The organism is Bifidobacterium sp. FKU, from assembly GCF_026016385.1.
GTDB classification, from domain to species: domain Bacteria; phylum Actinomycetota; class Actinomycetes; order Actinomycetales; family Bifidobacteriaceae; genus Bifidobacterium; species Bifidobacterium infantis.
In genome coordinates, this window is sequence record NZ_CP092888.1 from 1 (window position 1) to 57,671 (window position 57,671).

The 57,671-nt window shown below is 58.6% G+C and carries 46 protein-coding genes, 2 tRNA genes and 1 pseudogene (1 of these 49 running past the window's edge); 21 read left to right on the top strand and 28 right to left on the bottom strand.

The genetic code is table 11. From position 1 onward, the window contains the following. Positions 1 to 100 precede the first annotated feature (100 nt). The 8 genes from dnaA to MMB48_RS00040 all read left to right on the top strand — a co-directional run bounded on the left by dnaA (position 101) and on the right by MMB48_RS00040 (position 12,912). Entirely contained in the window at positions 101 to 1,603 is a 1,503-nt protein-coding gene (dnaA, locus tag MMB48_RS00005; protein WP_007057882.1) for a chromosomal replication initiator protein DnaA, read from the top strand. Between the two features lie 734 nt (positions 1,604 to 2,337). Further along, complete coding sequence (dnaN, locus tag MMB48_RS00010) at positions 2,338 to 3,462, top strand: DNA polymerase III subunit beta (RefSeq protein WP_012576463.1); 1,125 nt, start codon at positions 2,338 to 2,340, stop codon at positions 3,460 to 3,462. A 27-nt stretch (positions 3,463 to 3,489) separates the two neighbouring features. Beyond that, a complete protein-coding gene (gene recF, locus MMB48_RS00015) occupies positions 3,490 to 4,728 on the top strand; it encodes a DNA replication/repair protein RecF (RefSeq protein WP_032743438.1) in 1,239 nt (412 codons plus the stop codon). Next, positions 4,725 to 5,195: a DUF721 domain-containing protein gene (locus tag MMB48_RS00020; protein WP_032743437.1), complete on the top strand. Its 471-nt coding sequence runs from the start codon at positions 4,725 to 4,727 to the stop codon at positions 5,193 to 5,195. The genes recF and MMB48_RS00020 overlap by 4 nt, the downstream gene beginning before the upstream one ends. Positions 5,196 to 5,327: 132 nt before the next feature. Beyond that, the gene (gyrB, locus tag MMB48_RS00025; RefSeq protein WP_172664385.1) at positions 5,328 to 7,466 is read left to right on the top strand and encodes a DNA topoisomerase (ATP-hydrolyzing) subunit B; all 2,139 of its coding nucleotides are present in this window, start codon (positions 5,328 to 5,330) and stop codon (positions 7,464 to 7,466) included. A gap of 67 nt (positions 7,467 to 7,533) precedes the next feature. Then, on the top strand, positions 7,534 to 10,209 hold the full coding sequence (gyrA, locus tag MMB48_RS00030) for a DNA gyrase subunit A (RefSeq protein WP_032743434.1): 2,676 nt from the start codon (positions 7,534 to 7,536) through the stop codon (positions 10,207 to 10,209). Between the two features lie 69 nt (positions 10,210 to 10,278). After that, complete coding sequence (locus MMB48_RS00035; RefSeq protein ID WP_032743433.1) at positions 10,279 to 10,845, top strand: DUF3566 domain-containing protein; 567 nt, start codon at positions 10,279 to 10,281, stop codon at positions 10,843 to 10,845. A 645-nt stretch (positions 10,846 to 11,490) separates the two neighbouring features. Further along, positions 11,491 to 12,912 (top strand): ATP-binding protein, encoded by a 1,422-nt coding sequence (locus MMB48_RS00040; protein ID WP_032743432.1) that lies wholly within the window; start codon positions 11,491 to 11,493, stop codon positions 12,910 to 12,912. A 60-nt stretch (positions 12,913 to 12,972) separates the two neighbouring features. On the opposite strand, the gene MMB48_RS00045 is transcribed toward MMB48_RS00040, so the two are convergent. From MMB48_RS00045 to MMB48_RS00065, 5 genes are all read right to left on the bottom strand, one after another. Beyond that, complete coding sequence (locus MMB48_RS00045) at positions 12,973 to 13,197, bottom strand: substrate-binding domain-containing protein (RefSeq protein WP_032743431.1); 225 nt, start codon at positions 13,195 to 13,197, stop codon at positions 12,973 to 12,975. 148 nt (positions 13,198 to 13,345) lie between these two features. Continuing rightward, positions 13,346 to 14,692, bottom strand: coding sequence for an NADP-specific glutamate dehydrogenase (gdhA, locus tag MMB48_RS00050; RefSeq protein WP_032743429.1), 1,347 nt, complete (start codon positions 14,690 to 14,692; stop codon positions 13,346 to 13,348). Positions 14,693 to 15,069: 377 nt separating this feature from the next. Further along, entirely contained in the window at positions 15,070 to 15,360 is a 291-nt protein-coding gene (locus MMB48_RS00055) for a type II toxin-antitoxin system YafQ family toxin (protein WP_060620320.1), read from the bottom strand. Beyond that, entirely contained in the window at positions 15,357 to 15,635 is a 279-nt protein-coding gene (locus tag MMB48_RS00060) for a type II toxin-antitoxin system RelB/DinJ family antitoxin (RefSeq protein WP_032743427.1), read from the bottom strand. Before MMB48_RS00060 ends, MMB48_RS00055 begins: the two co-directional genes overlap by 4 nt. A gap of 472 nt (positions 15,636 to 16,107) precedes the next feature. Continuing rightward, positions 16,108 to 16,335, bottom strand: coding sequence for a type II toxin-antitoxin system mRNA interferase toxin, RelE/StbE family (locus tag MMB48_RS00065; RefSeq protein ID WP_212105774.1), 228 nt, complete (start codon positions 16,333 to 16,335; stop codon positions 16,108 to 16,110). Positions 16,336 to 16,437: 102 nt separating this feature from the next. Here MMB48_RS00065 and MMB48_RS00070 point away from each other — a divergent pair, with 102 nt between their 5' ends. After that, complete coding sequence (locus MMB48_RS00070; RefSeq protein ID WP_032743426.1) at positions 16,438 to 17,082, top strand: hypothetical protein; 645 nt, start codon at positions 16,438 to 16,440, stop codon at positions 17,080 to 17,082. A 421-nt stretch (positions 17,083 to 17,503) separates the two neighbouring features. Here the strand turns inward: MMB48_RS00070 and MMB48_RS00075 are convergent, their stop codons facing one another. From MMB48_RS00075 to MMB48_RS00125, 11 genes are all read right to left on the bottom strand, one after another. Then, positions 17,504 to 17,695, bottom strand: coding sequence for a hypothetical protein (locus MMB48_RS00075; protein WP_032743423.1), 192 nt, complete (start codon positions 17,693 to 17,695; stop codon positions 17,504 to 17,506). Between the two features lie 799 nt (positions 17,696 to 18,494). Further along, positions 18,495 to 18,567, bottom strand: a tRNA-Ala gene (locus MMB48_RS00080). Between the two features lie 42 nt (positions 18,568 to 18,609). After that, positions 18,610 to 18,683 (bottom strand) — tRNA-Ile (locus MMB48_RS00085). A 486-nt stretch (positions 18,684 to 19,169) separates the two neighbouring features. Then, a complete protein-coding gene (locus MMB48_RS00090) occupies positions 19,170 to 20,432 on the bottom strand; it encodes a metallophosphoesterase (protein ID WP_032743422.1) in 1,263 nt (420 codons plus the stop codon). Between the two features lie 12 nt (positions 20,433 to 20,444). After that, a complete protein-coding gene (gene phnE / locus MMB48_RS00095; RefSeq protein WP_032743421.1) occupies positions 20,445 to 21,221 on the bottom strand; it encodes a phosphonate ABC transporter, permease protein PhnE in 777 nt (258 codons plus the stop codon). Further along, positions 21,221 to 22,024, bottom strand: coding sequence for a phosphonate ABC transporter, permease protein PhnE (gene phnE, locus MMB48_RS00100; protein ID WP_032743420.1), 804 nt, complete (start codon positions 22,022 to 22,024; stop codon positions 21,221 to 21,223). The genes phnE (MMB48_RS00095) and phnE (MMB48_RS00100) overlap by 1 nt, the downstream gene beginning before the upstream one ends. After that, the gene (gene phnC, locus MMB48_RS00105; RefSeq protein ID WP_032743418.1) at positions 22,021 to 22,785 is read right to left on the bottom strand and encodes a phosphonate ABC transporter ATP-binding protein; all 765 of its coding nucleotides are present in this window, start codon (positions 22,783 to 22,785) and stop codon (positions 22,021 to 22,023) included. The genes phnE (MMB48_RS00100) and phnC overlap by 4 nt, the downstream gene beginning before the upstream one ends. Before the next feature lie 76 nt (positions 22,786 to 22,861). Further along, positions 22,862 to 23,800 (bottom strand): phosphate/phosphite/phosphonate ABC transporter substrate-binding protein, encoded by a 939-nt coding sequence (locus tag MMB48_RS00110; protein WP_012576481.1) that lies wholly within the window; start codon positions 23,798 to 23,800, stop codon positions 22,862 to 22,864. 163 nt (positions 23,801 to 23,963) lie between these two features. Then, on the bottom strand, positions 23,964 to 24,833 hold the full coding sequence (locus MMB48_RS00115; protein WP_032743417.1) for a MurR/RpiR family transcriptional regulator: 870 nt from the start codon (positions 24,831 to 24,833) through the stop codon (positions 23,964 to 23,966). Further along, positions 24,821 to 25,540 (bottom strand): HAD family hydrolase, encoded by a 720-nt coding sequence (locus MMB48_RS00120; RefSeq protein WP_032743416.1) that lies wholly within the window; start codon positions 25,538 to 25,540, stop codon positions 24,821 to 24,823. Before MMB48_RS00120 ends, MMB48_RS00115 begins: the two co-directional genes overlap by 13 nt. Before the next feature lie 288 nt (positions 25,541 to 25,828). Next, entirely contained in the window at positions 25,829 to 27,115 is a 1,287-nt protein-coding gene (locus MMB48_RS00125; RefSeq protein WP_032743415.1) for an ATP-binding protein, read from the bottom strand. 245 nt (positions 27,116 to 27,360) lie between these two features. Here MMB48_RS00125 and MMB48_RS00130 point away from each other — a divergent pair, with 245 nt between their 5' ends. Further along, positions 27,361 to 28,167, top strand: a complete 807-nt coding sequence (locus MMB48_RS00130) for a SprT family zinc-dependent metalloprotease (RefSeq protein ID WP_032743414.1) — start codon at positions 27,361 to 27,363, stop codon at positions 28,165 to 28,167. 317 nt (positions 28,168 to 28,484) lie between these two features. On the opposite strand, the gene MMB48_RS00135 is transcribed toward MMB48_RS00130, so the two are convergent. From MMB48_RS00135 to MMB48_RS00145, 3 genes are all read right to left on the bottom strand, one after another. Next, on the bottom strand, positions 28,485 to 29,798 hold the full coding sequence (locus MMB48_RS00135; RefSeq protein ID WP_032743413.1) for an ATP-binding protein: 1,314 nt from the start codon (positions 29,796 to 29,798) through the stop codon (positions 28,485 to 28,487). Positions 29,799 to 30,032: 234 nt separating this feature from the next. Beyond that, entirely contained in the window at positions 30,033 to 30,512 is a 480-nt protein-coding gene (locus tag MMB48_RS00140; protein ID WP_032743412.1) for a Dps family protein, read from the bottom strand. Between the two features lie 162 nt (positions 30,513 to 30,674). After that, positions 30,675 to 32,018 carry a hemolysin family protein gene (locus tag MMB48_RS00145; RefSeq protein ID WP_003827889.1) on the bottom strand — a complete coding sequence of 448 codons (1,344 nt, stop codon included), beginning with the start codon at positions 32,016 to 32,018 and terminating at the stop codon, positions 30,675 to 30,677. 235 nt (positions 32,019 to 32,253) lie between these two features. Between MMB48_RS00145 and MMB48_RS00150 the strand changes: the two genes are divergently transcribed. Beyond that, a complete protein-coding gene (locus MMB48_RS00150) occupies positions 32,254 to 33,390 on the top strand; it encodes an AAA family ATPase (protein ID WP_032743411.1) in 1,137 nt (378 codons plus the stop codon). Between the two features lie 184 nt (positions 33,391 to 33,574). Here the strand turns inward: MMB48_RS00150 and MMB48_RS00155 are convergent, their stop codons facing one another. The 3 genes from MMB48_RS00155 to MMB48_RS00165 form a co-directional block, all read right to left on the bottom strand. Next, positions 33,575 to 34,252, bottom strand: a complete 678-nt coding sequence (locus MMB48_RS00155; RefSeq protein WP_136527146.1) for an ABC transporter permease — start codon at positions 34,250 to 34,252, stop codon at positions 33,575 to 33,577. 43 nt (positions 34,253 to 34,295) lie between these two features. Continuing rightward, positions 34,296 to 34,442 (bottom strand): hypothetical protein, encoded by a 147-nt coding sequence (locus MMB48_RS00160; protein ID WP_158082770.1) that lies wholly within the window; start codon positions 34,440 to 34,442, stop codon positions 34,296 to 34,298. Positions 34,443 to 34,778: 336 nt separating this feature from the next. Continuing rightward, positions 34,779 to 35,462, bottom strand: coding sequence for a carbonic anhydrase (locus tag MMB48_RS00165; protein WP_014484461.1), 684 nt, complete (start codon positions 35,460 to 35,462; stop codon positions 34,779 to 34,781). Between the two features lie 205 nt (positions 35,463 to 35,667). Between MMB48_RS00165 and ahpC the strand changes: the two genes are divergently transcribed. After that, positions 35,668 to 36,231 carry an alkyl hydroperoxide reductase subunit C gene (gene ahpC / locus MMB48_RS00170; protein ID WP_012472063.1) on the top strand — a complete coding sequence of 188 codons (564 nt, stop codon included), beginning with the start codon at positions 35,668 to 35,670 and terminating at the stop codon, positions 36,229 to 36,231. 168 nt (positions 36,232 to 36,399) lie between these two features. Then, positions 36,400 to 38,310, top strand: coding sequence for an FAD-dependent oxidoreductase (locus MMB48_RS00175; protein ID WP_032743409.1), 1,911 nt, complete (start codon positions 36,400 to 36,402; stop codon positions 38,308 to 38,310). 116 nt (positions 38,311 to 38,426) lie between these two features. On the opposite strand, the gene MMB48_RS00180 is transcribed toward MMB48_RS00175, so the two are convergent. From MMB48_RS00180 to MMB48_RS00195, 4 genes and pseudogenes are all read right to left on the bottom strand, one after another. Then, complete coding sequence (locus MMB48_RS00180; protein ID WP_265074933.1) at positions 38,427 to 39,713, bottom strand: OFA family MFS transporter; 1,287 nt, start codon at positions 39,711 to 39,713, stop codon at positions 38,427 to 38,429. A 445-nt stretch (positions 39,714 to 40,158) separates the two neighbouring features. Further along, a pseudogene (locus MMB48_RS00185) lies at positions 40,159 to 40,638 on the bottom strand (DUF4143 domain-containing protein); the annotation flags it as partial. 28 nt (positions 40,639 to 40,666) lie between these two features. Then, on the bottom strand, positions 40,667 to 42,022 hold the full coding sequence (locus tag MMB48_RS00190; protein ID WP_176338714.1) for an IS3 family transposase: 1,356 nt from the start codon (positions 42,020 to 42,022) through the stop codon (positions 40,667 to 40,669). A 276-nt stretch (positions 42,023 to 42,298) separates the two neighbouring features. Then, on the bottom strand, positions 42,299 to 43,522 hold the full coding sequence (locus MMB48_RS00195) for an ATP-binding protein (protein WP_032745117.1): 1,224 nt from the start codon (positions 43,520 to 43,522) through the stop codon (positions 42,299 to 42,301). Between the two features lie 405 nt (positions 43,523 to 43,927). On the opposite strand from MMB48_RS00195, the gene MMB48_RS00200 reads away from it, so the two are divergent. Then, entirely contained in the window at positions 43,928 to 44,311 is a 384-nt protein-coding gene (locus MMB48_RS00200) for a hypothetical protein (RefSeq protein WP_230581281.1), read from the top strand. A gap of 265 nt (positions 44,312 to 44,576) precedes the next feature. Further along, positions 44,577 to 46,232 carry an RNA-binding domain-containing protein gene (locus MMB48_RS00205; RefSeq protein ID WP_032745115.1) on the top strand — a complete coding sequence of 552 codons (1,656 nt, stop codon included), beginning with the start codon at positions 44,577 to 44,579 and terminating at the stop codon, positions 46,230 to 46,232. Positions 46,233 to 46,398: 166 nt separating this feature from the next. On the opposite strand, the gene MMB48_RS00210 is transcribed toward MMB48_RS00205, so the two are convergent. Next, positions 46,399 to 49,152, bottom strand: coding sequence for a phosphoenolpyruvate carboxylase (locus MMB48_RS00210; protein WP_013139971.1), 2,754 nt, complete (start codon positions 49,150 to 49,152; stop codon positions 46,399 to 46,401). Between the two features lie 285 nt (positions 49,153 to 49,437). Here MMB48_RS00210 and MMB48_RS00215 point away from each other — a divergent pair, with 285 nt between their 5' ends. The 6 genes from MMB48_RS00215 to MMB48_RS00240 all read left to right on the top strand — a co-directional run bounded on the left by MMB48_RS00215 (position 49,438) and on the right by MMB48_RS00240 (position 56,847). Beyond that, entirely contained in the window at positions 49,438 to 51,351 is a 1,914-nt protein-coding gene (locus MMB48_RS00215) for a threonine/serine ThrE exporter family protein (protein ID WP_032745113.1), read from the top strand. 116 nt (positions 51,352 to 51,467) lie between these two features. Further along, positions 51,468 to 52,073: a winged helix-turn-helix domain-containing protein gene (locus tag MMB48_RS00220; RefSeq protein WP_050496310.1), complete on the top strand. Its 606-nt coding sequence runs from the start codon at positions 51,468 to 51,470 to the stop codon at positions 52,071 to 52,073. A gap of 113 nt (positions 52,074 to 52,186) precedes the next feature. Further along, a complete protein-coding gene (locus MMB48_RS00225) occupies positions 52,187 to 53,455 on the top strand; it encodes an MFS transporter (RefSeq protein ID WP_032745111.1) in 1,269 nt (422 codons plus the stop codon). A 228-nt stretch (positions 53,456 to 53,683) separates the two neighbouring features. Next, complete coding sequence (locus tag MMB48_RS00230; RefSeq protein WP_172664369.1) at positions 53,684 to 55,279, top strand: sodium/proline symporter; 1,596 nt, start codon at positions 53,684 to 53,686, stop codon at positions 55,277 to 55,279. Between the two features lie 157 nt (positions 55,280 to 55,436). Continuing rightward, positions 55,437 to 55,982 (top strand): type IV toxin-antitoxin system AbiEi family antitoxin, encoded by a 546-nt coding sequence (abiEi, locus tag MMB48_RS00235; protein ID WP_032745107.1) that lies wholly within the window; start codon positions 55,437 to 55,439, stop codon positions 55,980 to 55,982. Then, positions 55,975 to 56,847 carry a nucleotidyl transferase AbiEii/AbiGii toxin family protein gene (locus tag MMB48_RS00240; protein ID WP_032745106.1) on the top strand — a complete coding sequence of 291 codons (873 nt, stop codon included), beginning with the start codon at positions 55,975 to 55,977 and terminating at the stop codon, positions 56,845 to 56,847. The genes abiEi and MMB48_RS00240 overlap by 8 nt, the downstream gene beginning before the upstream one ends. Before the next feature lie 93 nt (positions 56,848 to 56,940). Here the strand turns inward: MMB48_RS00240 and trpS are convergent, their stop codons facing one another. Then, positions 56,941 to 57,671 carry the 3' portion of a tryptophan--tRNA ligase gene (gene trpS, locus MMB48_RS00245; protein ID WP_032745104.1) on the bottom strand. It continues 361 nt past the right edge of the window, so the window shows 731 of its 1,092 coding nt (coding positions 362–1,092); its start codon lies beyond the right edge, outside the window — the gene reads right to left on this strand; its stop codon occupies positions 56,941 to 56,943.

The following is a 57,671-nucleotide window of genomic DNA, read 5'->3' on the forward strand; positions in this document are numbered from 1 at the left end:
ATCCAATTATTTCAACACGCGACACGGTGGATAACTTGTCTAAACCAGAGTAAATATTATCTGTTGTACATATTTCGCCACAGCGACAGAAGGGGCCACCATGGTTAACGCTTCCGGCGACCCCGTAATCGAGGCCGCCCACATCTGGTCAGACACGCTGACGGTGCTCAAACACAGCGCTTCGCTCAGCCCACGAGAAAAAGGCTGGTTGGAAGGCGTTGTTCCTGAAGGCGTCTTCGGTTCGACCATCGTGCTGTGTGTGGACAACAACGACACGCTTCAAGCCATTCAGGGTGATTTGAACGATTCCCTGCTTCAGGCATTGCGTACGGTAACCGGCGAAAATATGTTTCCCGCGTTCAAGGTCGTGCCGAAAACCGAGCCAGAACCGCTTTCGGCGGCAAAGCCGGCGCAGCCATATCCTTCGGAAATTTCTCCGACTGTCGCCGAGTTCGGTAAAGAATCCTATGGCGCAAAGCCGGTAGCCGCACCGCGGGAACCGATGCCCGCCACCGAGTCGCAGTTCCCGGTCGGTCAGCAGAAGATGAATCGCGATCCCGAGACTCATCTCAATAAGAACTTCACGTTTGATTCCTTCGTGCCCGGCGATTCCAACCGTTTTGCCCGTACGGTCGCACTGGCCGTGGCCGAAGGTTCCGGTCAGGATTTCAACCCGTTGTGTATCTATGGCGGATCGGGACTGGGCAAAACCCACTTGCTGAACGCCATCGGCAACTATGCACTGGTCAAGGATCCCGGGCTGAAGGTTCGATACGTCACGTCTGAGGAATTCACGAACGAATTCATCGACGCGCTGCAAAACCCGAACCAAAGCCAAGGTCAGATTGCTGAATTCAACCGTCGATACCGACAGGTTGATGTGTTGCTTATTGACGATATCCAGTTCCTCGGCGGCAAGGAAGCCACCTTGGATCAGTTCTTCCATACGTTCAATGCACTACATCAGGCAAATAAGCGTATTGTCATTGCTTCCGATGTGGCGCCCAAGAATTTGAAGGGTTTCGAGGCTCGACTCATCTCGCGCTTCGAATCCGGCCTGACCGTAGACGTCAAGCCGCCGGATCTGGAGACCCGAATCGCCATTCTTCGCATGATCGCCTCGATGAACGGGTCGAAAATCCCCAGCGATGTGTTGGACCTCATCGCCGAACGCTTCACCGAGAACATTCGTGAACTTGAGGGCGCGCTTACCCGTGTTACGGCCGTGGCCTCGCTGAGTAATCAGCCGGTGACCCGCGCCTTGGCCGAGCAGACGTTGCAGGACTTCTTCACCACCGATGTGGAAATCAAGCCCACGGACATCATCAGTCAGGTGGCGAAGTACTTCCACCTGACGTTTGAGGATCTTGTCGGTAAATCACGAACCAAAAACGTGGCTGTTCCTCGTCAGATCGCCATGTATCTGGCTCGCGAAATGACCAGTATGAGCCTGATGGATATTGGCCAGGTCTTTGGCGGACGCGATCACACCACAGTAATGCATGCCTGCACTCGAATCAGTGACCGAATGCAGCAAAAACAGGAGATCTATAACTACGTTATGGAGCTCACGGTTCGCCTCAAACAAAGCAACACCAACTGACACAACGCTTCTGAGAGACGAAAAACGGCACTTCTTGGACTGACTTTCCGAAAAGTGCCGTTTTTGGTTGCTCAGGCGGATTCTGGTGGATACGTCGAGGCAACGGATTCGAGACATCAGATTCCTCATGGCTCCCCTTTGTGAGGGGAGCTGTCGTCGCAGACGACCGAGGGGAGTTTCGACGGGGAACACGCAAAAACCCATGAAACGAGAGAATCGATTCTGAGGACCGATTTTGCGGGTTTGGGCGAGCGAGACGAAAAAAGTGCCGAAAACGGTCTCCAGAATCGATTCTCCTCGACGAAAAACAGCCTTCAACACGCCGTGCGACAGTACGAAAACCAAAAAAGTTATCCACATAGTTGTGCACAGATGTGGGTAAACTCGGCGGATAACTCGTGGATTACCCACTATTTTGTTGTGGAAAACTCGTGCATAACTGCGGCCTCGATGTGGAAAACCCAAATCCGACGAACTGGCTGTGGAAAACTCGCCCACTTATCCACAAGCCATGCAGAATTTGTCCACAATTTTCGGGGACTTATGAACCGTTGCATTCGTAGGGCTCAACCCTACTTATCCACACTATCCACCGGCCTTATTATGGCGATTACTTACTCAGTTACGTGAAAAGCATCATCGCCACAGTAACAGCCGGTCATCCATCGTACGTAAGTTCGCCACCCAACGGCTAGAATATTTCTCAGCCAATCCGACGAAGGGAACAATCACACATGAAAGTCGAAATCGATACCGCAGCCCTGGCCGACGCCGTAGCCTGGACCTCCCGAGTCATCGACGCACGTCCCTCCAACCCGATTCTCGCTGGCGTCAAGCTGGAAGCCATTGAAGGAACGCTGCAATTCTCCGCCTTCAACTACGAGATTTCCGCTCGCCACCACATCGAAGCCGGCGTTGACGAAGCCGGTTCCGTACTGGTTCAGGGCAAACTGCTGGCCGATATCACCAAATCGCTGCGTTCGGAGAAAACGTACCTGGTTACCGACGGCTCCACGCTGACCATCACGTCCGGCAAGTCGAAGTTCACCTTGCAGCTCATGCCCGACACCGAGTACCCGGATCTGCCTGTGGTACCGGCCATGCTCGGCCAAGTCGATGCCCCGACTTTCGTTCAGGCAGTGAACCAAGCATGCGTTGCCGTCTCCCGCGAAGAAAACCGCCCGGTGCTGACCGGCGTGCGCATGCAGTTCCAAGGCGACAAGGTCGTCATGACCTCCACCGATCGCTTCCGTTTGGCCCGCGCCACCTTCACTTGGACTCCGCAGAACCCGGACGTCGACACCACCACGCTGGTTCGCGGCTCACTACTCAAGGATGTGGCCCGCGCTCTTGATGAGCACCAGAACATCCGCCTTGATTTCGATGCCGATAGCCCGACGCTGCTCGGCTTCGAAAACGCCGGCCGCGTCTCCACCTCCCAGCTCATCGACGGTGAATTCCCGGCGGTCGACCGCCTGTTCGCCGACGAATACCCGATTCAGGCCGTAGTCAACAAGCAGGATCTGCTCGACGCCATCAGCCGTGTGGCTTTGGTCGCCGAACGCAATGCTCCGATTCGCATGACCTTCACCGGTCAGGAAGTGGCGCTGTCCGCCGGATCGGTCGACGAGGCCCAGGCCAACGAAACACTGGACATCGACATGGATGGCGACGACATCACCGTGGCATTCAACCCGTCCTACCTGAAGGAGGGTCTGTCCGCCGTGACCGAACCATTCGTGCGCATCAAGATGACGACCCCGGTCAAGCCGGTCGAGTTCAACGGCCAGCAGGAAGCTGATTCCGACGAGTCCATGGACTACCGATACCTGCTCGTGCCGATGCGCTTTAACAACTGAAGTCCCTGAATTTCCAACGATTCGATAATGCACATCTCCCGTCTCGCACTCGACCACTACCGCTCATGGAGTCAGGTAGTGGTCGATTTCGTACCAGGCGTGAATATCCTGTTCGGCAAGAATGGCTTGGGCAAAACCAATCTGGTGGAAGCCGTCGAAGTGCTGTCCACCGGATCGAGCCATCGCACGTCCAGCACGTTGCCGCTGATCGAACGCGGGCAGACTACGGCCACCATCCGCGCGAACGTCGCTGATGATGCCGGTCAAACCACTACGTATGAAGCGTCGATTCATGCGCGTGGTGCCAACCGAGCCCGCATCAACTCGGGGTCGTCGCTGTATGTGCGCGATATCATCGGCAAGATTCCCAGCGTTTCCTTCACTCCCGAAGATCAGCGATTGGTGTCCGGCGATCCGGGAGCACGCCGCACCATGATGAATCAGGCTGCGGCTCTGCTCGAGCCCGGATACATGCAGACGTTGCAACAGTTCACGCGCATCGCCAAACAGCGTGCCACATTGTTGAAGCAATTGAATGCCAATGCCAACAATGGCCAGCCGATGGATGCGGTTCTGAGCGGTTTGGAAATCTGGACCGGCCAGTTCATCGAAGCCGGTGTGGTGTTGACCCGTATGCGAGCCCATGTGATTAGCCTGCTTGCCGAGCCATTTGCCGCGATTTACGCCGACTTGGCCGGTGCCGGCGAGCAGGTGACGCTCACATATGCGCCTTCATTCGACGAAGTGCTGATGTTCAACGATCCGCATCCGCAGATCAGCGAGCATTTCCAACGCATCTACCCCGGTGAAGTGGCTCGCGGCGTGAACCTTATCGGTCCGCAGCGCGATGACATGAACCTTGAGTTGGCCGGTATTCCCGCCCGCGAGTTCGCTTCGAACGGCGAGATGTGGACGATGGCGTTGGCCTTGAAAATGGCATTGTTCGAAATCGTGCGTGACCGGTTGGGATTGCAGCCGATTGTGATTCTCGATGATGTGTTCGCCCAGCTTGACGACAGCCGGCGCACGCAGATTCTTGATTTCGCCAGAAAACAGGATCAGGTGCTGATTACCGTGGCCGCTGAAGGCGATGTGCCCGACTATGAATCGGCCCATCGCATCGACGTGGCCGCACTGGCCGAACCAGCTTCCGCGATATTGCCAACTCTGGGCAATTTGTCCGATTCACGGGAAAACGAGAGTTTAGGTAAGTATGACGGAAAAACCGCGGTGGACAGCGCGTCCGTAGAACGGAAAGTGTCATGAACCCGCCGATCGCCCGCCAACTCAACCTGGACGAGACCAAACTGCCGGCCGAAATATTCGAGCGGATCTCCCGTCGCGGGGCGACCTTGAAGGACTACAGACGCCGCCGTGAAGAGGCCATCGAAAACTTCGGCAAACCGGGGCGCGATCCGGCTGAACTGGGCAGCGTGATGACCACCATCGCCGGCAATGGCGTCTGGGCGGCGAATATGAAGCTTGCGCAATTGCGCAACCATTGGGACCAAGTGGTGGGGCAGGCCATCGCCAGCCATTCGGCAGTCGCCGATTTCACGGACGGTGTACTGACCATCCGTGCCGAATCGACGGTCTGGGCCACGCAGCTGACCTACCTTATCCCCCAACTCACCGATACCATCCGTCGCAATCTCAGAGGATTGACCATCGCCGAGATTCGCGTGACCGGCCCGGCCGCCGGATACGCGCGCAAATGGGCTCGGCGGCGGTAGCCAAGATACCAAACAAATTCGCAGAAGCCTCGCTATGGCGCTCGTCGGGTTAGACGAGTAAAATCACATGCAGTATGGTCAAATGGCTAGAAGAGTCCTTTACGGGCCTCGTAAGCCATATCACCTCCGTGAATGACCTTCATGACGGAGGTTGACCCTGTAGTCACGGAAGGAAGCCTGTTGGCAGACGAAACCAGCAAAGAGGAGCAGCTGAAGGCGGCTGCGGAACGCATCAACAATGCGGAATTGACCGAAGGCGAACTTGACGAATCCATGGCTCCCGAGCATTATGAGGCCTCTGATCTGAGGGTGCTCGAAGGACTTGAGGCCGTGCGTATCCGCCCCGGTATGTACATCGGTTCCACCGGGCCGCGCGGTTTGCACCACCTGGTCTATGAGATCGTCGACAACTCGGTCGACGAGGCGCTGGCCGGATACGCCAGCCATATCGAGGTCTCCATTCTGCCGGACAACGGCATCCGTGTGGTGGACGATGGTCGAGGCATCCCGGTCGATGAGGTGCCCGGCGAGGGCGTCTCCGGTGTGGAGACCGTGATGACCAAGCTGCACGCCGGCGGCAAGTTCGGCGGCGGCGGTTATGCAGTGTCCGGCGGTCTGCACGGCGTGGGCATCTCCGTGGTCAACGCACTCTCCACCCGCGTGGACATCGAAGTGCGCCGTCAGGGCTTCCACTGGACCCAGACGTACATCGACCAGCACCCCACCGCGCCCTTGAAGCAGGGCGAGCCGATGGCCGAAGGCGAGTCCACCGGTACGTCCGTGACTTTCTGGGCCGACCCGAAGATTTTCGAGACCACCGTCTACGACTTCGAGACGCTGCGTTCCCGCTTCCAGCAGATGGCCTTCCTGAACAAGGGCCTCAAGATCAGCCTGACCGACGAACGCGAGAACGACCAGGCCGGCGACGAGGTGGCCGGCGACGCGGCGGACGAGCCGGGCGCGAAGCACCAGACCGTCACCTACCAGTACCTCAACGGCATCAAGGACTATGTCGACTACCTGGTCAAGGTGCGCAAGGCCACGCCGGTGGAAGAGGACGTCATCAGCTTCGAGGCCGAAGACCTGAAGCTCGGCATCTCCGCCGAACTCGCCATGCAGTGGACCACCGCCTACTCCGAGGCCGTGCACACCTTCGCGAACACGATCTCCACCACCGAGGGCGGCACTCACGAGGAGGGCTTCCGCGCCGCGCTGACCTCGCTGGTCAACCGTTACGCGCGTGACAAGGGCATCCTCAAGGACAAGGACGAGAACCTCTCCGGCGACGACGTGCGCGAGGGCCTGACCGCCGTGATCTCCGTCAAGCTCACCAACCCGCAGTTCGAAGGTCAGACCAAGACTAAGCTCGGCAACTCCGAGGCCAAGACCTTCGTGCAGCGCGTGATGACCGACAAGCTCGGCGACTGGCTCGACGCCCACCCGAACGAGGCCAAGAACATCATCCAGAAGGCCATCGAGGCATCCCGCGCCCGTCTGGCCGCCAAGAAAGCCCGCGAGAACACCCGCCGCAAGTCCATCTTCGAGTCCGCCGGCATGCCCGACAAGCTCAAGGACTGCCAATCCTCCAACCCGGAAGAGTGCGAGCTGTTCATCGTGGAGGGCGATTCCGCAGGCGGCTCCGCCATCCAGGGTCGTAACCCGATCACGCAGGCCATCCTGCCGCTGCGAGGCAAGATCCTCAACACCGAGCGTGCCAGCCTGGACCGCATGATGAAGTCTGACACCATCGAATCGCTGATCACCGCGGTCGGCGGCGGCTACGGCGAGGACTTCGACATCTCCAAGGTCCGCTACCACAAGGTCATCATCATGGCCGATGCCGATGTGGACGGTGCGCATATCGCCACCCTGAACCTGACGCTGTTCTTCCGCTACATGCGCCCGATGATCACCGCCGGCTACGTGTACGTGGCCATGCCGCCGCTGTACCGCCTGAAGTGGACCAAGGGCCCGCACGACTTCGTGTACACCGACGCCGAGCGCGACCGCGTGCTCGCCGAAGGCAAGGCCAACGGACGCCAGCTGCCCAAGGGCGAAGGCATCCAGCGCTACAAGGGTTTGGGCGAGATGAGCTACCAGGAGCTGTGGGAGACCACCATGGACCCCGAGCACCGCATTCTGAAGCAGGTGCACATCGAGGACGCCGCCGCGGCCGACGAGACCTTCTCGATGCTGATGGGCGATGAGGTCGAACCCCGCCGCCTCTTCATCCAGCGCAACGCCAAGAACGTGCGTTGGATCGATGCGTAACGGAATCCTCCAACCTCCCTCGTCAGAGGGAGGTACACAACGGACTTAGACAACTAAAGGAACAACAGTGGCAGATGAAAACAACACCGGCGACGAGCAGTTCACGCCGGACGGCTCGATGGAGCCGTTGAGCCCGCAGGAGGCGGACACCACCGACTACGGCCTGATGGACACCGGCGAACGCATCCAGCGCAAGGACCTGCAGCAGGAGATGCGCGAGTCCTATCTGGCGTATGCCCTCTCCGTGATCGTCGAGCGTGCCCTGCCGGACGTGCGCGACGGCATGAAGCCCGTGCATCGCCGTGTGATCTACGCGATGTACGACGGCGGCTACCGCCCCGATCGCGGCTACAACAAGTGCTCCCGCGTGGTCGGCGACGTGATGGGTAAGTACCACCCGCACGGCGATTCCGCCATCTACGACACCTTGGTGCGTATGGCCCAGTCCTGGTCGATGCGCAACATGCTCGTCGACGGCCAGGGCAACTTCGGCTCCCCCGGCGACGACCCGGCCGCCGCCATGCGTTACACCGAATGCCGCATGGCCCCGCTGGCCATGGAAATGGTGCGCGACATCGACAAGGACACCGTCGACTTCGTGCCCAACTACGACGGCAAGACCCAGGAGCCGACCGTGCTGCCGGCCCGCTTCCCGAACCTGCTCGTCAACGGTTCCGCCGGCATCGCCGTCGGCATGGCCACCAACATCCCGCCGCACAACATGCGCGAGGTGGCGGACGGCGTCCACTGGGCGCTCGACCATCCGGACGCCAGCCGCGAGGAACTGCTGGAAAACCTGATCCGCATCATCAAGGGACCGGACTTCCCCACCGGCGCCACCATCCTCGGCCACAAGGGCATCGAACAGGCCTACCGCACCGGCCGTGGCCTGATCACCATGCGCGCCGTGGTCAACACCGAGGAGATCAACGGCCGTATGTGCCTGGTGGTCACCGAACTGCCGTACCAGGTCAATCCGGATCGTCTCGTCGTCTCCATCCGCGAAGCCGTGCGCGACGGCAAGATCCAAGGCATCGCCGACATGCGAGACGAAACCTCCGGCCGCACCGGGCAGCGTCTCGTGCTGGTCCTGAAGCGCGACGCCGTGCCGAAGGTGGTGCTGAACAACCTGTACAAGCACTCCCAGCTGCAGCAGACCTTCGGCGCCAACATGCTGGCCCTGGTCGACGGCGTGCCTCGCACGCTGAGCCTGGACGCCTTCATCCGCCACTGGGTGAACCACCAGCTCGACGTGATCGCCCGACGCACCGCGTACCTGAAGCGCGAGGCCGAGGAGCGCGACCACATCCTGCAGGGGTATCTCAAGGCCCTGGACATGCTGGACGAGGTCATTGCCCTCATCCGCGCCTCCGAGGACACCGATACCGCCCGTACCGGCCTTATGGAGCTGCTGGACATCGACCAGGTGCAGGCGGACGCCATCCTGGCCATGCAGCTGCGCACGCTGACCCGCATGAACCGCGACAAGATCGTGGCCGAGCATAAGGAACTGCAGCGCAAGATCGCCGACTACATCGACATCCTCGCCAAACCGGAACGCCAGCGCAAGATCATCGGCGACGAACTCGACGAGATCGTGGCCAAGTACGGCGACGAACGCCGCACCCGAATCCTGCCGTTCTCCGGCGAAATGAACGTCGAAGACCTGATCGCCGAAGAGAACGTGGTGGTCACCGTGACCCACTCCGGTTTCATCAAGCGCACCAAGGCCGACGAATACCGCGCCCAGCATCGTGGCGGCAAGGGCATCAAGGGCACCAAGCTGCGCGAGGACGACGTGGTGGATCACTTCTTCCTGACCTCCACGCACAACTGGCTGCTGTTCTTCACCAACAAGGGGCGCGTGTACCGCATCAAAGCCTACGAGCTGCCCGAAGGCTCGCGCGATTCCAAGGGCCAGCACGTGGCTAACCTGCTGCAGTTCGCGCCCGACGAGACCATCCAGACCGTGCTGTCCATCCCGAACTATGAGGTGGCCAGATATCTGGTGCTCGCCACCCGATCCGGCAAGGTCAAGAAGACCCCGCTGGCCGAGTACGATTCCCCGCGTCAGGGCGGTCTGATCGCCGTGCGACTCATGGCCGACGAGAACGGCGAGAACGCCGACGAGCTCATCGGCGCCGCGCTGTGCAACGCGCAGGACGACATCATCCTGGTGTCCAGGCTTGGCATGAGTCTCAAGTTCCAGGCCGACGACGAGCAGCTGCGCCCGATGGGCCGTCAGACCGCCGGCGTGCAGGGCATGAAGTTCCGTGCGGACGACAGCCTGCTGGCGATGGATGTGGTGCCGAGCGACTCCGACAAGGACCTGTTCGTGGTGACCAACGAAGGCTTCGCCAAGCGCACCGCCATCGGCGAGTACCGTCTGCAGGGGCGCAATGGTCTGGGTGTCAAGGCCGTGCAACTGGTCGAAGGCCGCGGCGCGCTGGTGGGTGCGCTCGTGGTGTCCGAAGACGATCAGGTCATGGCCATCATGAAGTCCGGCAAGGTGATCCGCTCCAATGTGGACGAGGTCAAGCGCACCGGGCGAAACACCCAGGGCGTGACCTTCGCCAAGCCCGACAAGGGCGACATGATCCTCTCCATCGCCCGTAACGAGGAGAAGGACGAGCCCGAGGAAGACGGCGGTACGGCAGCGAACGGAGCTGGTGATACGGCGGCGAACGGAGCCGGTGAGACCGTGCAATCCGACAAGAATGTGAACAACCCGGACGAGGCGTGAGCAGCGTCCCGAAAAGCTGGTAGCCTCGCATACAACAGAGGCTGCCGTCCAGCCTGGTAAGGAGAAACGATGAGCGAGAATCTCGAAGACAACGAGACCCGGATCATTCCGTCGGAAGACGGCAATACACAGAACGATTATGCCGAGCCGCTGATCGGCGCCGACCGCGCTCCCCGTGTGGCCCGCTCCGTGTCCAGTGATCCGGAGGAGTCCGCGTTGCCTTCGGGAGGTGCCGCCACTCCTGTGCGTCCGGCACCTCGCCGTAGCGCCCCCAGGGCTCGCCGCATGAGCTTGTCGCTGACCCGCGTGGATGCTTGGTCCGTGGCCAAGGTGACGTTCATGCTGTCCATCGCCGTGGCGATTATTCAGGTCGTTGCCTCCGCGATCGTATGGGTGCTGCTTGATGTGGTCGGTGTATTCAGCCAGATTACGCAGATTGTGTCTTCCACCGGTCTTGATGCAGGCGGTTTCGATCTCAAGAATGTGTTGTCCCTTACCACCGTGGTGTCCGGCGTCACCATCTTCTCGATTGTTGAAGTGGTGATCTTCACCCTGCTGGCCACCATTGCGGCACTGATCTACAACGTGGTCAGCTCGCTGGTCGGCGGCGTGCACGTCACGCTCGGCGACGACTGATATAGCGATACTGACGGAACTCCCCTCAGTGAACCGCACCCCGGTTGTTGGACTGAAGTAATTCAGATTCGATGATCGGAGGTGCGGTTTCTTATATGTGGGGATCGCAGGCGTCGTTGCTGGGCCGAGACTTGGGACTCCGGCGACGCTGGGGGTGGCATGCGTCGGTGTTGGGACAGATTTTGTATCTCTGACGACGCTGTGGAGGGCTTACCGTCGTCAGCGGTACAGATCTTGGAGTTCTGCCGACGCTGAGGGTGTGTTCTGTGTCGTTTGCGTCCAATTATTGGCCCTCTGCCGACGCTGGGCACAGCAAGCGTCGTTGCTGGGCCAAGTTTTGGACTGCCGCCGACGCAGAGAATGCACACAGCGGTGTTGGTCTGCCAGCGTGTGGCAGCTTGGCGCCGTTGAGGAAGGTCTATGTGGTGTGGTTCCACCAAAGGACTGGCAGGCTGGCTGGCGTCAGCGGTTGATCTGCCGATGTTGTTGCTCGTCAGTCTGGACTGTTGGGCTTTCGTTTTGACAGCGGAAGGAAGATCCTCCTCGCGGTAGGGCAACAATTATCAGTATCGTAATTAAGGTAATCGTGATTACATTAACCATGATACTCTTATTATTGGGCGGTAGGCGGATCGGAGGGCTGCAATGTTTGTCGCACGAGAGCACGAGTTACAAGTGCTGGAAAAGCTGTTTACCAGTGATTCATTCGAAATGGTGGTGCTGTACGGTAGGCGGCGTGTAGGGAAAACGGCGTTGATCGACGAATTTGTCAAAGATAAACGCGTGCTGTACTTCACGGCCATACAGCAAAGCGCCAAGATGAATCTTGAAGATTTCTCAAGAGCGGCATTGTCGTTCTTTGGTATGCCGGATTCCACCCCGTCGTTTGGCAGGTGGTCTGATGCATTATCGTTTGTTGCTGAACGTGCTGCACAGACTGACGAACGTATGGTGTTCGTATTCGATGAGTTCCCTTATGCGGCTGCCGCCGAGCCAGCATTACCCTCCATGTTGCAGATAGCAATTGACCATGGATTCCTCGCCACAAAAGTGACGATGATTCTATCCGGTAGTAACGAGGGATTCATGGAAAACGACGTATTGGGGCGTAAAAGCCCGCTATACGGGCGTCGTACAGCACAGATTCGACTCCTGCCATTCGACTATGCGGATGCGGCAAAATTTCTAACGAACACATCTCCGCAAGAACTGGTCCAATACTATGCGACTTTCGGCGGTACGCCATATTATCTGGCCCGTATACAGGAAGCCGATGGCTTTGAATCCAATGTGCTGCGCTTGATGTTCGACAACTTGGGCGTACTGCGTGAGGAACCTATGATGCTGTTGCGTCAGGAGCTTCGTGAACCGGCATCGTATTATTCGATATTGCAATCTATTGCGGGTGGTAATTCCTCGCCAAAGCTTATCGCTGAACATGCGGGTGTCGAATCTGATTCGATTGGAGCATATCTGAAAACGCTGGTCGATTTGCGCTTAATTGAGCGAAAAGTGCCGTTTGGTGAAGATCCGAGTAAATCGCGCAAGGGAATGTATGTGGTGAGCGATCCCTTCTTTGCATATTGGTTCCGCTTTGTGGGGCGCAACATGAGCATTTTGGATGGTAATATCAGCGAGGAGGTTACGAGCAGACTCGCTTTTGGACCATCGTTTGATACCTATGTTGGGCAACAATTTGAGACGATTTGCCTGCAATGGCTTATTCGAAACAACGCTATGGGCAACCTCCCCTTTGTTGCCACTCAATTCGGAAAATGGTGGGGCAATGATCCGATTGCTCACGAGCAAACCGATATCGATGTGATTGCTGCGGATTCGCTCGATAAAACGATTCTGTTCGGTGAATGCAAATGGCGTAATTCATTCAACGAAACGGAGGCTATTGAAAAGCTCCATCAGCGTGTTGGCTTAGTCCGCGGCTATCAGGCAGGTAATGCGTGGCTTATGCTGTTCACCAAGAATCCGGTGAGTGAGTCCACGCGAACCCGCTACATGGATGATGAACGAATGGTATTCGTTTCTGCGGAAGAGTTATACACTGCGTGATGCATTACTGGGTGATTGTGACGCGGGATATCCAGAGTCCTGCCGACAGCCACGTGGCAATTACGCCGACTCACGCACCACCAAATCGGTGTTCAGGTGCATCACGCGCGGTGAAGAGACTCCGTTGATGGCTTTGATGACCACGTCGGCCATGGTCCAGCCGCACTGATCCATGTGCTGATCGACGGTGGTGAGTTCCGGGGTTATGGAGGTGGAAGCTGAGCTGTTATCTGCAGAAGGCCGAATGTACCCCTCTGAAAGCAGATAGATTGGATTGATGATCATATCCAAGAATTCACTCGTATAGTGGTGCGTAATGCTTACGTATTTGGGGATAGCACTTGTTGCTCGTTGTACATATAGCAATGCCCTTGCCTCCTCACGGGGAAGCAAGGGCATTACGCTACTGCTTAGTACTGCTTAGCGGCAAGCGTCACAGCACGCCCTGGGCAACCATGGCGTTGGCAACCTTGACGAAGCCGGCGATGTTGGCGCCGGCCATCAGATCGCCTTCCTCGCCGTACTCCTTGGCGGCGGCCAGGGAGTTGGCGACGATGGATTCCATGATGGACTTAAGCTTGGCGTCGACCTCCTCGAAGGTCCAGCTCAGACGGTAGCTGTTCTGGCTCATCTCCAGACCGGAGACGGCCACGCCACCGGCGTTGGCGGCCTTGGCCGGGCCGTACAGCAGCTTATTGGACTTGTAGACCTCGATGGCTTCGGGGGTGGAAGGCATGTTGGCGCCCTCGCACACCACCTTGCAGCCGTTGGCTACAAGAGCCTTGGCGGATTCCTCGTCGATTTCGTTCTGAGTGGCGCACGGCAGCGCGATGTCGCACGGCACGGTCCACACGCCGGAGCAACCCTCGTGGTATTCGGCGGACGGAACGCGCTCGGCGTACTCCTTGATACGGCCGCGCTCGACCTCCTTGATCTGCTTGACCACGGCGACGTCGATGCCGTTCGGATCGTAGACATAGCCGTTGGAATCGGACACGGTCACGACCTTGGCGCCCAGCTCCTCGGCCTTCTGCGCGGCGTAGATGGCCACGTTGCCGGCACCGGAGATCACGACGGTCTTGCCCTTGAAGGAGTCGTTGCGCAGCACGCGCAGGGCTTCCTGGGTGTAGTAGCACACGCCGTAACCGGTGGCCTCGGTGCGGGCCAGGGAGCCGCCGAATTCCAGACCCTTGCCGGTCAGGACGCCGGAGTACTCGTCGCGGATGCGCTTGTACTGGCCGAACAGGTAGCCGATCTCACGGCCACCGACGTTGATGTCGCCGGCGGGAACGTCGGTGAACTGGCCGATGTGACGGCACAGCTCGGTCATGAAGGCCTGGCAGAAGCGCATGACTTCCGCGTCGGACTTGCCCTTCGGGTTGAAGTCGGAGCCGCCCTTGCCGCCGCCCATCGGCAGCGTGGTCAGGGAGTTCTTCAGGATCTGCTCGAAACCGAGGAACTTGATGACGCTCTCGTTGACGGTCGGGTGGAAGCGCAGGCCGCCCTTGTACGGGCCGATGGCGGAATTGAACTGCACGCGGTAACCACGGTTGACCTGCACCTTGCCTTCGTCGTCGGTCCAGGCGACGCGGAACTTCACCACGCGCTCAGGTTCGACGATGCGCTCGAGCACACCGTTCTTCTCGTATTCCGGGTGCTTTGCGACGACCGGCTGAAGGGTGTCGAGCACTTCGTAGACGGCTTGCAGAAATTCGGGCTGATCGCCATCGCGGGCCACGACCTGGTTGTAGACGCGCTTGACGTACTCGTCAGTGAGCATTGTTCTCCTCGATTCGATAGATAGATAAGACGTTCTTATTCTATGCACCCGACCCTGTGTTGCATAGAGGGCGCTCGGATAACGGGAAAGCGTTCAGCGCAGCGCGCAAGAGGCGTCATGGCGCAGGTTGAGTGCGATGCGCAATCGCATGGTTGTGGACCGGACGCCGGCACGATTGACGGAACCTTGGTGTTGCTGGATCTTGGCATGAAAAAGGGCTTTCGGACTCCGCCGAAAACCCTGACCGTGGAGCCAGGGATTCCCGGTGTTTGTTGCTATTTCGCCGTTTTCTCGGTGTATCACGACATTGGGTGCCTTGTGCTGCCCACCCTGCCTTGGTCGGGCCCCTGTCCCGGCTTTCCTTTGTCCGTATCCCGTTATTTTCCGAAAAGATCACTATGGGTGCCCGTTCGGGTCAGAGTGAGCACCAGCACGTCCTTCTCTATGAGATAGACCAACAGCAGGTCTGGTGTGATATGGCACTCCCTGAAGCCGGTCATATTGCCTGTAAGCGCATGGTCATGATATCGGTCGGGCAGTGTGCCGCCCTCGGACAGAATGGATACAACCTGTTTGAAAAGGCCGGCGTCCAGTCCGCGTCGTCTGGCGAGTTTGAAGTCCTTCCTGAATCTGGACGTGGTCTTGACCGTGTACTGGATGCCGCTCATGCGTCCAAGTCCTTGAACAAGGCGTTCAGGTCCCGGTAGCCCTTCACGTTCCCGTCCCTTGCGATTCGCTTCGCCTCCAACATGGCGGAGACGGTCTCCCTGTTCGGCTCATCCAACGAGACGTTGAACGGTATGCCGCCCTGTCGCAGGGATTGGCGGATGAATATGTTGACTGCGGTGGTCAGGTTCATGCCCAGCTCCTCGAACAGTTCCTCGGCTTGTTTTTTCAGCTCAGCGTTCATTCGGACGTTAACGGTGGTTGTCGTTCCGCTCATCTTTGGCTCCTTCCTTGGAAGACGTTCATATCATATATCCCTTGTCTATAGAAAACAACACATCATGTATATAGCGTTTTACATCGTATGTAAAACGCTGGTTTCTGTTAGGCTCTGTTGCGCCAGAATTGGTATGACGGAGTCGAAAGATTTCTTTCCTGTGCGTATGGTTCCAGTGTCGTTCATCGGGTACCCATTTTGAGTATCTCGGTGGATACCCAAAACGCCGACATTTACGGACTTCCGTATGTTCGCCGTTCTCACCGTATACTTTGAAATCATTGGTACTTCGCCGTTTTGATATGAGAAAGGGCTTTCGGACTCCGCCGAAAACCCTGACCGTGGAGCCAGGGATTCCCGGTGTTTGTTGCTATTTCGCCGTTTTCTCGGTGTATCACGACATTGGGTGCCTTGTGCTGCCCACCCTGCCTTGGTCGGGCCCCTGTCCCGGCTTTCCTTTGTCCGTATCCCGTTATTTTCCGAAAAGATCACTATGGGTGCCCGTTCGGGTCAGAGTGAGCACCAGCACGTCCTTCTCTATGAGATAGACCAACAGCAGGTCTGGTGTGATATGGCACTGCCACACGCCCCCGCGAGTGCCCATGGCCAGGTGCCGTTGCACCAGGGGACGCAACTCCAATCCGTCCAGGCCGAGCAACACCCATCCGTCGAACGTGCTAAACTCAATGCCAAGCCGCATGGTATCCTTCACTTTTTCTTTCACACAACGAATGAAACCGCACGGCCCTTACACACCAAAATCGGAAGAGCCGGGTAAATCAACGATTCAAGGAAGAATCAAATGAAAAAAGTAAGGAAATACCTCGCACGAATCATCGCCTGTATCTTGTCGATGGCGACATTGTTGGTGGTGGCTCCCGTTGCGAATGCAAGTGTCCCGGATGCTCAGTCCGATGGCTACGTTCCTTGTGCAGTACCGTCAGTGGATACGGAACTTGAGAACCTGCTCTGGAAAATCGTTGATGTCGGTGAATATTTCAGCTTTGAAGGTGATCGTCTCACCGTCTCGCTGTCAGAGGAGCAACTGAAGACCGATTACGGTTTCTCCGATGCAGAATATGTGTTCCTGGTCGATAACGTCCTCAATCCACCCACGGAGGACATCCAAGACATAGAGTCGCTTCCAACGACCTATGCCAGTTGCAGCGGCGTATACATCTCCTACATAGATTTCACCGTAGGATTCGCGGCAGCGCTTTTCGCGGCTTCCTCGGTTAGCCCGGCGGCTCTTGCCGCAGCATTCACCGCAGTTGCCTCGGCAATCAGTGGGCCCGTCGGTACCATAATCGCTGGAGGCGTCGCTGTCTTGGGCATCGGATTCTTTGCTGATCTCGCCACAAAAATCATCGGCGCAGTTGCTCAAGGAAAGGGAGTATGCCTCACACTGGCTTGGGAATTCCCACCGTTGAAATCTGAAATCATGTGATGCAGTTGTAAGGCATTACTGTGATGAAAAAGTGGGATTGGAAGTCATGGCTCTGTGCATGGCTGTTCGCTTCTTGCTCAATTAGTGGAGCAACGGAGATCAAGCGCGGGGCCATGACCCCATTCGCGGTCGCGTATCTGATTACTGCCGTTGTGGCATTGATATTGTTTGTGTGGTCGTGCCTTAAAACACAGAACATAAAGCTTTCGGTTATTCTTACGACAGCGCTTATAGTGCCAGTAGCCGTTATGTTGATATTCAACGGGTCTCTCAGCAGATTTCTCGTCTACATCTATTTCGTAGCAATACTTTTGGCCGCGTTAGTGCACAAGTATGGCAGACCACAGAAAAAGCAGTAGCGGCCATGCACTTGCAAACAAGAAAGGCCCGTCCGGGTGTTGAAACTCGGACGGGCTGGCCGTTATCGACGGCTGGGTGTCATCGCCCAGATGGCGATTGCCATCACGACGATGTCGGCCGCGATGGAGTGCATCGCGGGTGCGAGGCTGATGACGATGACCGCCATCAGCCACACGTGCAGGCTGACCACTTCTCCGATTCGTAGGCCAAGGATGGCCCCCAGCCATACGGAGATTCGTGTCGTGTCGGGCATGGCGGCATAGATGGTTTGAAGTTCCTCGGCTGTGGCCGGTGGTATTTGAGCTTGCCGGGATTTTGGGATTGCGGGGCTTTCATGGTGACGGGTGATTTGTCTACGGCTCCCTCGGCCACTGCCTTCGCGTACACGGCTTTCAAGAGGTGGAACGTTTTCTTGCGGGGCGTCGCTCCCCCGAAATTGTCTAAATTGGCTAGCCACCGGTTTATGTCTTCGGTGGTTATTTTTGTTAGGGGATATTTCCAGAAGAATGCGTGGGACAGATGCGCAAGGTATTCCCGATGCTTTCTTTTGCTTCCTGCGGTTAGTTCGGCTCCGTCGGAAGAATAGTTGAGCCATGTGGGTGCGAATTCTTCCATGACGTAATCGCATAATAGCGTTCTACGCTACCTTACGGCCTCTTCCTGCCGTTTACGGTCGGCTGGGCTACTCCACGTTGGATTCCAGCCCTATCGGCCTCTACGAGGGCTTTTTCGGCGCTCAGCCACGCCTGTGCCGAACGTTCGTCCTTGAACGTTTTCGTGATGACCTCACCGTTGTGGGTGTATCTGGCCCTGTAGGAATCCCGGTCGGTCCGGTGGGTGACTGACCCAAATGTTTTTTCTTTTCGGTGCGCATGGTTACAGTATCGTTCGTTGGGTACCCATTCCGGGTACCTCGTCGGGTACCTGAAATGTTGACGTTGGCGTACTTTTTCGTACATTCTCTGTTTGCGCTGTATGCCCTGAAATCGTTGGTATTCCGCCGTTTTCGCATGAAAAAAAAGGTTTCCAGATTTCTCTGAAAACCCTGACCGTGGAGCTAGCCGGGTTCGAACCGGCGACCCTCTGCTTGCAAAGCAGATGCGCTACCAGCTGCGCTATAGCCCCGTGAGAAAAAAAGAGCGGCTCGCGGCCGCTTCATTTTTCCTGTGGGCCCGGGAGGACTTGAACCTCCGACCTCATCCTTATCAGGGATGCGCTCTAACCAGCTGAGCTACGGGCCCGATCCATACGCTTCAAAAGCGCACAAGTGATTACAATACCATTGAACGGCGGTATGTCAATAACGGCGTGTCGTGATTGTCGCTTGCGCCATGATTGCCGGCGCGGCGGTCAATGTCCAGCAACACAGCGGTCAATGTTCAGCAACGCCACAGCCAATGCCCAGCTACGTAACCTTGCGTTCTCACACCGTAATGCTGCGGTTACACCTCCCGCCCTGCACAGAGATGTCCAATACACAGCCAAAAACCCAACTAGTGTAAACACACTCTAGAAAAGGGATACGGGGTTGCGGACCCTATATTTCTATGATCAGGGCGAGCCACCAAAGAATCACCGCATGTGACCGGCACTGCGAATCCAGGATTACATGCGGCGCGTAGGCTCATGGCCCATAGCGCTGTTCGACATGATCGTCGCGTGCATACGTCATATGAAACTGAGGTTTAGGGAGAAGAAGCCGGAGCACGACTTATCTCCCCAAACCCTTATTGCTCCAGCCAGTGTAGGTATTCGTCGAAGAGGTTGTCCACTGTTCGGCTTTCCAGTCGGTATGTGGGGAATGCCTCGGGTGTGTTGGTGATGACTTGGTATCCGCCCAACGGTGCTTCCGTTGCGGGGATCATGTCGGCTTGTATCAGGCCTTGGTCAGTGCAGGTCCGGAGTTCTTCCCAGGTCAGGCGGAACACGGATACGGTGTAGGGTTTGGGGAAGCTGTGGTGGAATTCGCGGATGGTCGTGGTTCCGTCGCTGGTTTTCCGCCAGATGAATCGTTGGAGTCTGATGCCGGTTTTCAGCGTGATGTATTCACCGAACCGTCCGGTGTCGATGGGCTGGTCCAGCCAGGTCCTGTATTCGTCCAGCTTGAGGTTCATCGTCGTCGGATCCAATGGTTCCAGCTTGTCAGTGGTCGGGTGCAGCATCGCGGTCTCGTGCCGGCTGATTCGCCTTTCCTTGAACTGGTAGGAGATGAATCCGACGGAGTTTCCCTGGTATCCGGGTTGCACGTAGGGGATGCCGCGGCATTCGCCGTGGTTGGTGCGGTGTTGGTGTCCGCAGATCAGCCCGTCGATGCCGGGGATGGTGGAGAGGATGCGGTATGCCTGGTCCTCGCCGGTGTCGTATTGCGTGGGTCGTCCGCTGGCCATGTCGCATTCGATGCCGCCGTGGTAGGCGACGATGAGCAGGTCCACGTCCGCGCGTATCCGGTTGACGGTGGTCCTGATGCTTTCGACCGCGTCCAGGACGTGGATGTGCTGTGTGTTGCGGAACGCGGTGAGTTGGGGCAGGGCTCCGGTAACCGCGCCCACGATGCCCACACGGATGCCCCGGGCTTGGACGAGTCGGTATGGATGGAAGATCGGGTGGCCTTCCTCGTCCGTCACGTTGCAGCACAGGAGCCGTTCGTGCAGGTGGGGGTTCTGGCTTGCGGGCAGTGCGGTGCCGTGGTCGAAGTCGTGGTTGCCCAGGGCCATGGCGGTGTAGCCGCAGGCGGAGGCGACGCGGGTGAGCGGGGATTCCCTCTCGGCAGATCGGGCGGTGAAGGTGGCGTAGGCGCTTCCTAGCAGGTAGTCGCCGGCGTCGATGAGCAGCGTGGCGTCGTCCACGCCCGTCATCCGCTTGGCGGCGTGTGCGGCGAGTATGCCGGCCGCGTGGGCGTTCGCGGCGGACGGGTCGCCGGGCACGTCCGCGAGGGTGTCGGGCAGGAAGCCGTGCAGGTCGCTGGTGGCGAGGATTGTGATCGTGGTCATGTGGCAGGCCTTTTAGAGGAGTTTCTTGCGTAGCCATCCGGTCGCCGCGTCGATGAGCGCGACCACGATGATGATGCCCAGCAGGATGATGCTGACCCTGCTCCATTGGCGGCTTTGGATGGCGAAGATCAGGGGTGCGCCGATGCCGCCGGCGCCGACCAGGCCGAGGGTGGCGGCGCTGCGCACCGCAATCTCGAAGTGGTTGAGGGACAGTGACGCGAAGATGGGCATGAGCAGGGGGATGCGTCCGAAGAACGTGGTCTTCCAGAAGTTGGCGCCGACCGATTCCATGGCTTCGGCGGGCCCGTTGTCCATGGATTCGATGTTCTCGGCGTACAATTTGCCCAGCATGCCGACCATGTGGACGCCCAGGGCGAGGACGCCGGCCGCGGGGCCGGGGCCCACCACCTTGACGAAGATGATGGCGTACACGAGTTCGGGGAACGCCCTGAGCAGGTCGGTCACGAACTTCGCCGCGCCGGCGACGGCGGGGGTGTGCCGCCACAGGGTGGTCGCGCTGATGAAGGACCAGGGGAACGCGATGACCGTGGCGATGACCATGCTCAGGAAGGCGATGCAGATGGTCTGGAGCATGAGGCTGACTAGGTCCTCGCCGCTGCCGTCGTAGACGTACGACCAGTCGGGGTGGAACAGTTGGCTGATGGTGTCCGACAGGGAGGTCCAGGACATGGGGGCCTTGTCGGACCAGTTGGTGGTCGCGAAGCAGACGATGACCGCGATGCCTATGAGGGCGGCCATGAGGTGGTGTGCGGTGAGACGGATACGCATCAGCGGAGCCTCTTTCTGATGATCTCGCTGACCCAGTCGACGATGACGACGAGCACGAGAACGGTGAGTATGACGAGCGACACGCGGTCGTAGCGCATCAGGCTGAGTGAGGAGTTCAGCAGGACGCCCACGCCGCCGGCTCCCACGTATCCGAGGATCACGGAGGCGCGGATGTTGATCTCGAAGGCGTACATGGCGTAGCTGGCGATGTCCTGCCCGATCTGCGGGAGGATCGACCATGTGGCGATCTGCATGCGGTTGGCGCCCACGGAGCGGGCGGCCTCGACGGGGCCGGGGTCGGAGATCTCGATCGACTGGTAGATCAGCTGGCCGACGATGCCGAAGGTGAACACGGCGATGGTGATGATGCCGCTGACCTGTCCGATGCCCATGAACGCGACGACCAGGGCGGCGAGCAGCAGCGTGGGGATCGTGCGGATGATGTCCATGACCACGCGGGCGACCATGGCGACCACGCGGTTGCCCGTCACGTTGCTGGTGCACAGGAACGCGAACGGCACGCCGAACAGGAGTCCCAGCGACGTGCCCACCACGGACATGCGGATCGTCTGGACGAGGGGCATCCACACCTTGGCGAAATACGCCCAGTCGGGCGACAGGAGGTTCGAGAAGAAATCCGCGGCCTGCCCCATGTTGGCGATCGCCTCGCCGAAGTCGGTCTCGGTCGCGTCCTTCGCGGCGAGGAAGCAGACGACGAACACTATAACGGTGGCGAGCCGTTTCCACAGGTTCCGGTGCACCGTGTCCTTCAGGGGGCGGCCGGCCGACGGTGTGCGGGTCATGATCGCTCACCCGTCTTCCCGGCGTCGTCGCCCTCGTAGATGTGGCGGAACATGTCGTCGGTGAGTTGGGCGGGGGTGCCGTCGAACACCACCGTTCCCCGGCGCATGCCGATGATCCGGTCGGCGTATTTCTTGGCGAAGCCGACGGAGTGGATGCTGATGAGCACCGTGGTCCCGTCGTCCTGGTTCATGCGTTTGAGGTCGGTGAGGATCGTCTCGGAGGTGACCGGGTCCAGGGAGGCGACCGGCTCGTCGGCGAGCACGATCCTGGCCTGTTGGACGCGGGTGCGGGCGATGGCGACGCGCTGCTGCTGGCCGCCGCTGAGCTGGTCGCTTCTCGTCTGGGCCTTGTCCGCGAGGCCCACGGTCTTCAACGCGTCGTCGATCAGCTGGTAGTCGGACTCCGGGAAGAGGCCGAGCAGTGACTTGAGGGTCCCGTACCGGCCCAGCCGGCCGGACAGCACGTTCTTCTGGACGGTGCTGTTGCCCACGAGGTTGAATTGCTGGAAGATCATGCCGATCGAGCAGCGCATCGCCCTCAGTTGTCTGCGGCTGGCCTTGGTAATCGACTGGCCGTCGATCATGATGTCGCCGCCGGTGATGTCGTTGAGTCGGTTGATGGAGCGCAGCAGCGTGCTCTTGCCCGCGCCGCTGGGGCCGATGATGGCGACGAACTCGCCGTCCCGGATGGTCAGGTTGACGTCGTTGAGGCCCAGCACGCCGTTGCCGTATTCCTTGGTCACGCCACGTATCTCGATCATGGGTTTTCCTTTCCCCGTAACGGGCAAAGGGACGGCCGCCGGCGTCGCGTGGACGGGCGGCCGCCCCCGTCAACGGTCAGTTGGCCGCTTCCTTGATGTATTCCTCGATGGTGTCGTAGTTCTTCTCCTCGGCCTGCGTGTAGCCCTTGTGGCCCCACATGGCCATGGCGGTCTTGCCCTCCTCGTCGTTGGGCATGTCGAGGAACGCCTGCTTGATCTTGTCCTGCAGGGCCTGGTCCATCGACGGTTGGACGGCGATGGCGTCGTTCGGGATGTCGCCCTCGGTCAGGTAGAGGACGCGCAGCTCCTTGAACAGGTCCTTGCCGGCGAACTTGGAGGCGAACACGTTGCGCGCGCCCTCGAACACGAAGCAGGCGTCCTGCTGGCCCTCGAGCACGGAGGTGATCTCGCTGGGGATGTCGTTGACCGTGGTGAGCGTGGACTGCGTGGTCGGGTCGACGCCGGCCTTCTTCAATTCGACCACCGGGTAGATGTAGCCGCTGGCGGAGGAGGGGCTCAGCGTGGCGATCTTCCTGCCCTTGAGGTCGGTCAGCTTCTTCAGGTCGCTGTCGGCGCGCACGAGCACCTCGCCCTTGAACGATCCGGACAACTTGCCCTCGACCGGCTTGCCGGTGGTGCGGTCGTAGGCACCCAGCTCGGAGGTGAGGATGGCCTTGGCGGCCTGCTTGTCGCGCGCCTGCACGTAGGCGGCGGGCGGCATGATGCCGATGTCGACCTTGTGCGAGGACATGGCCTCCACGATGGTCGTGTAGTCGGTGGCGAGGGTCACATCGACCTTGCGTCCGAGCTTCTTCGACAGGTAGTCCGCGAAGGGCTTGGCCTTGGCCTGCATGCTGCCGTCGTTGTTGGTGGGCACGAACTGGAGTTCCAGCGCCTTGTCGGCGGAGTCGGAACCCTTCGACGAGCCGCAGGCGGCCATCGTGGCGCACAACGCGACCGTGGTGGCGGCGACCGCGATGGTCCTCAGCATCTTGTTCTGGATGGAAAAAGGCATGGTTCGACCTTCCTCAATGGGTTTTCGTTGTGAAAAAAGGATTTCCGTGTGATGATGGATGATGCGCGGGCCCACGGCGGGACCCGCGGCGGATGATGAAAGGAAGACTGGCGTCCGGCCGATGCCGGCGCCGGATGATGGGTGAGGTGTGGTGTTGCGGCTCCTATCTGTCCAGGTGTTCGGAAATCTGTGAGATGACCCCCGGGTCCTCCTCGCCCCTGCCCAGCTGCCCGGTCAGGGATTCGATGACGATGTCCAGGGGAAGACGCGACGTGTCGATGAGCTCGTCGTTGAACGTGGTGGCCGGCGTGGACGCGACCAGGGTCGTCGTGGCCCGCGTGGCCAGGGAGGAGTTCGCGAAGCTGGTGATCGCCAACGCGTCGGCCCCGTTCGCCGTGGCGACCTCGACCGCGTGGACGGTGTGCCTGTTCTCCCCGGAACCGGAGATCGCGATGATCAGGTCGCCCGGTTTGAGCAGGGAGGCGCTGATGTCCTGGCCCAGCGGGTCCCGGACGAAGGTTACGAGACGGCCGTACCGCAGGAGACGGCTTTCAAGGTTCGCCGCGACCCCGCTGGACAGGCCCGATGCCACGATGACGATGCCCCGCGCGTCGCGGATCATCTCCAACGCCCGGTTGAACGCCCCGGCGTCGAGGCAGTCGGGCAGCTCCCGCAGCATGTCGAGCATGCCCCGGATCCTGGCGATGATCCGCTCGCCCTCCGAGCCGGCCTCCCCGTCGGCCCGCGCGTGCCCGCGCTGCTCCAGCAGGCTTCTGATCGCGTTGTCGCGTGCGATGAGGATCCTCATCTCCCGGTACCCGTGGCACCCCAGATCGGCGCAGGTCCTCACCACCGTGCCCGCCGACACGCCCGTCTCGCGCGCGACCGTCGCGATGGGCAGGTCCCCGATGACGTCGGAGTTCTCCAGGAAGAAGCGCGCGACCTTGCGCTGCGCCGGATCCAACGCGTCCAACGCAAGCCGGATGCGGGCGAGGATCGATTCGGCCGGCCCGTTCGCGTTCACCTGTCCCATGACGCGCATCCCTCCAATATCGCCCCGTACATGTCGGGAAGGAGCGCCGTCCGGTACGTCGCGCCGCCATGCCGGCCCGTGCCGCCGATGTACGCGGCCTCGCGGCCCGCGGCGAGCACCGGGGCGATGTCGTTGTCCCAATGGTCGCCGATGCTCAACAGGCGCCCACGTCCCGCGAGACGGTCGAACGCGGCGATATGATCGCCCCAGCGTCCGGGTTTGCCCGCCCCGTCGACGATCAGGTCGAAACGACCCTCCAGCCCGAACCGTCCGACGGTCTCGCGCACCCCATGCAGCGGCGAATTGGTCAACAGCACGCGAACGCAGCCCAACGAACCCAGATCGTCCAGGAAACCGGGAAGACCCTGCGGCATGTCCACATGGACAAGACCCCGGGCCAGCTCGTCCCGGCTGGAAAGATACGCCTGCTGCAACCCATCCGCCGGCACATGGCCCGCGCACGTGTCGCTCACCACATCGTAACCGTCGTTCCAATGCCGGCCATCATCCGTGACGGCGCCGCCAAGATAGAGATCCAGCGTCCTGACGGCCCGTTCGCGCAACCCCGCGGGCAACCGGGCGAAGGCATGGCGCGCGTAGGAACGCACAGGCCCGTCGCCCAGGCTGATCGTCCCATCGAAATCGAAGACGACCGTGCCGACCGGCTGGCGTCTGGCGGTCCGTGACCGCTGCTCTTCATTGCTCATGCCTCCATTAAAACACGAAATGAAAAACGTTCAATGACTTTTGAACATAATTCCGACATGGTTGGCCTACTGTTCATCTTCCTCTGCTTGACGTGGCGCGGATCGAATGGCGGGATGATTCTCGGTGCCTTGCGATTCCGAAGTGCGGCCGGGCACCCCGATGTGACTTGGTATCTTGCCATGTGCCACTTGAGTGTTTGAGGTTTGCGGCGGACCGGGCGGATACGTGATGATGCCAAGCCCCGATAAGGGGGTCTGCGTTCCGGGGCATTTGCCGACCGGCCGGCGTCACATCGTCAGGCTGTCCGGGTCGAGGAGGAAATCGTAGACGCTCATCGTGAGGATGCCGTGCTCGTCGCGGACGGGTTTGACCACGTCGCATACGAGGACGATCTTCTGGAAGCTGTCGTCGATCTCGAGCAGCGAGGCCTTCTCCTGCGCGACCTTCTCCGGTGTGGGCAGTTGGTACGCGGATTGGATGTAGCAGCGCCGGTTGCCGAGGTTCGCCACGAAATCGACCTCGAGGCGTTTGCGGTACGGCACACCTTCGCGGGCGCCGCGCCGGTCGACCACGCCCACATCGACGTTGTAGCCGCGTGTTCGCAGCTCGTTGTACACGATGTTCTCCATGATGTGCGTCTGCTCGATCTGGCGGAACCCCAGTCGCGCGTTGCGCAGCCCCATGTCCTCGAAATAGTATTTCTTCGGGCTGCCGATGTACTTGCGTCCCTTGACGTCGAACCGTCTCGCCTCCTCGATGACGAACGCGTCCTCGAGATGGCCGATGTATTGCATGATGGTGTTCGTGCTGATGCCGGAATGCAGCACGCTGGCGAACGTGGCCTTGATCTTGGGCGGATTGGTCAGGGCGCCGATGGAGGAGGCCAGCACGTCGACCAGGTCGTCGAGCTCCTGCGACCTGCGCAGCCTGTTGCGCGAGACGATGTCCTTGAGATAGGTCTCCTCGAACAGGTTCTTCAGATAGAGGGACTTCTGCTCGTCGCTTCTCATGGACAAGGTGAGCGGCATGCCGCCGAACGTCACGTATTCGGCCCAGCCGTGTTGGACGTCGCCGTCGTACGCCTGCATGAACTCGACGAACGACAGGGGGCGGACGCGGACCTCGTCGCCGCGGCCGCGGAACTCGGTCATCACGTCGGTGGACAGCATCTTCGAGTTGCTGCCCGTCACGTACACGTCCACGTTGCGCATGCGCAGCAGCCCGTTGAGCACCCCGTACAGACGGGGCGGTTCCTCGCCGCGCATCTCCTCGTCCGAGATCGCGTACTGCACCTCGTCCAGCAGCACGTAGTACGGTTCCTCGCGATTCGTGATACGGGATCTCACATAGTCGTACAGGGCGAGCGGGTCGCGGTAGCGCTCGTACATCAGATCGTCCAGTGCGATCTCGATGATGTGGTCGTCGTTCACGCCCTGCGCGCGCAGATGGTCCTCGAACAGGTCGAACAGGAGATAGGTCTTGCCGCAGCGCCTCGCGCCCGTGACGACCTTGACCATGCCGTTGCCTTTGCGGGCGACGAGATCGTTCAGGTACTTATCCCTGGAGATGCGCATCGTATTCTCCGATCAATGTCCTGTTCCCATGCCGCTATCGCGTGGATTTGACATTTATGTCAGTTTCACTCAATAGGAACTCATTCTATTGCGTGATTTTGACATAGATGTCACTTTCGCTCAATGGGATGGGTGAATCATGGGAGGACAGGGCGTGCGCGTGGGGGGGTAAGTGGCGGTTGCCGATTCGTGAGGGGCGGCATTGTGTGCCGCTTGTTGTCCGCCGTTGTGCGAGAATGACTTGCATGCCTTATCGCCGTCGTCAATCCACCGCTCCGAAGTCCGGTGCGCCGAAATCCGTTCGGTCCGCTGCCGCCGAGCAGTCGTTGGATATTGATGGCATCCATCTGCACCTGACGCGCAAACCCATCAAAAACCTGTATCTGCGCATCAAACCGCCGAGCGGCCGCGTCGAAATCTCCGCACCGATGCGGATGAGCGAGAGTCGTATCGCGGATTTCGTCAAAGAGCGACATTCGTGGATTCTTGCCCAGCAGCAGCGCATGGCTGAGGCGCAACGGCGCTCCATCATGGCATTGAACGAGGGTGCCGGCTTCGAGAACGGAGGTCGTGGCGTAGCTGGTGTCAGCGGCCATGATGGAGGCGTTGCCGGTCGTCCGAAAACCGGTGATATCAGTCGTCCGGGAATTGGTGACGCCGGGCCAGGCCAAGCCGGTACGAATGTCCAACCGTATTTTGACCGCTCCCAAATCTGGACCGACGAACGCAAACGACAAGCGGCGGCCGCGATCAACGCCGCGTTGCCACAGCTGCTGGCCAAGTGGGGGCCGGTTATTGGCCGGCAGCCCACGCATATCACGCTACGGGTCATGACCTCGCGCTGGGGATCGTGTACGCCGCGAACCGGCCGCATCCGTCTGAACCTTCAATTGGGAGTGATGGAACCGCAATTCCTGGAATACGTCTTGGTCCATGAGATGACGCATCTGTGGGAAAGCGGCCACGGCGCCGGATTCCAACGCCGCATGACCGCCTACCTACCCGGCTGGAAGACGCTACGCCGCGACCTCAACCGCCGCGTGGTGCTGTGACGATGACAGGTCAGGCTTCAGTGCCGGCGATGTGGCTGATGGCCTGATCGGATTCGTTCGCATGGTCCGAATGCGCCACCATCTCGATGGCCGCCGGACACCCGCTCACCGATGAACTCGAACGGCGCATCAGCGAACTTCAGCTGGAGCTGAAGCAGTGTGAAGGCCAGCAAGGGCGAACCGATCGGTCCAGCCGAGCTACTCAGACCAACCAATCCAGCCAGTCCGATCAGACCGACCTAACTGATCAGAACGGGCCTTCTGACCAGTCCGAACCATCTAACCGGCCTGTACTTGTTGACTAAGTGTGCGGCCCGTCATTCGTTATGGAACATGCCGGCCATGTATACAGGCAGGTAGGTTACATTCCCTTCGACTGAGACGTTGCACGGGCCAAGCACATAGCCTGTATTGAGATGGTATTCAGGGTGGGCGAGCACGTTGTCCATTGCGCGATGGCGTTTGTAGGATTTGCCGGACTTCACCTCAATCGGCAGCACGTGATCGTTGCGGTCTTGGATGAGGAAATCGAGCTCGCCAAGCTTCTTACTGTTGTAGTAGTACAGGTCAAATCCGTGAGCGCGTAGCTCTTGGGCCACCGCATTTTCATAGATTGAACCGTAGTTGATATCAGGGTTGCCGTCGAGTACGTCGAGCGCGGTTTTCTTGAGAAACGAGCCGGTAAGCAGACCCACGTCGTTGTAAAAGAGTTTGAAGAGGTTACGTTCCTTGCTCATCTCCAACGGTGTGCACGGTTCGTCCACGTTGTACGCGGCGACGGCTACATCCGCATTGACCAGCCAATCGAAATCGGAAGCAACCGATTGGAATCTCATGTTCTTTTCGATTTTGGCGAAGGTGAAGCGCTTGTTTGGGTTATTTAACTCGCTGGGCACCAAATCGTAGATAGCGCGGATATGCAGCCGGTCTTCTTTGCGCGCGTATTGGCTGATATCGCGGCGATATTCACGCTTTATGTTCTCTTGTATAGTGCGCACGTCCGCAACGCTGCCGTTTGCCACGAACGAGTCGACCGCGGCAGGCATGCCGCCGATGACCAGATATTTGGAGTACAGCTCCATGAGCTGTTGATGGATGAACTCATCCACTTCCTGGTGCTTGGCAAAGCATTCGGCAAGCATGTTGAATACGTCGTTGCCGATATGCTGCGACCAGCAGAACTCTTGGAAATCCAGTGGATACATATCCAGCTCGGTCAGGTACCCGACCGGTACCGAGCGTATATCTTCGAGCTCGACTCCAAGTAGCGAGCCGGAAAGCGCGTAATCGAACCGACCATCATCTACAAGGAACTTAATTGCGGTGACCATTTCCTTGCAACGCTGGACCTCGTCAAAGAAAATCAGGGTTTTGCCGGGTACTAATGGCGTATTTACGGCCAGTTCCAGCCTCATCAGTAGGTTTTTGGCATCGCGGGGCCGGTCGAATAATGCAACGAGGCCGGGGTTCTCGATGAAATTGAGCTCGGCGATATGGTCGTAATGCTGTTGGGCAAAGTGCCTGATGATATAGGTTTTGCCAATCTGACGGGCTCCGGTGACCAGCAGTGCAGTGCGTTTCGGCGCGGATCTCCAAGCTTCCAGCTGTGTCTCGATTTTTCTTCGCAGCATGAGAATCTCCAGTCATTTGTAGGCCTTGCATCTATGCTGGGCACGTTTTCCAACTGTTTATAGAGCATATTTTACACTTTTCCAACCATAAGAATGCGGTTTTGGCTACGTTTTCCAACCTCAAAATGGGGAGTTTTATACACTTTTCCAACTTATGTATGTGGAGACTCTCTATTTCACGTGAGACGAAAGTGGCTCCCCTCTTTGAGGGGAGCCACGGAATACAGCTTTTACTTATGCCAGGTGAGAGCGCATGAACCACTGGAACTTTTCGAGTTCCTGCACGTGATCCTGGATGACGTTGGAGCTGATGACGTCCAGCTCATCCAGCTCAGCGATGGCCTTGCGGTCGTCGGCGATGAAGGCGTCGTAGTACTCGATCAGCGCCTTGAGGTACTCCTCGGTGCCTACGCGGCCCTCGGCGTCGAACGACTTCCATGTGCGGTTGCGCACGATGGCGTCCGCGCGGCCGTCCGGGGTGCCGCCCAGAGTGGCGATGCGCTCGGCGGTCTCGTCGGCCTGAGCCAGCACGGCCTCGACCTCGGGGTCAAGCATCTCGTGAACGGCGATGAAGTTCGGGCCGGTCACGTTCCAGTGTGCGTGCTTCAGGACCAGAGCGGCCTCCTGCTCCTGGCTCAGTCGGTTCTGCAGGATGGCGATGGCCTTCTCACTGGCCGCTTCATCAAGGCCCGGCATAACAAATGCAAGTGTCATAATGTTCCTTCTTTCTATCGGTGGAACGTTGCTCTTCAATTCTACGATCTGCGGTTCTGCCCCGGGCCGAACAAATAGGTGGTGAATATCACGTGACTATTAGGACCAATTGCAAAAAACTCTCACTGGCAGCGGCTCAGTGAGAGTTTTTGCAAAACGCGGTTAGTTGGCGTCGTCGGTTTGGGGTTCCTCCGGCAGTGGCGCATGGTCCGGGGCACCGGCTTTGCGGACTTCGATGGTTTCGATGCGGCGGCCATCCACCTTGGTGATGACCATGTTGTAGCCGTCGTCGGAATGCAGCACGTCGCCCATCGCACCCATCTTGCCGGTCTTGGACAGGAAGTAGCCGGCGACCGTCTCGTACGGGCCGTCCTCCAATTCGATGCCGGTCAGATCGGCGAAGTCCTCAATGGTCATGCTGGCCTCGATCGTGGCCACACCATTGACGAACGCGGTGCGGGTGGTGCGTTCGCCGCCCTTCTCGCTGGGCAGATCGTACTCATCGCGAATATCGCCCACAAGCTCCTCAGTCATATCCTCAAGCGTCACGATGCCGTCCGTGCCGCCGTACTCGTCGATGACCACGGCCAGATGGATGCCGCGCTTACGCAGCAGTTCCAGGCTCGGCAGCAGCTTGGAGGTGCCGGGCAGGGAGATGCCTTCGCGCACCACATCGCGCACGATCTTGGCGTTCGGATCGCGCACGTCCAGCAGATCGCGCACATGCACGAAGCCGATCACGTCGTCGAAATCCTTGCCGGTCACCGGGTAACGGGAGTACGGCTGGTCGCGTACGAACGCGGCGGCCTCGGCCAGGGGCTGGTCGCCCTCGATGAAGACCACGTCGGCACGCGGGCGCATCACCTCGGCGACGATGGTTTCGGACGCATCGAACACATCGTCCAGAATCGTGCGTTCGTCCTTGGAGAGGTTGGTGTTGGAGCTGACCAGCACGCGCAGCTCGTCGTCGGACACCTCGGACTCGGTCTGCTGCGGGTCGAAGCCGAGCAGGCGGACGATGCCGTTCGTGTTCTTGCCGATGAGCCAGATGATCGGGCGGCAGACGGCGGCGAAGGCGTCGATGGCGGGCACCACGGCGCGCGCGATCTGCTCGGTGCGCTGCATGGCGATGCGCTTGGGCACCATCTCGGAGATAACGATGGAGCAGTAGGAGATGATGAGGGTCAGGATGATGTTCACCAGGCCGCCGGCGATGCCGGGGTGCACACCCCAGCTTTCGACCACCGGAATCAGGTAGGGGGCGATGGAAGAGGCGCCGAACGAGGCGGACAGGAAGCCGGAGAGCGTCACGCCGATCTGCACGGTGGAGAGGAAGGTGTTCGGGTCACGTGCGATTTTGGCGACTTTGGCGCCGCGAGCGTCCTCCTGCTCCATTTGCTCGATCTGCGAGCCGCGCAGAGAGACCAATGCCAACTCGGTGCCGGAGAACACGGAACCGATAACGAGAAATACAAAAATCAGGAGGATGTTCAAACCAAGTGACATGCCTTTAACTCTAGGGGAGTGGCACGTCAAATTGGGGTGTGCTGGCTGGGCAGGGTTTGCTAGCTGCGCTGGCTATGTGAGGCGTGATGTGTGTTGACGTGTGTGATGGTGTGAAAGAGTACGCAATGATACGCAATCGTGTCATATGGTGTAATTTCGTGTAATTTGGTACGCAATCGTGTAATATGGTACGCAATCGTGGCAGATGGTATGTGTTGTGGGCAGGAGTGTGGTCATGGCAGTCAATCCCTTCAAACCAACCGCCGGTAAAATGCCGCCGATTCTTATTGGCCGGCACTCCATTATCGAAGATTTTTCCGAGGCGCTGACCAACGGGGTAGGGGCTCCTGGGCGCATCATGCTGGTCACCGGGCAGCGCGGCTTCGGAAAGACGGTTATGCTCACCGAATTTCGGCGCATCGCCAAAGCGCAGCATTGGGAAGTCATTGGAGAGACGGCGTCCGCAGGACTGGTCACGAGACTCATAGCGGCATTATCGCCTTCGGGATTGCGTCTGGATCAGGCCAATATCAGTCCTTCCATTGGAATTTCCGGCATTGCCACGGCGAGTCTCGGGCAAGCGTACTTTTCCGCGGAATCCAATCCGCTGACGTTGCGCAACGCGTTGAACAAGCGGCTGGGCAGTAAGAAACTCGGCAAAGGGAAGGGCATTCTCATCACCATCGATGAGACGCAAGCGGCCTCACACGATGATTTGGTTGCCATTGCTACAGCCGTGCAGCACGTCATTACGGATGCCGATGAAAGTGATACGCCTGATGAGGATAAGAAGGGCGTTGCCATCGTATTTGCCGGCTTGCCGTATATGGTCAACGATTTGCTGGATAACGAGGTAACCACATTCCTGCGCCGTGCGCTACGCCGCGAATTGGATAACGTGCCGCTTCCAGACGTCAAGAATGCGTTCCTGGAAACAGTTGCGGATTCCGGCAAGACCATCAGTGGGGAAGATGCGCTTGAAGCCGCTCGCCAGTCTGAAGGATACCCGTACATGGTGCAGCTTGTTGGCTACTACATGTGGCAATCTGCGCAGCGTCGAGGTTCAGATGTCATTACCGCGGACGACGTGTCGACCGGTGTTTCCGATGCGTTGCTCGCCTTCGACGATGCCGTATGCGCTCCAGCGCTGGATGGCACCACCAGTGCAGAGAGGCTGTTCCTCGCGGCCATGGCCAAGGATTCGCCAAATCCCACGCAGGTGGGTGATATTGCGGATCGTGCGCGCAGAAGTCGAAGCTGGGTGAGCAAGTACCGGGCGGTTCTTATCAAGGATAACCTCATTCGCCCGGCAGGTCATGGGCAGCTGGAATTTGCGGTGCCGCATTTGGGGCAGTATTTGCAGTCGTTGTAGCACCAAATATCGGGTTGGGTTCATTCATTAGGTCAATTATGCGTTCATTTGGTGGGTTGCCGGCATGGTGAGGTGTTGGAATGGCAGCATTTCAATAGTCGGTATCGGGGTCCAGCGACCAAATGAACGCATAATTGACCTAATGAATGAAGTAAGCCGGTTGCAGGCGAGTTGCAATCCGGTTCTACGAATGCCGACGCATCTTGGCCACGGCATTGCTGACGCAAATACGCAGCACAATGGTGAAGACGACCACCATAATCCCCAGAATGCCAATGTTGAACCAGAACTGATCCGTGGGTGCGCTCCCACAGATCATCCTTTTTTTGAACATCGGCACCTTGGTGGGGCCATACAGCAGATCGTTGAGCCCGATATCCGAGGCGGCGGCGGAGAAGCCCCAACGCCCGGGGAAGATCATGCTGACCAATTCGAGACTGTCGCGGCCAGTGACCGTAATCATGCCGCTGGAGAACACCAACTGGGCCATAACCAGCACCACCAGCAATGGCACCGTCTGTTCTCCTGACTTCACCAACGCCGAGCCGACCTCGCCCAACAATGCGGAAGTCCACGCAGTCAGCCAGATCGCCAACACCAGTTCGGGTATGCCGGAATCAGTGACCACACCGTGGTCCGGGCCGGGCTTGCCGAGGCTGACCGCAGTGGTCAGAATCGCCGCCTGCAACAAGGTTTGCAAACCCATCACGATGAGTTTCGAGGCGGTGTATGACGTGGGCGCCAAGCCCACCGCGCGCTCGCGGTCGTAAATCGCTCGCTCGAAGACGATGTCTCGCACGGACAAAGCCGATCCCATAGAACAGGCGCCCAGTATGACGAGCACAAGCAGTTGACGAATCACCAGAGTGATGGTCTGTTTGATGCGGAATGGCTTTGCCGGTTACTCATGCTCGGTGTGCCGCGTGATGGTGGATTCGGCCTGCATCCGCCAGCTGGCGCAACATGGTCATCACCGTAAGATCCAGCGCCGGGTCGAGGCCCGAGGTCGGTTCGTCGAGAATCAGCAGTTCGGGGCTGAAGGACCCGTGCACGCGGTTGGTTGTGAGCTGGGACTCGAGCCTTACCGCTTGCGTGCTGCCTGCCAGAACAGTGCCGACGGCATCCGATGGGGAAGGGGATGCGGAGGAAGATGCGGGTGACGGGGATACGGGTGATACTGGCACTGGCGATACTGTCGTCGTTGCCACTGCTGCTGGGCGGGGTTGCTGTTGCAGATGTGCGAGGGCCGGGTTGGCGGTACATGTGGCAGATCCATAATGGATAGTAAGGGTAGGCGGCATTGGTTCAGATTTCCGTGTACTTCAATCTCTCTTAACACAGATGTACCGCGAACACATTGCACCCGGCAAACAAGTCCTGACTGATGGTCAGAAACTCAGCACCTCGACCTTGCCGGTGCTGAGCTGGTAACGGGCGCCGACGATCATCAACTGGTCGGCGGCCAATGCCTGCTGGATAATGGGGGATTGTTCCACCAGCGTCTCAATGGTGTGGGCCACATGCACACGCTCGATATCTTCATGCGCGTCGAGCTCGGCTTCGCGCGCCTGCCAGACGGACATGCCGGCCTGGCGCAGAATAATCGATTCGGCGGCGGCGATGTGCTCGTCGAGGTCGTCCATCGCGTCCGCGGCCTCCAGTGAGCCGTCGGCTTCGGAAGTGATGGTGTGCATCAGGTCATCCAGCTCCTGCTCGGCGGCCTCGATTGCGCCGCAGTGCTCGTGACCGAGCACACAGATCAGGCTGACATGCAGTTTCTTGACCGCGTACTCCAGCGAGGCGATAACTGCACTATCGATGAGTTGCCCAGCGGTGCGCACGGTGAACAGATCGCCCAGGCCCTGATCAAAAATGATTTCCGGAGGCACGCGCGAGTCCGAGCAGGAAAGCACCGCGGCATCCGGGTTCTGGCCATCAAGCAACGTTTGACGGGTCTCCTGATCCTGCCATGGATGGTCGGGCTTGCCCTCGGCAAAGCGCCGGTTGCCTTGCAGCATGCGACTCCACGTTGCGTTTGCGGTCGATTCCTGTTCAAAGTCTGACTGAGCCATGAAACCTCCATTATCAGCGGGCTGCTGATTGCCATATTAGCGAGTATTCGCGCATAGTCGTGATTGGGGCAACGGCCATTTGGGCACAAGGGTTGCGGGTGGTGTGATAAGGCTCATACGTTACACCCGCGCGAGCCGTGGCTCACCACATTACGATAGGTGATGGTAAACGCTTGAAGATTAACAATTCCCGAAAGGACCGATGATGACTCTTCTGCAGCATGAACTGACCGATTTCAAGGTGAACGCATTCCAGAACAACGAGTTCCACGAAGTGACCAAGGACGATGTGCTCGGCCACTGGTCCCTGTTCTTCTTCTACCCGGCCGACTTCACCTTCGTGTGCCCCACCGAGCTTGAAGACCTGGCCAAGAACTACGCCAAGTTCAAGGAAATTGGCTGCGAGATCTACTCCGTCTCCTGCGACACCCACTTCGTGCACAAGGCCTGGCACGACGCCAACGAGAAGATCGCCAAGATCGAGTACCCGATGCTTGCCGACCCGACCGCCCTGCTGGCCAAGGATCTCGACACCTACAACGAGGCCGATGGCATGGCCGAGCGCGGCGACTTCATCGTGAGCCCCGAGGGCAAGGTCGTGGCCTACGAGGTCATCTCCTCCAACGTGGGCCGCAACGCCGAGGAGCTGCTGCGCCGCGTGCAGGCCTCCCAGTTCGTCTACGAGCACGGCGACCAGGTCTGCCCCGCCAACTGGACCCCTGGCGAGGAAACCATCGAGCCCAGCCTCGACCTCGTCGGCCAGCTGTGATCGACACTGAATAGGCGGTAACCTTGGCTCCCCTCTCTGAGGGGAGCTGTCGCTGAAAGCGACTGGGGGGAGTGCTCGCGAGAGCTAGCCTGATCCGATATGCTCCCCTCAGTCTCACTACGACAGCTCCCCTCAGAGAGGGGAGCCAGTGTATGTAAGGGAGTTTTCATGACTCAGACCAACAATCTCTATGACGTCGTCGTCATTGGTGGCGGGCCGGCTGGCCTGACGGCCGGCCTGTACTTGGCCCGCGCTCGCTACCGTGTGCTGATTCTTGAAAAAGATGATTTCGGCGGCCAGATCACCATCACCAACGAAGTCGTCAATTATCCGGGCGTGGGCCGCACCACGGGCCGCGCGCTCACCCAAACCATGCGTCAGCAGGCTCAGGACTTTGGTGCCGAATTCCTCTCCGCCGAAGCCACCGGTCTCGACGTGGATGGTGACATCAAAACCGTGCACACCTCACGCGGCGACCTCAAGACGTTCGGCATCCTCATCGCCGCCGGCGCCAGCCCGCGCAAGCTGGGCTTCGAGGGCGAGGCCGAATACGCCGGCCGTGGCGTGGCCTACTGTGCCACCTGCGACGGCGAGTTCTTCACCGGCAAGGAAGTACTGGTGGTCGGCGGCGGATTCGCCGCAGCCGAGGAATCCGTGTTCCTGACCAAATACGCCTCCAAAGTCACCGTGCTCGTGCGCGAACCGGACTTCACATGCGACGCCGCAGTGGCCGCCGAAGCCAAGAACAACCCGAAGATCGACGTGCGTTATCAGGTCGAGCTGAAGGGCGTCACCGCCGGCCAAGGCGGCCTGCGAGAAGCCTCGATCCTGAACCTTGCCACCGGCCAGACCGAAACGTGGAAGCCCGCCGACGCCGGCACCTTCGGCGTCTTCGTGTTCGCCGGCTATGTGCCCGCCACCGATTTGGTGCGCGGCGTGGTGGAGCTCGACGACCACGGTTACGTGGTCACGCACGACTACCTCAGAACCTCGGTGCCGGGCGTGTACGCGGCCGGCGATCTGCGCGTCAAGAACCTGCGCCAAGTGGTCACCGCCACCGCCGACGGCGCGATTGCCGCCGTGGAACTGGAGCGTTATGCCAAGCAGATGAGCGAGAAAACCGGCTTGCTGCCGCCGCGTCCCACTGCTTCCGCTTATGAGGAGTCCGAGGCCAAGGCCGCCTCCGCAGCCTCGGCCGCTGGCACGACGCCCGCCCCGGCTCCCGCCAAACGCAGCGCCGATGCCGCATCCAACGCCGCCAAGAAGTCCGGCGAACTGTTCTCCGCCGCCATCAAGCAGCAGCTTGGCGTGGTCTTCGGCCGCATGACCCGCCCGGTCACCCTTGCCCTTGAGCTGGACAGCACCCCGCTTTCGGCGGAATTGCAGGGCTTCATCGGCGAGATAGTCGCGTTGTCGAATGGCAAGCTGAACTCGGTCGCCGTCGATGCCGCAGGGCTGATCACGGCGGTGGATGGTGCTTCTGCGCCTACTTCTTTGGTGGTTGGCGAGCCATTGGCCGTCACTTTGCCGGACGGCACCGAACTGCCCACTTATGGTTCGTTGGACGATTCCGGCCGCGCCACATTCGACGTCGCCGGCGTCCTGCCGCTCGCCCGCCCAACTGTACGCATCTGCGTGCCGGCTGAGGGCGACGGCAAGGCCGGCAAGGACGGCAATGGTTCACTGGTCTTCACCGGTCTGGCCTTCCACGGCGTACCTTCCGGCCACGAGTTCAACTCGTTCGTGCTTGGCCTGTACAACGCGGCCGGTCCCGGCCAGCCGCTGGGCGATGACCTGGTCGAACGCGCGAAGTCCATCACGGACCCGCTGAACATCATGATCCTCGTCTCGCTCACCTGCACGATGTGCCCGGAAACCGTGCTTGCTTCCCAGCGCATTGCCTCCCTGAGCCCGGCCGTGCGCGCCGAAGCCTACGACGTCTCGCACTTCCCCGAACTTAAGGACCAGTACGGCGCGATGAGCGTGCCCTGCATCGTCATCACCCACGCCAACGGCACCCAGCAAGTCGAATTCGGCAAAAAGAGCATCCCCCAAATGCTCGAACTGGTCGGCGCGTAAGCCGCACGACCTCAGGTACTCAACAGTAACAACAACAATTCTGCCAAAATCGTGACGTACATCGATTGATGCGATCGATGCGCCCGACTCCGGCAGAATCGTTGTTTTGCGGCAGCTCAGCCTCGGTCTTCGACGGCCTTCGTGACGTTTCTGTCGCCGAGGTACTTGACCAAGCTGATGCTGATCAGGGCCACAACGAACAGTCCGGTGAGCACCGGGATGAGTGCGGCGTAGCGGTGGGCCTGATCAGGCGCGTGGGCAACTACGAACGAGGCCAACTGGTTGCCGGACAGACCAGCGAACGCCCAGGCGCTCAGCGTCAGACCGTGCGTGGTGGAGACGGTTTTGGTGCCGAAGTGCTGATCAAGCAGCACGGGCAGCGTCGAAAAACCGCCACCATAGCCCGCGTTGACGAGGAACAGCATGGCCAGCACGGCCCACAGCAGAGCGTTGTCGATGCTGTTGGTGAAGATCTGCAGCAAGCACACGGCAATCGACATGATGAAGATTACCTGATAGACGGTCTCGCGGCGCTTCAGGTGGTCGGAGAGTGTGGAGAAGCCCACGCGGCCAGCCGTGTTGAACACGGAGTCCACGGCGAGCACCAGTCCGATGATGCCGGAGATGGCGGCGGCAAACTTGGCGGGGCTCAGGTTGGCATACTGCGGGAAGGCCTTGAGCACATCGTGCAGGATGTCCTTCTCTTGGCTGATGAGGGCCAGGCCGCAGGTGATGTTGATATAGAAGGCTATCCAGATGCCCCAGAACACGGGCTTCTTGAGGATTGTCTTGCGGCTGACGTGTGAGGTCGCGGGATCGTACACCCAGCCGGCCGGACGCTTGATGATCAGGAAGCCGACGAACATCATCACCGCGTAGACCGCGGCGAGGATGAAGAACATGCTGACCAGGCCAACCGTGCCGATGAGATATTCCATCAGTGGGCTGGCAATGGCCTTGGCCAGGCCGAAGCCGGCGACGGCGATGCCGGTGGCGAGGCCCTTGTTGTCGGCGAACCAAAGCATCAGGTTCTTGACCGGAGTCAGATAACCGACGCCCAGGCCGATGCCCATGATCGCGCCATAACAGATGAACACGCCCGGCAGGAAGTTCAGGGCGATGCTCACGCCCGTGCCGGCGAAGCCGACCACGAAGCAGACCATGGAGACGAGTGCGGATTTCTTGATGTTTTTCTCCACCATTGGCCCGGCAAACGCGGCGGACATGCCGAGGAAGAAGATGGCGAGTGAGAAGCCCCATTCCACGGAGGCGGGGCTGGCGTGGAGACGGTCAGCGATAAGCTGCTTGAACACGCTCCAGCAATAGACGGTACCGATTGGGATATGAATCAGCAGTGCGGGAATAATCGCGCTGGTCCAACGATTCTCGGTAAACCTTGCCATATATGGACGGATCCTTTCGTAACTGGTGTACGATGACCTGCCGACCCGAACGAGAGTCGCACCGCCCATATCCACGCACATCACGACGGCATGCCCCCGTGAACCATCCGGGCTGCACGAATCGAATCAAATCGAATCGTGCGAACTGCGAACAATTCGCTAAACATCCTTGGTGTGCATTTCATCGGCGCTGCTGGCTCTTGTCGACGCCGACAAACAGAACTATAACGCTGTTATGGGGTTGCTGTGGCTGGTTTCTGCGGTTGGAGACCGTGAGCTTTCTCACATCGAAAACAGTTATATGAGGGTATTGATGTGGTCGATACACGACGTCTGCTCGTGGACGCGGCATATCCCTTGGAACACAACGGTTCTGCCAAAATCACGGCGTGCATCGATTGACACGCCCGATTTTGGCAGAACCGTTGTTTCACCCCTGGCAATGCTATGGTCTAAGCGTTCTGATGGGGGCCACCATGACACCGTCTCGGCGGGTGAAACTGTATTCACCTGTGCCTGTCGCCACCATAAGGAAACTGGGTTTTGACATGGTGGTGGTGTCGATTTTGTCGGCGAGCTTTATTAGGTTGGCAGCACCTTCTTCGATGAGTCGGTTCCCTCCCAGCTTGACTTCGATGAGCCCGTATCGGCCATCCCGCAGGTGAAGGACCGCATCGCACTCAAGCCCAGTTCTGTCGCGGAAGTGGAACACATCGCCATCGAGGGCGTCTGCGTATACGCGGAAGTCTCGTACGCACATACTTTCAAACAACAGTCCAAAAGTCTCGAGATCTTTGATGAGGCCGGCTGGCCCGATTCCTAATGCTGCCGCTGCGATGGAGGGATCGACAAAATGTCTGGTATCTGAAGTGCGTATTGCACTCTTGGAGCGCAAATTTGGATTCCACGCAGGCATATCCGATAAGGGGCTGCGGACATTTTCTTGGAGATGGTCACGCAGCCATTCCCTGGCTTTGACGGTATTGTACAGGACTCATCCAACCAAGCGACCGTTTGATGCGCTCGTGGTTGTACCAGCGGATGTAATCGTCGATCAGGATGAGCACCTCGTCGCGTGTGCGTTTCTCCCAATGCTCGGGATAGACGGATTCCGTCTTCATTCGACCGAAGAACCCCTCCGCGGCGGCGTTGTCCGGGGAACAGCCCTTCGCGCTCATTGACCGCGTCAGGCCGTACCGTTCCATGAGGTCCAGCCATCCGGGCCACCGGTAATGGCAGCCGCGATCGGAATGCACCAGGGGCTTCACCCCCTCCGGCAGCGTTTCCGCGGCCTTGACGAGCATCCTGTTGGCGAGCTCCGCGTTGGGACTGAAACCGGCCGTGTACGCGACGATCTTGCCATCGTGACAGTCGATCATCGGCGAGAGGTACACCTTCCCGTCCCTGGCCTTGATCTCGCTGATGTCCGTCAGCCACTTCTCATTCGGCCGTTCGGCCGTAAATTCGCGGTTGACGAGGTTGTCGGGAGCCGGCGTCGTCTCGCCCTCGTAGGAACTATACCTGCGCCGTTTGGGCGCGTGCGCCACGAGCCCGTCCTCGGCCATGATCCGGCGGATCACCTTCTCCGAGACGCCGGTCCTGAGCATGGCCTTGATGCGGCGGTACCCGTACCTGCCCTTGGAAGCGGCGAACGCCTCGGCCACCCTGACGCGCACACCGGCGTATTTGTCAATGGCGAGCCGGGCGTGGTGGTAGTGGTAGCTGCTGGGCGCGATGGCGAGCAAGCATGTCATCGAGCTGAGCGAATACGCCGGCCTCAACCGGTCGATCAGCAGCGTCTTCTCCCTGTTCGACAGGCGCCGCAGGTCGGCGCCTGGGTCTTTTTTTACGACCTCAACCACCTCCCGCATCAACGCGTTCTCCAGTTCCAGTTCCTCGACCCTGCGGCGCAACGCCTCCACGTCATCGTTGCCGTCCCCGGCATTCCGGCTTCGTCGCGGCGCGGGCTTGTTGGTCTGGCTGGCGTTCCTGTTCCTGGGCTGCAGCGCGGCCATGCCGCCCTCACGATACGCCTTGACCCAGTTGTGGACAGCTCCGACGCTCACGCCGAGCCGTTCGGCGGCCTGCTTCTGCTGTATGCCGCCCAGCACCAGCTCGATCGCCTTGGTCCTCGTTTCCAGCGGGATGATCGGTTTCGCCATATGGCCAGCATACCGGGAATCCATCGCCGGCCAACGCTCCAGACACTGCCTGGTCGGATAACCCAGATGCTCCACCACCTGGGCCGTCGTCATCGGCGTGGTGAAATACAACCCCACCGCACGCTCTCGTTCCTCAAGACCGGACATACGAAAATCTTTCCGTTCGGTCTCCAAGAAAATGTCCGCAGCCCCTTGTCCCACTGTTCCCCATTTATGGAAGCGTAATTTACTAAATCATGATTCCATAAACCGAACGATGGCTGTATTCATCTTCGAGAGCGGTTGAAACCACGTCGACACGCCGAAGGGGTGCTCGCAGAACCGCTGTTGCCGAAAAGCAACTATTGGAATTCCGCCATTGTGCGAAACCTATCCGCCGTTCTGTGAGCACCCCTTCGGCGTGTCGTCGTATCCGGCGCGTTCCTACGAGCAGAGCCAATCCATGACGTTGGTGATATGGATGCCTTCGTCGGTCATGCCCTCGCTATGCCAGTCGAGGGTGAGCACCGTGCGGGGGAATGCGTCGCCCAATCGCCGCAGCGGGGCTAATTCCCGCTCCCGGGTCTGCTCCTCGGTCATGTTCAACGTGACCTGAATGTACTGCTTGTCGTTTCCGCGCTTCGCGATGAAATCGATCTCGCCGTCGGGCAGCGATCCGATGGTGACATCGTAACCGCGTCGCTGCAGTTCCATGAAGACGATGCCTTCGAGCTGGGCTCCGCGATCCGAGCCGTTGAAACCCGTGGCGAGATTGCGAAAACCGTTGTCGACGGGGTAGAACTTGCGTTGCGGGCGCAGCAGTTCCTTGCCTCGCATGCGTTCCTGTTGCGCGCTGTAGACGATGAACGAGCGTTCGAGCGCGCTGATCTGGTTGTCGACGGTGGCGTAGGAGGCGTTCGCGCCGGCGCTTGTGAGCGTGTTGGCGACCTTGTTGACGGAGAACAGGTTCCCCGACGTTGAGAACAGATATCGGCTGAGTTTTTCCAATGTGGCGATGTCGCGGATGCCGTACCTTCCCGCCACGTCCTTCATCACAATGGATTCGTAGATTGAGGTGAGTATCTCGGTCGCCTTGTCCTGATCCGGCTGGCCGGTGACGAACAGGCCGGGCATGCCGCCGAACATCATGTATTCGGAGAACAGCTGGTCCGTGGAATCCGTGGTTCCCTGAGCCCGATGATGGCGTTGGTATTCGTCGAAGGAGAGCGGATATACGGGGATGGTGATGTAGCGACCCGTCAGATGGGTCGCCAGTTCGCCGGATAGCAGCCTTGCGTTCGATCCGGTGATATACACGTCGGTGTCGTCACGGGAATGCAGCCGGCGAACCACTTCCTCCCATCCGGGAACGTCCTGTATTTCATCAAGGAAAACGTAGAAGGGCCCGGGTTGGGCTTCTTGCGTGGCTTGCATCAGGTCGGCGTGCAGGTCGGTCGCCGAATATCCGATGGGCGTGTCGAAGGAATCGAAGCGACGGGTGAAGATATTGCTCGCGGGAACGCCGTCGTCGAGCAGTGATTGCGCATAATGTTCCAGCAGCGTGCTTTTCCCGCACCGTCGGACGCCGGTAAGGACCTTGATCTCCGGGGTGTTCCGGTGGCTGCGCAGCGTGTCGGTGAGCTTGTCTCGTGCGATATATCCCGTCATCTCCACGCCTCCGATTTCTAGTGTATTGCAAAACAGTCGTTAAATCGACGTTGATTTTCAGTATACTTGAAATTGTGCGTTCTGGGGTAATGGTTCTATAGTGTACTCGAAATCGTGTGGTGGGTGTCGTCCGTCGCTGTCGGCTGGCGGATGCTGTGATATCAGGGTTCCGTTACTGTTTGAGCGGCGCTGCCACTGCCGACTCACACATTTCTTGTACGTAAAATGTGTTTTACTCGCACATTTTCTGTAGGAGATTGGGATTGGTCATGGATCGTACGGCTATGAAGCAGCTTGAGGCTTGGAAGACGTCTCGAAAATAGAAAGCCGCTCATTATCCGAGGCGCCCGTCAGACGGGCAAAATGTGTCTGTCGGAGGAGTTCGGGCGTACACGATATGAGGCAGTGGCGCGTATCGACCTCATGAACAATGAGCGTGCGAGGAGTTTCTTTGACGGCGATCTAGATGTGAGCAGGATATTGCGTAACATCAGCCTCGAAATAGGTGTTCCTATCACGACAGATACCTTGGTGCTCCTTGATGATTATGACGGGGACTTCTCGAAACACGCGCCGCTACGTATCCTTGAGAGAATTCGTATAGTTTGGGCTTCTCTACCATCGCAGCTGGCAAAGGAGAATCGAAAGTTCGTAAGCCTGCGTGTGGCTGTTGGTCATTTCGACCTGCATAAAGCAGTGCGCACCAGTCTTGCTGGGTATCGTGACGATGACTGGCTGCTGAATGTGCCATTATGGGCGATTGGTCGGCTTGCCGCATTGCCGCTATAGAAGCCCAAGCAAAAAGGGGCCTCCGGCGCGAAGCGGAGGTAATCAGCTAGGGGCAATCGTGTATAGGCTTATATCTCGGCTTCATACTTGCCGGCTATCGGCCATCGGCTGATAGTGGATATGTCGAAAGCGGCGATGATTAGATTTACGTTACTGGATATGGCAGTATGGGTGTCTCTTTGTCCCTTTCATCACCTTTCAATAATTCTTTCATGTAAGAACTCTCTGTTAACATGTAAGAATTATTGCAAGATGGTGAAAGGGGATGCTCATGTTGCCGACTAAAGAAAGTTTGACAGTTGAGTTCAAGAGCGAGCAGAAGCGTCCTCAATCGCATGATGAAATTGTTGACAACGTAGTGGCTCTAGCCAATACTGAAGGCGGCACACTGTATCTCGGTATTGAAGACGATGGCACTGTGACCGGCGTATGTGACGAGCATCGCAATATCAATGGACTTGCGGCACTAATTTTCAATAAGACTGTTCCGCAGCTTCCCGCTCGCGTGGCGCTCTTGTATGAGAACGAGGTGCCGATAGTCAGTATTGAGGTGGGTAACAGTCAGCAAATCGTGTCTACTAGTCAAGGGAAGACACTACAGCGCCGGCTGAAAGCAGACGGCTCGCCTGAGGTCGTTCCGCTGTTTGTTTCCCAATTCATTAGCCGTTTATCTCAGCAACGGTTCTACGATTTCAGTGCGCAACCTGCCCCAGAGTCTCGGTTGGATGATTTGAATCCAGACTCAAGGAACAAGTTGAGAAGCCGTATTCGCAGTGCCAATGCGCAAAACTCGTTGTTGTCTTTTACTGATGAGGATTTCGATCGGGCACTTGAGCTGGTTGTTGATGGCCCGTATGGATTGCAGCCATCTGTTGCTGGTCTGCTCACCATTGGTTCGGTTGATGCTATTCATCGATCGGTTCCAGCCGCATCGGCTGTTTTTCAAGTGATGAAAGGCATGTCTCCAAAGGTCAATATGGATCCGTTCGTGTTGCCCTTGGTGGATATGTTTGATCGTGTAGGCGAGCTGATGGAGCCGTGGAATCCCAGCCACGAAGTCATGAGCGGCTTGATTCGTGTCGATCTGCCAGACTTCGATCGAGGGGCATTCCGTGAGGCAATGATTAACGCTTTCTGCCATCGCGATTATGCGCGAATGGGTTCGGTGAGATTCCTGGTTGATGATGATGGGTTGACCATAGCTAATCCCGGAGGATTCATAGAGGGTGTTTCCGAAGATAACCTGCTTACTGCACAACCGCGTTCCCGTAATCCGCAGCTTGCTCTGATTTTGAAAGCTGCCGGATATGTTGAACGTACCGGGCGAGGTGTGGATACCATCTATGCCGGGTCGATTGCGGCAGGCGGTTCTTTCCCGGATTATTCACAGTCCAGTGCTGAGGAAGTTATCTTGTTCTTGCGCCGCGTGGTACCTGACGAGGCATTCGTGACCATGATTGGCGACGAGGAACGTCGACGTGGGGCTCCATTGCCGGTCTGGTCACTGATTGTGCTCTCGCTGCTGCGTGAGCATCGTAGGCTTACTATGGTCCAGTTGTGCGATTTCTCCCATTTGGAGCATCGACGCATCGTGTCCGCTGTTGAGAATCTGGTGGAAGCTGGTTTGGTAGAGGGGGTCGGTAGCGGGAGCTCTCGTTCGTATATGCTGAGTGCCCGAGTGTACAAACGTTCAGAGGGGCTGGCGTCTTACGTGCGCCAGCGTGACATCGATGCCACCCGGCGCAGTGGCCTTGTTCTGGAGTTCGCCGAAAAAAATGATGGTGTCGTCACTACGGCGGATGTCATGGATTTGTTTGGCCTGAGCTATATCAGTGCATACCGGTTGTTGAAGAAGCTCGAAGATGTGGGCAAGTTGCGCCGCGAGGGGAATGGGCCGTCATCCCGATACGTGTTGGGATGATTGGTGCGCGTGAAAGTAAGTTCTTTCATCACCTTTCAATAATTCTTTCATGTAAGAACTCTCTGTTTACATGTAAGAATTATTGCAAGATGATGAAAGATGCACACAAAACGGGGAAGCCCCGCTCGATGTGAGCGGGGCTTCCCCATATGCGCTGGTGTGTAGATCAGCCCGTGTTCTGCAGGCCGGCAGCAACACCTGAAACGGTGCAGAGGATCAGATAGATGAATCCTGCCTGCTGGCTTTGCGAGAGCTCTTCCTTGTCCACCTTCTTGCGCAGCGACTTGAGCGCCAGCACCTGAGTGACGGACAGCGCGTCCACGTATGGGGAGCGGATGCGGATGGCCTGGCCGAGCACGTGACGGTGCTGCAGCGGCCACTTGTCACCCACGATGGCCAGAACCCACTTGCGGGTGAGCTCCATCTCGTTGAGCACCTTCTCATTGAGGTCCTCGCGGTCGCCGAGGGCAAGGTACATCCTGGCGATGCGCTCATCCGTCTTGGCGATGGACATCTCGATGTTGTCGATGAACGTGGAGAACAGCGGCCATTCCTCGTAAGCCTGACGCATGGTCTCCAGATCGCCGAACTTCTCGCATGCGGTGCCGAGACCGTACCAAGCGGCCAGGTTGATGCGGGCCTGGGCCCAGGAGAAGATCCACGGAATCGTACGCAGGTCGTCGAGCGACTTGGCGCCGAGGCCACGCTTGGCCGGGCGGGAGCCGATCGGCAGCAGGCCGATTTCGGTCAGTGGCGTAACGATCGAGAACCACGGAGCGAAGCCATCGGTGTTCAACAGGTCGAGGAAACGGTTGTGCGCGGCCTCGTCGAGCTGAGCGGCCATGTCGGCGTACCTCTCGGTCATCTCGGTGTTGCGCTTCTCCACACTTGGCGCGGACTGCAGCAAGGTCGCCGCAGCCACGGACTCGACGTGGCGGATGGCCAGCACCGGGTTGCCGTAACGGGCGAAGATGACCTCGCCCTGCTCGGTGAGCTTGAAGCGGCACTTGACGGAACCGACCGGCTGGGCGAGCACCGCGCGGTTGGCGGGGCCGCCGCCACGACCGACGGCACCGCCGCGGCCATGGAACAGGGTCAGGTCGATGTCGTGCGACTCAGCCCATTTGGCGATGCGCTCCTGAGCGGAGTGCAGGGCCAGCGTGGCGGAGGTCGGGCCGGCGTCCTTCGAGGAGTCGGAGTAGCCGAGCATGACCTCGAGCTTGTTGCCGGTGGCCTTCAGACGAGCCTGAACCTCGGGGATCTTGATCATTTCCTCGAGCACGTCCACCGAGTTCTGCAGATCCTCAAGCTGCTCGAACAGCGGGATCACGTCGATGGTGGGCACGTCCTCCGGGTGGGAGAAGGCCAAGCGGTTGAGCTCGTAGACATCCTTGATGTTCTGGGCGCTCTTGGTGAAGGAGATGATGTAGCGGCGGGCGGCCTTGAGGCCGTTGCGCTTCTGGATGGCACCGAGGGCGCGGAAGGTGTCGAGCACCTCGTGCGTCATCGGCTGCAGTTCGCCGCGCTCGCCGTGCAGGCCGTGCTCGCGGATATCCGCAAGGGCGCGGGCGTGCACCACGGAGTGCTGACGGAACTCCATCTCCACCATGTGGAAGCCGAAGGTCTCGGTCTGCCAGATCAGATCCTGCAGCGGGCCGTAGGCGGAACGCTTGGCACCGGCGGCGGCCAGCGAACGCTGGACCACCTTGAGGTCGGCGAGGAAGTCGTCGCAGGAGTGGTACATGAGGTCGGCATCGCGCTCGATGGTGTAGTGCAGACGATCGGCCATCACCAGCATGACCGCGCGGTGCATCTCCTTGGTGGAGATCAGGGCGGCCTTGTCGGTCAGGCGCTCGCTCATTTCCTTCTGGTGGCTCCAGAGGCTCTTGAGCTCGGCGCTTGGTGGCGTGGTCTCGGCTTCCATCGTGAGGTTGCGGCCCACGGTGCGGGTGGCTTGCTCAAGGGCGGCGATCACGTGATCGGAGAACTTGCGGGCCACGGCGCGGCTCACCTTGGCGGTGACGTTCGGGTTACCGTCGCGGTCGGAGCCGATCCAGCTGCCCGGGTGGAAGAACGCGGGGCAAGCGGGCTCGACGAGACCGGCCTTATCGCCCAGGACCCAGTCGTCGAAGCGACGGTAAACCTTGGGGATGGTGTTGAACAGCGTGTTGTCGAAGATGTCGAGAATCGTGTCCGCTTCCTCAACCGGGGTCGGCTTCTTCAGCGCGATTGGAGAAGTGCGGAACAGGGCGTCGATCTCGTTGTAGAGACGGCGCAGGCATTCCTTCTTATCCGAGCCGCCGAGGCGCTTGTACTCCTCAAGCAATTCGGAAACGCGGCGAATCTTGCCTTCCACGGCCTTGCGACGGGCCTCAGTGGGGTGCGCCGTGAAGACGGGGTGGAATTCGAGCTGGTTGAGCAGTTCCTTGGCCTTGGCCGGGCCAGTCTCATTGATGAGCTGGTGGTAGGCGACGGTGAGCTCGTTGATCGGGTCGACCGCCTGGTCAACGGACACGTTGTTCTCGCGCTCGTGGAGCACGGAAACGCGGTAGTTCTCCTCGGACAGGTTTGCCAGATGGAAATACGTGGCGAACGCGCGGGCCAGCAGCTGGGCGTCGTGCAGCGTCATGTTGTCGATGACGTTCACGGCCTCCTTCAGGCCATCCTGGTCGGGGTTCGGATCCTTCAGCTCGGCGAAATGCTCGGCGCTGGCCTCCACCGCGTAATGACGCACGGTGTCGAACGTAGACAGCAGTTCGGGGTTGTATTCGCCCAGTACGTTACGCAGGATCTCAAGACACAGATCCATGTCGTACTTCAGGCTTTCGGGAAGATCATGCTCCTCCGGGCCCTTTCGGCCGGTCCCGGTAGTGACGATGGCGGCGTCAGCGGGAGTGATCTGTTCTTCAGGTGTTGCCATATAACCTCCTTTGCCGAATAACAGGTTGCTCGGTCTACCGGTCGTCTGCGGCTCCTCCGCAGTTGTTGAGGCCAGTCGTTGCGAGCCCACAGCCCATATTCAACGTGGTTGTTGTGTGGGCAATAGTGTATCCCTGCGAAATCGCTATTTGCGTTACGAAGTCCATATAGTGCTCCAAGTTGTCCACCTAAAGAGACCGAATATCGGACAGCATATGAGACGCTGTCCGATTCGCGGAAGATTTGAGCACCTTACGATTGCTGGCGGGGAAGGCAGGGAGTAGTAATGAAGGATGTGAGCGAACAGAAGAAAAAAAGTGCGCCCGAAGCGAAAGGCGCAACGGCTGTACGTAAATTCCACACCCACTCCATTCCGCTGGACATGGAAGATATTGCACGCGATTGGGAAAAACCGGTGGTGGACGCCGGTATCGCCGCCAAAGCCAGCGTGATTGTACGGGTCGGCATGCTGGACTTGGGAGCCGGCACCGGCTCCTTCCGTGTGCGTGAAATGATGCACCGCATCGCCTACCCGCTGGGCGTGCACGTACGCGCCGACGTGAACCTGACGGATATCGAGGCCACCTGCACGGATGGTCGTAACCGCATCACCGAAGTCGTGGATTTGCCGACCACCGGCGTGAACACCGAACGTATCTGGCTGCTGGAACATTTCGCCGACTGGTTCTCCGTGAATCTCGGCAAGGGGTCGATGTATCACGTCGATTCGCAACTGTCCGATGGCGTGGTCAAGCATTTGGACGAACGTGACGCTTCGCAGTATTCTGCTGATCTGGCCAAGCGCCTGCGCGAACGTGCCAAGGCCGAGGCTGAGGCGGCCAACGGCAGCGTGGGCGAGGCGCTGGATCTTGCGTTGAAAACCAAGGTACTCGTGACCTCCGTGGCCAAGTCCTTGGATGATGACAATGAAGAAGCCCACCGACTTTTGGCGGACAGCGCGAAAGTCACTCCGGTCGAAGACAAAGCGGCTGAAGAGAAGGCCTACGACGATGCCGAAGTGTTTACCGGTGACTCCAATGAGTCGGTTGAATCGGCGAACGCGGCGAATGCCAAGGCGGGCGCTGAGGGCGCGGCGGCGAACGGCGCAACCGCCGAAAGCCCTGCTGCAGGCAGTACGAAGCGCAAGAATCGCGTGCCCAAGGAATACGCCGAACACTTCAACGAGCGCTCCGACGAAGAGAAGGCCAAGGGCGGTATCACCGTGCGGCAGGCGCACGAGCGGCTCGATCTGATTGAGCGTCGCAAGCCGCTGTACAAGCCGTGGTTCTCCGGTCTGGCCTCCGCCTTGGCCTGCGCGGCCTTCGTGTTCCTGCTCGGTGGCGGCCCATACGACATGATCGGTGCGTTCGTGGGAGCGGGCCTTGGCCAGTGGATGCGTCGCCGGCTGTTTGCATACCATCTGAACCAGTTCTTCGTCACCTTTGTGTGCGTGGCCGCGGCGGCGCTCGCCTGCACCGGCACCTTGCGACTCATCGGCATTTTCGACCCAGTCGCGCTCTCGCACGATACGGCCTACATCGGCGCCATGCTGTTCGTGATCCCCGGTTTCCCGCTCATCACCGGCGGACTCGACATGGCGAAAATCGACTTCCCTTCGGGCATCCAGCGCGTGGCGTACGTGCTGTGCATCATCCTGATGGCCACGCTGGCAGGCTGGGCCGTGGCCGTGATGGTGCACCTGCACCCGGAAGGCTTTGAGCCACTGGGGCTTGACCCGTGGGTCAACGGATTGCTGCGGTTCGTGGCGGCGTTCGTCGGCGTGTGGGGCTTCTCCGTGCTGTTCAATTCGCCGCAGCGCATGTGCCTGACCGCCGCCCTAATCGGTGCGATCACGGACACGCTGCGCTTGGAATTGCAGGACTTCAACGTGGCACCCGAGATGGCTACCTTCATCGGCGCGTTTCTGGCGGGCATTCTGGCATCGGCGTGGCGTTCATCCGTGCGACGTGGCTGGCTACCGCCGCACCTCGGCTACCCGCGCATCTGCCTGACCGTGCCGTCGATCGTGATCATGGTGCCCGGTCTGTATATGTATCGTGCCATGTGGTACCTCGGCAGCTTCCAGACCATGAATGCGCTGGACTGGGCGTTCCGTGCGTTCATGGTGATCATCTGCCTGCCGATCGGCTTGGCGATGGCCCGCGTGGTGACCGACAAGTCCTGGCGCTACGACGTGTGACGTTTTGGCGCGCGTGGCGTGCGTTGAGTCATTGAATGGGCGGTCTGATCGGCCGTTCAATGACTCAATATATCTACAACTCGCATTGTGCAACCATCGTTGCATGATGTGTGATTATGGGACAGAACATCGATCGCACCAAGGCGAAAGCCGAAGAAGTTACTGAGATTGCCAGGGAATCCGTCCTTCTGGCGATTTCAAATTCTCAGCGGATGAGGGTGTTGGGTTTGCTGAGAGTGAACGGGCCGATGACCGTCGGCATGATTAGCGATGTCACCGGCATGGCTCCGGGCAGTGTGAGTTTTCATTTAAAAAAACTTTTCGATGCCGGTATGGCAGAGAAGACAGATTCTGCAGATGGTGATAAACGAAAAAGCTGGTGGAAAGCCAATCATCGTTCTATGCGTCCTGCTCCTCGTGATGATGGGCGTATAAGTGATGCGGAATACACTTATTTCCAATCCGTTGCCGTGACTTATGAGTCGTTGTATGAGCGATATTTGGACTCTGTCAATGACCTTCCTCAGGAGTGGAGAGAAGTGGGTCTATGCGAAGATCGCACATTTGATTTGACCCCCGAAGAGACAGAGCAAATGTGTCTGGAATTGGATGCGGTGGCTCAAAAATGGCAGCAACATTCATCCGGGGAGCAGCGGAATACAGCCAGACATAATATGCGGAAAGTGCAGATTGTCATGCAGGCTTTTCCGTGGATTCCGTGATTCCGATAAGTTCTATGGCGTTGACAGGCAAAGTTTTCAGCGGATGTGAAATTGACGATGAAGATTGAATGTTGGCCGAGAACGAGGCCAATGATGGGGAGGATGGGTGAAAGATGTCAACTAATCTGTGGAGAACGCCGGGATATCCGTCATGGTTCACCTCGGACACGGCCAGTGCTATAGGTGCCGCGATGCAGGGCTTCGGCGTATCGCTTGTAGCCTATAAGATATCCAGCTCCCTGATTGCGGCCGGATGGGTACCTACATTAACCGGTATCGTACGGCAGCTTGCAAATGTATTAGGCGGTACGGTCGTTGATCGTCATGATCGCAAGCATTTGGTTATAGCCAATTGCATAACCGGTGTTCTATTGTGGGGGACCACGGGGATATTGCTGCTTTCCGGGTCGCTGACGTTCTCCGTGTTCCTTGCCATTATGTTTACTTCGTCATTGTTTACGGGCTGTTTGGGTGGGGCGACTGATGCGATGTTGCGGTCCATTATCGATATCCGCGAATATCCGAAGGCGAGAAGCGTCAATGAGGGCAGAGATGCGACCATCACCATGATTGGCAACCCCGTTGGCGGAATGCTGTATTCATTTGGCGCATGGGTGCCATTTATTATTTCGGCAATTCTGTATATGATTGCTGGAATTTCTGCTTCCCAGATACGGATCAGTAAAAAATTGACCATGAGAAGCAAATTATCCTCTGAGGATGAACACATTGGGAAAGGGGCTATTGCGTCATTCTGTACTGACTTTGTTGATGGGTGGCGTTTTGTTCTTACCAGTAGACTCATGCTGATTTTTATAATCACCACAGCATTGGTGAATTTCGGGATGAACAGCGCGCAATACAGCATAGAACTGTCCTTGGTTGGCAAGGGGATCAATCCGGTGCTGCTCGGCTTAGTGGGACCTGCAACTTGCGTTGGATTGCTTGCCGGATCGTTCTTCTCGGGGCATTATGGAGACAGAATGCCAGCAGGCTTATGCATATGCGCTACCGGAATCATTTCGGCTGTCGCATATATCCCGCTATGTTTCACGGATTCTTATTATGCGATTGTACTTTGCTCGATGATAATTGGACTCCCTTTCCCCTTGTATAACGCGATGATTATGGGTTTTGTGTTCTCTAAGACTCCTGATGAGTTACAAGGAAGGGTTAAATCAGTGATGTCTGTGGGAGTCCAACTGTTGTCCATGTTCAGCGGCTCTGCAGCTGGGTATGCAGTTACGCATTTGGGCTTCATTGCTACGATTAGGTTGTTTGTCATGGTTCTTTTCGTTGCGGCGGTGATTGTACTTGCTTCGAAGCGGGTTCGTCGTATTCCTGTGAGTTCCTCATGGGCCGAAATCGATCTTCATGCCTAAACGTTTGTGTTGTCTTGCCTGAAATCTCCATATACGTCAGGTTGATGCTCTCCTTTCATGGGATATCCGCGTATTTGTTCGGCCATTCCGGTTATGGTGATGCTGTGCTTGCCCCGTGACGCGCATGGCTGTCGATATGTTCGGTGTCGGGCATCAGAGCTCAGTGATACGCGAGAACATGAGGAAAGGGATTACGTGGTTTCCAAAGACATCTGGGTGCTCATGGCGATGGGCATCTACTTCGTGGCCATGCTGACCATCGGCTTCGTCTACTCCAGGAGGTCCAACTCCTCCACCAAACAGTACTTCGCGGGCGGCCGCGGCGTCGGACCATGGTTGACGGCATTGAGCGCGGAAGCCTCTGACATGAGCGGCTGGCTGCTCATGGGCCTGCCCGGTGTCGCCTACTTCACCGGCGCGGCCGACCCGATGTGGACCGCGATCGGACTGGCGCTCGGCACGTACCTCAACTGGAAACTCGTCGCGCGCCGGCTGCGCCGCTATTCGGTGGTTGCCGGTGACGCGATCACCATTCCGGATTTCTTCTCGAAACGCTTCCATGACGATCGCAATATCGTCTCCACCATCGCGGCGCTCATCATCCTCGTATTCTTCTGCGTGTACGTGGGCAGCTGCTTCGTGACCGTCGGCAAACTGTTCGCCACGCTGTTCGGCTGGGACTACCACCTGACCATGGTGATCGGCGCGGCCATCGTGTTCGCCTACACCATCATCGGCGGCTACCTGTCCGTGGTCGTGACCGACTTCATCCAGGGTCTGCTCATGTTCTTCGCGCTGGCGGTGGTGTTCGTAGGCTCCGTGGCATCCGCCGGCGGCATCGACCACACCGTCGCCTTCCTGAAGGGCATCCCGGGTTTTCTCGACGGCACGCATGTGGCCACGCCGATCCTCAACGACGCCGGCGAACAGGCCATCAAGGCCGGGCGGGCCATGTTCGGCGCGCCCGCCGACTACGGCATCATCACCATCATCTCGATGCTCGCGTGGGGTCTGGGCTATTTCGGCATGCCGCAGGTGCTTGTAAGGTTCCTGTCCATCCGCAGTTCCGAGGAAATCAGGAAGTCCCGTATCATCGCCACCACATGGTGCGTGATTTCGCTGGCGTGCGGCGTGTGCATCGGGCTGGTCGGGCGTGCCATGATGCCGACGCAGTTCGTCACGCAATCCGCGGCGGAGAACATCTTCATCGTGGTGTCGCAGGCTCTGCTGCCGAGCTTCATGTGTGGCATCGTGGTGTCGGGCATTTTCGCCGCGTCCATGAGTTCGTCATCGTCATACCTGATTATCGGCGCTTCCGCGGTCGGCGAGAATATTTTCCGCGGATTGCTGCATCGCAAGGCCACCGACCGTCAGGTGATGATGGTGGCGCGCATCACGCTGCTGGTCATGTTCATTTTCGGCATTGTGGTTGCGTTCGACCAGAATTCGTCGATTTTCCAGGTGGTCTCATATGCGTGGGCCGGTCTTGGCGCCTCCTTCGGCCCGCTGATGCTCGCCTCGCTGTATTGGCGCCGCACCAACAAGTACGGTGCGGTCACGGGCATGCTGTCCGGCACGGCGGCTGTGCTCGTCTGGCACAACTTCGTCAAACCGCTCGGAGGTGTCTTCGCCATCTACGAACTGTTGCCGGCGTTCCTCATCTCACTGCTGTTCATTGTGGTGGTGTCACTGCTGACTCCGGCTCCCGATACTGAAGTGCTGCACGAGTTCGATCATTATCTTGATGATCCCGATGACCGCAAGGTGGATGACGATTTGGTCGCAGCGGAAATCGCTTCCGGCGAAAAGCGCGCGCAAATCTAATCAAACATAATGTGGCACATGCCACTCAGACGCGACAAAGGCCGGATTGCACAATACGCAATCCGGCCTTTGTTGATGCTGAATTCTCATTGCCGTTGCAAGACCTCACTATACGTGAATAGTGACTTTACACACTATTCACGTATACTTATAAAGTATGAAGCAAAGTGAGGCAGTCAAAGTATTGAACCAGTGGGATCTGCATGGCAAATATGTGTATCTCAAACGAGATTTGCGTAAACTGTTCCGCGACGAACCCAAGGAAACGTTCGATGATTCGTTGTCTCGATTGGTCAAGTCGGAAATCCTCGTACGAGCGGCGCGCGGCGTGTATGTGTACGGGCTGACCCGCAATTTCAGTGATGCCACCATTGATCTGATTGCACGTAATCTTCGACGCGGATACGCTACTTACGAGTCTTTGGAAAGTATGCTCAGCGCTTATGGCGTGATCAGTCAGATTCCAGTGGATCGGCGTACTTACATGACCACAGGTCGTTCTGGCGAATATCAGACTCCGTACGGTGCGATCGAGTTTACGCATACGGCACGGCCAATTACGCAGACCATTCCCGAACTGTTGCACCCTGAAGGGCGTGGCGTTCCGCTGGCGTCGAAGCAGCTCGCGCTTCGTGATCTCAAAGCCACCCGCCGTAATCTTGATCTTGTGGATTATGAGCTAATGGAGGAAACCTATGAGTGACATTGACGAGTTGCACCAGTATGCGATTCGCCTCGCGCAGGAGCAGAATAGTTCCGGCATGGTCATGACCATTGAGAAGGAGCTTCTGCATTACGAAATCCTCAATGCGATGGACGAAGGTGGATTACTTGACCGTCTCGTATTCCAGGGCGGCACGAGCCTCCGCCTGTGCTATGGCGCAGAACGCTACAGCGAGGATCTCGATTTTTCTGGCGGTCGTGACTTCGGCAGAAAAGGATTGGACACGCTTAAGGATTGCGTTGAGCATGCGGTGGGCGATCGCTATCACGTCTCCATCAATGTGAAGGAACCTCGTCAGGCGGAATCTCTGGTCAGTGCGTGGACTGTCATTGTGGACACGACGCCCCAGTACAAGGACGTTCCGCGGCAGCGTATCAAAATCGAGGTTGCGTCAATCGATGCGCACGATCCGGTCATTCGCCCTCTGAAGGTAAATTATGAGGGGTTGGGTGACTATGCCGATATCATGCTGGTCGTGGAAAGTAAAGAGGAGATTCTTGCGGATAAGATCGAATCTTTCGTTTGCTCGGACCATGTGAGATACCGAGATTTATGGGATCTCGCGTGGCTGTCCAAGCAGCCGGGTGTTCAGCAGAACAAAGTTCAGGACCTCAGAAAACAGAAGGCTTCGGACTATGGCGAGATAAACAAATACATGGAACGTTATCCACTTGTGCAGGAGAAGATCGCGAATGCATTCGATTCGGATAAATTCGTTCGGGAGATGAGTCGTTTTTTGCCTGCATCGCGGGTTAACCGTACTGTTGCTAAGCCGTTGTGGCTTCTCGGTACAAAGCAGCAGCTTGCCGACTTGTTTGTCGCATACGCTCCTGATCTTGCTTGATGAGTTTTTAAAGGCCGGATTGCACAATACGCAATCCGGCCTTTGCTGATGCTGAAACGCTGTTTAAAGCGTGATTATGGCGTTTCTGGAGCTTTAGTAGCGCATGCCCATGGCGTCGCGCACCTGGTCAAGCGTCTCGTTGGCGATGGCGTTGGCCTTCCTGTTGCCTTCGGCGAGCACGTCGCGCACGTAATCCATGTCCTTGGCCAGCTCGGCGCGGCGCTCGCGGTGCGGGGCCAGGAACTCGTTGACTGATTCGATGACGTATGCCTTGAGTGCGCCGGCGCCGGAATCACCGATCTCCTCGGCGATGTCCTTCGGGTCGCGGCCGGTCACCAGACCGGCGGTGGTCAGCAGGGCGGAGACCTGCGGGCGGACAACCGGGTCGAAGGTGATGCGGCGCTCGGAATCGGTCGGGCTCTTCTTGATAAGCTTGGCGGTCTCCTCGGCGGTGGCGCCCAGCATGATGGAGTTGCCGTACGACTTGCTCATCTTGCGGCCGTCGAGACCCGGAATCTCCGGTGCCTCAGACAGAATGGCGGCCGGCTCCGGGAACACTGGGTTCTTCTTGGCGTAACGCTCGTTGAAACGGCGGGCGATGGTGCGCGTGATTTCCACGTGCGGCAGGTTGTCCTTACCGATTGGCACGACGTTGGCCTTGCAGAAGAGGATGTCGCACGCCTGATGCACCGGGTAGGTGAGCAGCAGACCGGTCAGCGCGTGGCCGGACGCCTCCATCTCGGACTTCACGGTCGGGTTGCGGTGCAGCTCAGCCTCGGTGACCAGGGACAGGAACGGCAGCAGCAGCTGGTTCTCGGCCGGCA

What these genes read in the sequence shown, in the direction of transcription:
- MMB48_RS00035 (WP_032743433.1), top strand. Translation starts at nt 10,279, where the DNA reads ATGAGCGAGAATCTCGAAGACAACGAGACCCGGATCATTCCGTCGGAA.
- gdhA (WP_032743429.1), bottom strand. Translation starts at nt 14,692, where the DNA reads ATGCTCACTGACGAGTACGTCAAGCGCGTCTACAACCAGGTCGTGGCC.
- MMB48_RS00240 (WP_032745106.1), top strand. Translation starts at nt 55,975, where the DNA reads ATGAGTGACATTGACGAGTTGCACCAGTATGCGATTCGCCTCGCGCAG.
- MMB48_RS00060 (WP_032743427.1), bottom strand. Translation starts at nt 15,635, where the DNA reads ATGAGCGGAACGACAACCACCGTTAACGTCCGAATGAACGCTGAGCTG.
- ahpC (WP_012472063.1), top strand. Translation starts at nt 35,668, where the DNA reads ATGACTCTTCTGCAGCATGAACTGACCGATTTCAAGGTGAACGCATTC.
- phnE (WP_032743421.1), bottom strand. Translation starts at nt 21,221, where the DNA reads ATGCGTATCCGTCTCACCGCACACCACCTCATGGCCGCCCTCATAGGC.
- MMB48_RS00215 (WP_032745113.1), top strand. Translation starts at nt 49,438, where the DNA reads ATGAAGGATGTGAGCGAACAGAAGAAAAAAAGTGCGCCCGAAGCGAAA.
- MMB48_RS00140 (WP_032743412.1), bottom strand. Translation starts at nt 30,512, where the DNA reads ATGACACTTGCATTTGTTATGCCGGGCCTTGATGAAGCGGCCAGTGAG.
- MMB48_RS00130 (WP_032743414.1), top strand. Translation starts at nt 27,361, where the DNA reads ATGCCTTATCGCCGTCGTCAATCCACCGCTCCGAAGTCCGGTGCGCCG.
- MMB48_RS00225 (WP_032745111.1), top strand. Translation starts at nt 52,187, where the DNA reads ATGTCAACTAATCTGTGGAGAACGCCGGGATATCCGTCATGGTTCACC.
- MMB48_RS00110 (WP_012576481.1), bottom strand. Translation starts at nt 23,800, where the DNA reads ATGCCTTTTTCCATCCAGAACAAGATGCTGAGGACCATCGCGGTCGCC.
- MMB48_RS00045 (WP_032743431.1), bottom strand. Translation starts at nt 13,197, where the DNA reads ATGATCATCAATCCAATCTATCTGCTTTCAGAGGGGTACATTCGGCCT.
- MMB48_RS00220 (WP_050496310.1), top strand. Translation starts at nt 51,468, where the DNA reads ATGGGACAGAACATCGATCGCACCAAGGCGAAAGCCGAAGAAGTTACT.
- gyrB (WP_172664385.1), top strand. Translation starts at nt 5,328, where the DNA reads ATGACCTTCATGACGGAGGTTGACCCTGTAGTCACGGAAGGAAGCCTG.
- MMB48_RS00145 (WP_003827889.1), bottom strand. Translation starts at nt 32,018, where the DNA reads ATGTCACTTGGTTTGAACATCCTCCTGATTTTTGTATTTCTCGTTATC.
- MMB48_RS00190 (WP_176338714.1), bottom strand. Translation starts at nt 42,022, where the DNA reads ATGTCCGGTCTTGAGGAACGAGAGCGTGCGGTGGGGTTGTATTTCACC.
- MMB48_RS00150 (WP_032743411.1), top strand. Translation starts at nt 32,254, where the DNA reads ATGGCAGTCAATCCCTTCAAACCAACCGCCGGTAAAATGCCGCCGATT.
- MMB48_RS00210 (WP_013139971.1), bottom strand. Translation starts at nt 49,152, where the DNA reads ATGGCAACACCTGAAGAACAGATCACTCCCGCTGACGCCGCCATCGTC.
- MMB48_RS00065 (WP_212105774.1), bottom strand. Translation starts at nt 16,335, where the DNA reads ATGCGGCTTGGCATTGAGTTTAGCACGTTCGACGGATGGGTGTTGCTC.
- MMB48_RS00070 (WP_032743426.1), top strand. Translation starts at nt 16,438, where the DNA reads ATGAAAAAAGTAAGGAAATACCTCGCACGAATCATCGCCTGTATCTTG.
- phnC (WP_032743418.1), bottom strand. Translation starts at nt 22,785, where the DNA reads ATGATCGAGATACGTGGCGTGACCAAGGAATACGGCAACGGCGTGCTG.
- MMB48_RS00230 (WP_172664369.1), top strand. Translation starts at nt 53,684, where the DNA reads ATGGGCATCTACTTCGTGGCCATGCTGACCATCGGCTTCGTCTACTCC.
- MMB48_RS00180 (WP_265074933.1), bottom strand. Translation starts at nt 39,713, where the DNA reads ATGGCAAGGTTTACCGAGAATCGTTGGACCAGCGCGATTATTCCCGCA.
- MMB48_RS00115 (WP_032743417.1), bottom strand. Translation starts at nt 24,833, where the DNA reads ATGGGACAGGTGAACGCGAACGGGCCGGCCGAATCGATCCTCGCCCGC.
- MMB48_RS00195 (WP_032745117.1), bottom strand. Translation starts at nt 43,522, where the DNA reads ATGACGGGATATATCGCACGAGACAAGCTCACCGACACGCTGCGCAGC.
- MMB48_RS00205 (WP_032745115.1), top strand. Translation starts at nt 44,577, where the DNA reads ATGCTCATGTTGCCGACTAAAGAAAGTTTGACAGTTGAGTTCAAGAGC.
- dnaA (WP_007057882.1), top strand. Translation starts at nt 101, where the DNA reads ATGGTTAACGCTTCCGGCGACCCCGTAATCGAGGCCGCCCACATCTGG.
- MMB48_RS00175 (WP_032743409.1), top strand. Translation starts at nt 36,400, where the DNA reads ATGACTCAGACCAACAATCTCTATGACGTCGTCGTCATTGGTGGCGGG.
- MMB48_RS00075 (WP_032743423.1), bottom strand. Translation starts at nt 17,695, where the DNA reads ATGCCCGACACGACACGAATCTCCGTATGGCTGGGGGCCATCCTTGGC.
- recF (WP_032743438.1), top strand. Translation starts at nt 3,490, where the DNA reads ATGCACATCTCCCGTCTCGCACTCGACCACTACCGCTCATGGAGTCAG.
- abiEi (WP_032745107.1), top strand. Translation starts at nt 55,437, where the DNA reads ATGAAGCAAAGTGAGGCAGTCAAAGTATTGAACCAGTGGGATCTGCAT.
- phnE (WP_032743420.1), bottom strand. Translation starts at nt 22,024, where the DNA reads ATGACCCGCACACCGTCGGCCGGCCGCCCCCTGAAGGACACGGTGCAC.
- MMB48_RS00090 (WP_032743422.1), bottom strand. Translation starts at nt 20,432, where the DNA reads ATGACCACGATCACAATCCTCGCCACCAGCGACCTGCACGGCTTCCTG.
- MMB48_RS00125 (WP_032743415.1), bottom strand. Translation starts at nt 27,115, where the DNA reads ATGCGCATCTCCAGGGATAAGTACCTGAACGATCTCGTCGCCCGCAAA.
- MMB48_RS00055 (WP_060620320.1), bottom strand. Translation starts at nt 15,360, where the DNA reads ATGAGCGGCATCCAGTACACGGTCAAGACCACGTCCAGATTCAGGAAG.
- MMB48_RS00040 (WP_032743432.1), top strand. Translation starts at nt 11,491, where the DNA reads ATGTTTGTCGCACGAGAGCACGAGTTACAAGTGCTGGAAAAGCTGTTT.
- MMB48_RS00020 (WP_032743437.1), top strand. Translation starts at nt 4,725, where the DNA reads ATGAACCCGCCGATCGCCCGCCAACTCAACCTGGACGAGACCAAACTG.
- MMB48_RS00135 (WP_032743413.1), bottom strand. Translation starts at nt 29,798, where the DNA reads ATGCTGCGAAGAAAAATCGAGACACAGCTGGAAGCTTGGAGATCCGCG.
- dnaN (WP_012576463.1), top strand. Translation starts at nt 2,338, where the DNA reads ATGAAAGTCGAAATCGATACCGCAGCCCTGGCCGACGCCGTAGCCTGG.
- MMB48_RS00165 (WP_014484461.1), bottom strand. Translation starts at nt 35,462, where the DNA reads ATGGCTCAGTCAGACTTTGAACAGGAATCGACCGCAAACGCAACGTGG.
- MMB48_RS00120 (WP_032743416.1), bottom strand. Translation starts at nt 25,540, where the DNA reads ATGAGCAATGAAGAGCAGCGGTCACGGACCGCCAGACGCCAGCCGGTC.